Origin of the sequence: Pseudomonas sp. MPC6 (assembly GCF_006094435.1) — a bacterium.
Taxonomy (GTDB): domain Bacteria; phylum Pseudomonadota; class Gammaproteobacteria; order Pseudomonadales; family Pseudomonadaceae; genus Aquipseudomonas.
On record NZ_CP034783.1, the window covers coordinates 5,366,556 to 5,424,226 of the forward strand.

The following is a 57,671-nucleotide window of genomic DNA, read 5'->3' on the forward strand; positions in this document are numbered from 1 at the left end:
GACCGCCTGTTCGCCTGAGGATCGCTGCCATGTCACTCGCCATCGCTACCGCTGCCGCTTCTGATGACACTGCCGCAAACAGGCAGCCAGACACCGCGGTCTACCGCGCCACCATCCCCGCCGGCGAACCCTGGCTGCTGGAGGTCAAGGCCGGCCAGACCTTGCGCATCCTCGACCTGGAAGGCAACCAGGCGATCGACACCCTGTTCTACAGTGTCGCCAACCCCAAGGAACGCTACGACGTGCAACGCACCTTGCGCCGGCAGAACAGCGTCTACCTGGGCACCGGCAGCGTGCTCTATTCCAACCTCGGCCAACCGATGCTGACCATTGTCGCCGACACGTGTGGCCGGCACGACACGCTCGGCGGTGCCTGCGCCCAGGAGAGCAACACCGTGCGTTACGCGCTGGAGAAACGCTACATGCACAGCTGTCGCGACAACTACCTGCGCGCCTGCGTCCACGACGGACGACTGGGCAAGGGCGACATCGGACCGAACATCAACTTCTTCATGAACGTGCCGGTCACGGCGGAGGGTGGTTTGACCTTTGCAGACGGGATCTCGGCACCGGGTAAATACGTCGACCTGCGGGCGGAGATGGACGTGATCGTCCTGATTTCCAACTGTCCGCAACTGAACAACCCGTGCAACGCCTACAACCCTACGCCGGCGGAGGTGCTGGTATGGAACTGAAATTGGCGCGGTTGCGGCGGTGGTTGTTTGCCCTGTGTCAGGCCCGTTCAAGCCAATGCCTCAAACAGTAAGAACACCACAGCCCTCATGTGGGAGCGGGCTTGCTCGCGAAGGGGCCAGCACATTCAACATTGATGTCGACTGACTCTCCGCTTTCGCGAGCAAGCCCGCTCCCACAGGGGTCAGCAGTGGTTTCACGTTCAGTGATTCTGCCGCCGGGGACGACCCCGGCGCCCATCGAAAAACTGCGGGACGGCCCGCAACCCAGGTCGAGGCTGATGCGCTATCGCCTCCGGGGGTTTTGCCATGTTCGAAAAAGTCCTGATTGCCAACCGTGGCGCCATTGCCTGCCGTATCCTGCGCACCTTGCGCCAATTGCAGGTCCAGGGCGTTGCCGTCTACTCCGAAGCCGATGCCGCCAGCCTGCACATCCTGCAGGCCGATGAAGCCCACAGCCTGGGTGACGGTGCCGCGGCCGGCACCTATCTGATGGTCGACAAGCTGCTCGCCATCGCCAAGTCCACCGGCGCCACGGCGATTCATCCCGGCTACGGTTTTCTCTCGGAAAACGCCGCGTTCGCCGAAGCCTGCGAAGCCGCCGGTATCGCCTTCATCGGTCCGACGCCGCAACAACTACGAGTGTTCGGCCTCAAGCACACCGCCCGCGCCTTGGCCAGGCAACACGGGGTGCCCCTGCTCGAAGGCACCGAGCTGCTCGACAGCCTCGACGCCGCCTTGATCGCAGGGGAACAGGTCGGCTACCCGGTGATGCTCAAAAGCACCGCCGGGGGTGGCGGTATCGGCATGCGCGTATGCCGCAACGCGGCGCAACTGAGTGAATCCTTTGAAGCGGTCAAACGCCTCGGCCAGAACAATTTCAGCGACGCCGGGGTGTTCATCGAGAACTACATCCAGCGGGCGCGGCATCTGGAAGTCCAGGTGTTCGGCGACGGCCACGGTGAAGTGATCGCCCTGGGTGTGCGCGACTGCTCGGTGCAGCGGCGCAACCAGAAAGTCCTCGAAGAAACCCCGGCGCCGAACCTGCCCGACGGCATGGCCGAAGCGCTTTGCGCGGCGGCGATCAAACTGGCGCAAGCCGTGAACTACCGCAGCGCCGGGACTGTGGAATTCGTTTTCGACAGTGAAGATCAGCACTTCTACTTTCTGGAAGTGAACACCCGCTTGCAGGTGGAGCACGGCGTCACCGAGCAAGTGTGGGGCGTGGACCTGGTGCGCTGGATGGTGCAACTGGCGGCCGGTGATCTACCACCGTTGAGCGAGTTGGGCCGAGGGTTGAAAGCTTGCGGTCACGCGATTCAGGCACGGCTGTATGCCGAAGATCCGGGCCGGGATTTTCAACCGAGCCCCGGCCTGCTCACGGCGGTGGATTTTCCTGTCGCCGATGGCAAACAGTTAAGGATCGACACCTGGGTCGAAGCCGGTTGCGAGATCCCGCCCTACTTCGACCCGATGATCGCCAAGGTCATCAGCTGGGCGCCGAGCCGCGAACAGGCCCGCGCCGAATTGCACCAGGCCTTGGGCGACAGCCTGCTCTACGGGGTGGAGACCAACCGCGATTACCTGCGCCAGATCCTGCTCGATGCACCCTTCGCCAGCGGCCAGGCGTGGACCCGTTGCCTGGAAGGCCTGGTCTATCGGGCCAACACCTTCGAAGTGCTCAGCGCTGGCACCCAGACCAGCGTCCAGGACTATCCCGGCCGCCTCGGCTACTGGGCGGTGGGGGTACCGCCGTCGGGGCCGATGGACAGCCGCGCGTTGCGCCTGGGCAACCTGTTGCTGGGCAACGACGAAGGGGCGGCAGCGCTGGAAATCACCATGAGCGGCCCGATGCTGCGCTTCAATTGCGAGGCGGTGATAGCGGTGACCGGAGCGGTGATTCCACTGACGTTGGACGGTGAAACCGTCGCGATGAACACGGCGCTGCTGATCCCGGCAGGCGCGACCTTAAGCCTTGGCACGATTGCCGGTGCTGGCGCTCGCAGCTACCTGTGCCTGCGCGGCGGACTGCAAGTGCCTGAATACCTGGGCAGCAAAAGCACCTTCACCCTGGGACAATTCGGTGGGCATGGTGGCCGAGCATTGCGCGCTGGGGATGTGCTGCATGTACCTGCATTGATCGACCGAAGCGTCGGCCAACAACTGGACTACGGCACCGCGCTACCCGCCGTGCGACAAATCCGGGTGATCTACGGCCCCCATGGCGCGCCGGAATACTTCAGCGAAAACTACATCGCCACCTTCTTCGCCACCCAGTGGGAAGTGCATTTCAACTCCAGCCGTACCGGCGTGCGATTGATCGGGCCGAAGCCGGAATGGGTGCGCGCCGACGGTGGCGAGGCGGGATTGCATCCGTCGAACATCCATGACAATCCGTATGCCATCGGCGCGGTGGATTTCACCGGGGACATGCCGGTGATCCTTGGCCCGGACGGCCCGAGCCTGGGCGGGTTTGTGTGCCCGGTGACGGTGATCGAGGCCGATCTTTGGCAATTGGGGCAGCTCAAGGCAGGCGATAAAGTTCAGTTCCTCCCCGTCGACCTGAAGACCGCCCGCAACCTCGCCTTGAAATGGAATACCCCCTGTAAGAGCTGGCTTGCCAGCGAAGAAATTGACGCGGTGTCTGTCAGGGCCCCTTCGCTGGCAAGCCAGCTCCTACAGGGGGTTGTGTCGCCTGTGGTATTGGATTTGGGTCAGGGGGATACGCGGCTTGTCGCGAGGCTGTCCGGCGACACTCACCTGCTGCTGGAAATCGGCGCCCCTGAGCTGGACCTCGTCCTGCGCTTCCGCGCTCACGCCCTGATGCAAGCCCTGGAAAGCCAGCACCTGCACGGCGTGATCGACCTGACCCCAGGCATCCGCTCACTGCAAGTGCACTACCAACCCGAACAACTGCCACTGGCCGATCTGCTCGGCATCGTCGCCGGCGAATGGGACGCCGTGTGCGCCGCCAGGGACCTGCAAGTGCCCTCGCGCATCGTTCACCTGCCACTGTCCTGGGACGACCCTGCCTGTCAGTTGGCGATCGAGAAATACATGACCACCGTGCGCAAGGACGCGCCCTGGTGCCCGAGCAATCTGGAGTTCATCCGCCGCATCAACGACCTGCCGAATCTCGACGAGGTGCAGCGCACGGTGTTCGACGCCAGCTACCTGGTGATGGGCCTGGGCGACGTCTACCTCGGCGCACCTGTCGCCACCCCGCTCGATCCACGGCATCGGCTGGTCACCACCAAGTACAACCCGGCCCGCACCTGGACCGCGGAAAACTCGGTGGGCATCGGTGGCGCCTACATGTGCGTGTACGGCATGGAAGGCCCCGGCGGGTATCAGTTCGTCGGTCGTACCTTGCAGATGTGGAATCGCTACCGAGAGGTCGCAGCGTTCGATGGCAAACCATGGCTGCTGCGCTTCTTCGACCAGATCCGGTTCTATCCGGTGAGCGCCGATGAGCTGCTGCGCATTCGCCGGGATTTCCCCTTGGGGCGTTTCGATCTGAACATCGAGCACAGCCAGCTGAACCTGGCGGACTACCAGGCGTTCCTGAGCAAAGAAGCCGAGACCATTGCCGCGTTTCGCGATCAGCAACAAGGCGCGTTCAACGCCGAACGCGAGCGCTGGATCGCCAGCGGCCAGGCACATTTCGACAGCGAAGAACCGGCCCCGGATGCCACCGAAGACGCGCCACTGGCCCCTGGTCAACAGAGCGTCGACAGCCACATCGCCGGCAACCTCTGGCAGGTCCAGGTGGAGGCCGGCAGCCGGGTCGCCGCCGGTGATGTGCTGGTGATTCTGGAATCGATGAAGATGGAAATCCCCTTGCTCGCGCCCATGGCCGGCGTCGTCCGGGAAATTCGCGTACAGCCGGGGTCGCCCGTGCGCGCCGGCCAGCGCGTCGTGGTGCTGGAACTCGAGTGAACCCATTTCAACAAGGATTAAACGCCATGAACATCAATCTGCAACTCGACGCCCTGCGCAGCGCCTACCGCGATCGCAGCACCACGCCTCGGCAATTGCTGTCGAGCCTGCGCGATAAAGCCGCAGCGTTGAACCCGGACTATCACCTGTTCATCCACTTGCTCAGCGTCGAGGAACTGGAACCCTACCTCGCCGCCCTCGACGGTCGTGACCCGGACAGTCTGCCGCTGTACGGCGTGCCATTCGCGATCAAGGACAACATCGACCTGGCGGGCATTGCGACCACGGCGGCGTGCCCGGCGTTTGCCTACGTGCCGCAGCGTTCGGCGACCATCGTCGAGCAGCTGCTCGCCCTGGGCGCTATTCCGTTGGGCAAGACCAACCTCGATCAGTTCGCCACTGGCCTCAACGGCAGTCGCTCACCCTATGGCGCGTGCCCGAACAGTGTGTTGCCGGATTATCCCTCGGGCGGTTCCAGTGCCGGTTCTTCGCTGGCGGTGGCGTTGGGTGTCGCGAGCTTTTCGCTGGGCACGGACACGGCAGGTTCCGGGCGGGTGCCGGCGGCCTTGAATAATCTGGTCGGGTTGAAAGCGAGCAAAGGGTTGATCTCCACGGCGGGCGTGGTGCCGGCCTGCCGCACGCTCGATTGCGTCACGACCTTCACCGCCACTGCCCGGGAAGCCAGCCAACTGCTGGCGCTCACTGCGCGACTCGATCCTCGGGATGAGTACAGTCGTAGCAATCCGCTGTGGAATGACGGCTCGGCGTTCGGTACGCCGCGCCCGTTCCGTTTCGGCGTGCCGCGCACCCAAGACCTGGAGTTCTTCGGTTGCCCTGAAGGTCCGTTGTTATTCGCCGATGCCGTCGATCAACTCACCGCGTTGGGCGGTGAGGCGGTGGCGCTGGATTTGTCGCCGTTCCTGGAAGCGGCGCGCCTGCTCTACGAAGGGCCGTGGGTGGCCGAGCGCTACAGCGTCGCCGGCGAGTTGCTGGCGCAAAATCCCGAAGCCGTGCTGCCGGTGATTCGCGCGGTGCTGGCCAAGGCGCCGGCGGTGAGCGGCGTGCAAACCTTCCGTGCCCAGTATCGCCTGCAAGCCTTGAAAGCGCTGTGCGACCAGGCGCTGGACGGACTCGATTGCGTGCTCACGCCAACCATCGGCCGACCGGTGACACTGGCGGAACTGGCAGCCGAACCGGTGGTGCGCAACTCGGAACTGGGCTACTACACCAACTTCATGAACCTGCTCGATTACGCCGCCGTCGCCGTGCCCACCGGCTTCATGCGCAACGGCCTGCCATGGGGCGTGACGCTGTTTGGCCGGGCATTCACCGATCAGTATTTGTTGGGGGTGGCGGATGCGTTGCAACGTCGGCAAGGATTGGCAACCTCTGCTCCGACGACTGTCGCGCGCAATGATCGTGCACGGTTGGTGGTGTGCGGTGCGCATCTGGATGGGTTGGCGTTGAACTGGCAACTGAAACGCCGTGGAGCCCGGTTGATCGAGACGACGTTCAGCTCACCTGACTACCAGCTGTATGCATTGGCCGGCGGCCCACCGCTGCGGCCGGGGATGGTTCGGGTGAAGGCAGGTGGTGTCGCCATCGCCGTGGAGGTCTGGGAACTGCCGAGCAGTGAGCTGGGCTCGTTTCTGACCGGGATTCCGGCACCGCTGGGGTTGGGCAAGGTGCAACTGGCGGATGGGCGCTGGGAGAGCGGGTTTATCTGCGAGGCGTATGGGTTGGAGGGGGCGGTGGATATCAGTCATCTGGGCGGGTGGCGGGCGTACCTGAAAGATCTGCGTTGATCTCACGATTCGCTGGCAAGCCAGCTCCTACAAGGTCTGCGCAAAACCCTGTAGGAGCCGGCTTGCTGGCGAACCAGGCGATGCGGTGTGTCAGGCATGCCCCCTTCCCTGGCAAGCCAGCTCCTACAAGGTCCACGCAAAACCCTGTAGGAGCCGGCTTGCTGGCGAACCAGGCGATGCGGTGTGTCAGGCATGCCCCCTTCCCTGGCAAGCCAGCTCCTACAAGGTCCACGCAAAACCCTGTAGGAGCCGGCTTGCTGGCGAACCAGGCGATGCGGTGTGTCAGGCATGCCCCCTTCGCTGGCAAGCCAGCTCCCACAAGGTCTGCGCAAAACCCTGTAGGAGCCGGCTTGCTGGCGAACCAGGCGATGCGGTGTGTCAGGCATGCCCCCTTCCCTGGCAAGCCAGCTCCTACAAGGTCCACGCAAAACCCTGTAGGAGCCGGCTTGCTGGCGAACCAGGCGATGCGGTGTGTCAGGCATACCCCCTTCGCTGGCCAGCCCAGACACCACCGGCCCTGATCCTTGCCAATTCACCCCACAAATCCCGCAGTTATTTCCGCAAAGTGCCACTAGAATGCTTGCATCGGATTACTGCAACGGAATCGCCATGCCGCTTCGCTCGCCGCTGTATTCGCAACGCTCGTTGGTGCTCACGCTGATTGCGTTGCTGGGCGCCGGATTCCTGGCCACTTCTTTCCTGAGCTACTACGCCTCGCGGGCGTCGATCCGCGACAGTATCGTCAATACCGAATTGCCGCTGACCTCGGACACGGTCTACTCGGAAATCCAGAAAGACCTGGTCAGGCCGATCCTGATTTCCTCGATGATGTCGCGCGACACCTTCATGCGGGACTGGGTGGTCAATGGCGAAAACGACCCAGGGCAGATGACCCGCTACCTCGACGAGGTCATGACCCACTACGGCGCCTACACCGCGTTTTTCGTCTCCAACGGCACGCTGACCTACTACCACGCCAAAGGCGTGCTCAAGCAGGTCAAGGTCGATGAGCCTCGCGACGCCTGGTACTTTCGCGTCCGCGACATGGCCGATCCCTATGAGATCAATGTCGACCCGGACCTGGCCAACAAGGACAACCTGACCTTCTTCATCAACTACAAGGTCTATGACTACAACAACCGCTTCATCGGCGCGGCGGGTGTCGGCCTGACGGTCGATGCGGTGATCAAGCTGATCGACAAATACCAGCAGCGCTACCAGCGCAGCGTGTATTTCGTCGACACCTTCGGGCGCCTGGTGCTCACCGGCGCAGAAGGTGGCCCGCAAGGCGCCCAGGTTGGACAGACCCTCGGCGAACTCGACAGCATGAAGAGCCTGGTCAGCCAACTGCCCAAACCCCACAGCGGCAGCTACGAATACTCTGTCCAGGGCCAGGGCCACTTCCTCAACGTGCGCTTCATTCCGGAGCTGAACTGGTACCTGTTCGTCGACAAGCGTGAAGATGGCGCCCTCAACGAGATCCGCCAGTCGCTGTACCTCAACCTGCTGATCTGCCTGATCGTCACCCTGACCGTCCTGGCCCTGCTCAACCGGGTGATCAAGCGCTATCAGGGCAAAATCCAGACTCAGGCAACCCTCGACAGCCTGACTGAACTGCCCAACCGTCGCGGCTTCGACCTGCTGGCCGCGCAAGCCATGCACGAAGCCCGGCGCGAGCCCAGGCCAATGACCGCGCTGTTGCTGGACCTGGACCACTTCAAGGCCTTGAACGACACCTACGGTCACCTGGCCGGCGATCAGGTGCTGATCGGCTTCGCACGGGACCTGGAAAGTTGCCTGCGGCACTCCGACATCGTCTGCCGCTGGGGCGGTGAAGAATTCATCGTGTTGCTCAAGGACACCGACGGTCACACCGGCAAGATGATCGCCGAGAAGATCCGCCGGCATGTCGAAGAACAGCATTATGCCTACAACGATAAGCAACTGCGCCTGACGGTGAGCATCGGCCTGACCACCCTGCAAGCGGACGACACCTTGCACACGCTACTGTCGCGGGCCGATCAAGCGATGTATCGTGCCAAGCATTCCGGTCGTAACCGCACCTGCGTGGAAATGCCTCACTCCAGTTATGCATAGTCCTACATGAACAAACCAGAATTCTGCCCGGCCTGCGGCGCCTCCAACGACTGCACCCTGGCCGACCCTCGAACCGCCGATCGGGCCTGCTGGTGCTACGGCGTCAGCATCGACCCGGCGGTGCTCGAAGCGCTGCCGCCGGAACTGCGCGACCTATCCTGCCTGTGCCCCCGCTGCGCCCAGGTCGAGGCACAGTTGGGTTAAGCAACCGCGCTGTCGATCACGTAAGATACGGCCCCTTTCTCCACTGATTGTCGTCATGCGCATCGACCGTTTCCTCAGCAACCTGCCCCGCTTCAACCGTCAGCAGGTGCGCCTGTTGCTGGTGGAAAAGCGCGTGCGGATCGACGGCAACATCGTCAGCGACACCCACGCCGAGGTCTCGGTGTTCAGTCGCGTCGAGGTCGACGAGCACGTACTGCAAGTCGGCAAGCCCGCCCGCTACTTCATGCTGCACAAGCCCGTCGGCTGCGTCAGCGCCACCCGCGACCCGGAACATCCGACCGTACTCGACCTGATCCATGAACCGGACAAGGACGAACTGCACATCGCCGGGCGCCTGGATTACAACACCACCGGCCTGATGCTGATCACCAACGACGGCAGCTGGTCACGACGCCTGACCCAACCGCAGACCAAACTGCCCAAGGTCTATTACGTCGAGACTGAACAGGACATCGGTCCCGACTACGCGATCACCTTCACCGAAGGCCTGTACTTCGCCTTCGAAGACCTCGTCACCCAGCCCGCCGACCTGGTGGTGCTCGGGCCGAAATCCGCACGCCTGAGCATCGTCGAAGGCCGGTATCACCAGGTGAAGCGGATGTTCGGCCACTTCGACAACAAAGTGTTGCGCCTGCACCGCGAACGCATGGGCCCGCTGGCGCTCGACAATGCCCTAAAACCGGGCGAGTACCGCGCATTGTGCACCGAAGAGATCCTTTTGTTCTAAGCAGACGACCGCTCAGCAGAAGTTGTCGAACAATTTACGAATGATACTTGCGCGCGAACGTGACCCCTGCTTGAATCAGGACGTCGGCCGAAATGTGACCGACGAGTCACAACATACTTCTAAGAAACTTTTTGCCGGTAGAGAACCCTCAGGTTCCGCCTTCCCCCGGCAGACTGCCCGCCAATAACAATACCCGTCGACCGGACTGCATTGGATCGACATGGGCTCCAGAATTCCAGGCGTATGCCTACCTGTCATAAAGCTCGTGCAATCTCAGTTGCGCGCATACCCGCTTGCTTGGAGTCTGATGACATGAGGCCAGAAATCGCTGTGCTGGATATACAGGGTCAGTATCGGGTTTACACGGAGTTCTATCGCGCAGACGCCGCAGAGAAGACCATTATTCTGGTCAACGGCTCGCTGGCCACGACTGCGTCGTTTGCACAAACCGTGAAAAACCTCCACCCGCAGTTCAACGTGGTCTGCTACGACCAGCCCTACGCGGGCAAGTCGAAAGCCCACAACCTGCATGAGCAATCGCTGACCAAGGAAATCGAAGGGCAGATCCTCCTGGAACTGATCGATCACTTCGCCGCCGAACACGTGCTGTCGTTTTCCTGGGGTGGCGCCGCGACCCTGGTCGCCCTGGCCCAACAGCCGCGGCGCATCGAAAAAGCCGTGATCAGCTCGTTCTCGCCGGAGATCAACTCGCACATGCTCGACTACCTCGAGCGCGGCATCGATTACCTCGGCAGCCGGGACGGCGACCGGGTCGGCAACCTAGTGAACAGCACCATCGGCAAACACCTGCCGACCCTGTTCAAGCGCTTCAACTATCGGCACGTCAGTTCCCTGGCCGAGCATGAATACGGGCAGATGCACTTCCACATCAGCGACCTTCTGCACAGCGATCGCCAGTGCTTTTTCAAGGCCGCGCAGAAAATCACCGTGCCCGTGCTGTTCATGAACGGCGAATGGGACGAATACACCGCCGCCGATGGCGCCCGGTTATTCGCCAACCACGTGCAAGACGCCACCTTCAGCACCCTGCAGGCCACCGGCCACTTTCTCGACATGGAGCACAAAGCCGCCTGCCGAGACAGCCGCAACGCACTGCTGGGCTTCCTGAAACCGGCGCCGCAAGCAAGCCGACCGCGGTACCACTACGTCCAGGACCAACATGCACTGTCCATCTGAAACAGCGTCATCGCGAGCAAGCCCCGCCCTACAGCGTTAAACGCATCCTGTAGGAGCGAGGCTTGCCCGCGAACGACCGTCACGCGGTCCCTGTTTTTGCTTTATTCGCTGCTAAATGCAACGCGCACAAAGAAAAACTTCAAATCCATGCGCACATCTGGTACAAAGTCAGCCGCTCTGAGCGGGTGTCGTATAATGGCATTACTCCAGCTTCCCAAGCTGATAACGAGGGTTCTTAATCGGCCCTTGCCCTAGGTGCGTAAAGAGCTCGACCAAGCGGGTATAGTTTAGTGGCAAAACGAAAGCTTCCCAAGCTTTAGTTGAGGGTTCGATTCCCTCTACCCGCTCCAATCTCGCGCAGCAATTCCGGGCCTTCTAGCCAATATTGCTACTACCGCTAAGCAAATCAAAACCAGTTCGCCCCCCCCTTCCCCCGCTGCCATCACAAGCCGAAAGACAGGTGCGCAATCGATTCTGCGCTTTGTAACAATTGGCTAACCCAAAGTCCGCTAGCGGCGATAGGTAACAGAACCAGAATCTCTCTGCCGCCACAGCGATAATGATCGGATCTCTAAAGGTTCCGTACTTTCCAGACACCTGCCCCCACCTCAATTACTCGATCTACTACCTCCAGACTTCATCTGGTTGGCAGCTAAAGGAATTCAGATACCCCGCAAGGTTGTCTCCATGACCCAGGTAAGAACAGGGTATTTGATCCATTTGAATTCGACGCCTCACCCTACGCGCCAATAGGGGGAATGAGGGCGTTACCAGGTATGGCAGGAGCCAATGGTTACAAGCCAGTCTGAGGGCTGAAAAAGCAGACGGCATCGGCCAGAGATGCGCGCGCAACAGGAAGAGGAGCAATTAGGAGAACGACAGAAAGCCAACGAGCCCCATCAAACCTAAAAAGTAATAGACAATTATATTTTTAATTCCAAATGGCTATTTCGATTTTTGGGTGAACTAGGGCTAAGATGAGTAATAGATATCACATAGACATGGTAGCTGTCAATATATGGATAATTATTTTTTTGCTTCAACTAAAGCCGCTCGCAGGGACGATGCTACGAGTGCCGACCAATGTTGAAAAATCTGATCATGTCTTGGCTTAGGGGGCGTCCCCGCCTCTACGACCAACACGGCGAACCAGTTGAAGCGTTCAACCGCTTCATCGCCCATATTTACCGCACAGGGTCAACAAAGCTCGGGAGTAAAGCTAGAAAAAGCTACTCACGATCCACGGCAAAGCTTTTTGATTACTTGGTGGAATCAGGGATGCTTGACCAAGACAATCCTCCAACGCCAGAAACACTATCAAACGCGCTTCGCATGTATCCCAGATTCCTCATTGAGGGGTGCCACAGTGACGATTTAATTCTTCGCCGAATAGCAATCGCCCTTAAAATAGAACCCATTGAAAGAGAATCAGCTAGAACTTATATCGCCGGGGTCAACAAATTTCTAAAAGTATCTCGTGAGCTTGGCCGAAAAAGAGAAAACATGTTCGGCCAAGCAATCAACCTTGATATCGACACTGACTATTCTGAAGAAGAGCGCCAGCGTAGCCCCCAGGAGATCGAACGGATTACAGAGCGAAGCATAATAGCCGCGAATATGGCTTCGCCTATGAAACGAACAACTACCAGCGCCCCGCTAAGTATTAGTAGAGGCGGAGCGGACAAGCCACGTGAAGCCAAAGATTTCCCTTATATGTATATCGAAGGAGTAATTGAGACATGCTCCCCCAGGAATAAATGCCTGTTCTATATGATGGCTGGCGGAGGCTTAAGATTCAGTGAAGCGATTGCTGCCAAAAAACCTCTGATTAATGCTAGCACACGAAAAATACGCATCGAAGATCCTAATAATAACAGAAGGTCTCATGAATATTCGGAGGAATCAAAATATGCGTGGAAAGGACGCGACACAGCAATAATCTATATGTTTGAGCCATTGAAGAAACTTTTTTTTGATGCTTATGCAGAATATATAGCAGTACGACCTACATCAGACAGCGATTTCTTGTTCCTTTACGAGGACAACGATCACTATGGGGAACCATTGATTGAATGCTCAAACATTAACAACTTGAATGGCACGTTGAACTTTCAGTTCAAGAATGCACAACGTGAGTATCTCCGCATTATAGACGATATAACGGGCGTGTTAAATCCCGTGTACACGATGCATAGCCTTCGCCACTTTTATGGTATGTGGCTCCGTAATAGGGTGAGAGTTCCAGGCAGGCACTCAATTGGTCTTGAACTGAGCGAAATTCAAATCATGATGGGACACCGAAAACTTAGTTCCACAGAGATTTACAGCCGACGAGAAGCGGAGCTGATTGAGCTAGACCTCGAACTCGCAGACTATCTTACAGCTACTCGAATCGGCAATGATAATCTGGCTCTTTATGCCGCAACACAATACGAGCGGCTCGCCTCAGAAATCAGAAAAAACGTGCACGCAGCAATTGCCAGTCGGAATAGCCCTAATGATTAATACTTCGCTATATACGCCGATCTTTATCGACTCCCCAGACTCCGGAGAAAAAATTGCAGAAGCTCGAATTAAGATTCTTGCTACGCTGGAATCAACCCGTGGGCCGATGCCCGACCGGAACTTGCCCATAAATCGACAAGAAAGATATAGGTATGCGTATCATTACCTAGCCTCCCAAGCGACCGACTGGGTCGATTCTAGGCACCTGCTTTTTACTTTAGCTAATGCTGGGGAGCATAACATCAATGAGGCCCGCGAAGCCTATCATAATTTATGTGGACATTATCCTGCCTGCCAAGAAGATATCACCGGGCTCAACACTCCCCTGAAGGGATTTTTCCTATTGCTCTGGAAAAAGAAGCAAGTTCTCTTACCGGTAGGATTTTCAAGAAAAGGGATGGCACTCGCATTTCCAAATATGTCCGAATGGACTGAAGGTTTTTATAGAGAGATTGTGAACAATTCCGATAACACTAACCTTAAACGATACCATCAGAATCTGCAATATTGTGTATCTTGGCACCAGCCTTCAGATGTACTTCTTAATGAAATATGGGACTCATTACCCGAGCTATTACACGCCAGAAAACCTCTTTGGGCAGGTGGAGTCGAGATCCGACCCAAATTGAAGATCATGATAACACCTTGGCTGGAGGAGTTTTCAAAGTCTTACCCTGACATATTATCAACTGAAGATTACCAGCTCATCGAAAGCTACCTACAGGCGCTTAGCACTTCCAACGACATTGACAAACATATCGAGAGCATTGATTCGTTTAAATTTTACTCAAAAGCAGATCGGATAGTTCGCGCTAAAATTCGTCGACACAAAGAACCTAAGCAAACGATAAGTAAAACTCATGCCACGACGCGCGCTTTTGTAAACCGCAAGAGCGACCAGTCAGCAGAAGACTTCTACGCCTCTTTTAAATCTGAAAAAAGACCGGAAGGTTTAGCTTGGTGCACCAGCGAATATTATGGCCTTGACCCCATCATTTATGAACCAATAATTACAGAGTGGGTAATTCTCTTCAACAGCCATCTACTGTCACTTGCCAATGACAAGCTCAGTAAATCAACTCGCACGGAGCACATGGCTGCCTCAAGACTATTTCTAGATTATCTTTTTGGTTATCTTCCGGCTTGGATAAGTGAAAATTCAGAAGCATTCATTAAAACGCCTCCAACCATTAGAGATTTGGATCGGTTCATTTATTTTTCACCTCTCGACGATGAAGACGAATATGAAGATGAAGTAACTTCAGCTACAAAATCTGTAACACCAGAATTTCAAACCCCTAAACCTTTTTATAAAGTCTTACCACTCAGAAGATCCTCGAATACTATTGGCACAATGATACGCCATCTACATTACTTCTTCGAACGCTGCAAAACAAATCGTTTAGCGCTAAATAAAAAATATGATGTCTGCATCTTAGCAAAATTTGAGAATCCTATAAGTCTAGATTTCGATTTACCTGGAAGCGGATCTAGGGGAACTACAAATAAGATTGTACTGCCCATGGCATCATTGCCATTAGCCCGCAAGTATCTGGAAATGCTCAACGATATCGGGATAGCCCTGAGAAACAAAATCCTAGCGGGTGAATTTACTCCCGCACCAGAATTTTATCAAAAAAAATGGATTGACCTTAAACCTTTGGGCTTGATCTATGAAATAGAATTTGCAAGGAGTGGTAGCGAAGGTAAAGACACGATTACCATCGATACAATACCCAATGCTTTCCACTGGAAATTCGATGTATATAAGTCTGGCAACACCGACATTCAAGTGGCGCTCCCTTGGATGTCTACACTCAGGATGTTAATGATTGGGTTATTTGCGGGACAGAGAATACAAGGCGCCCAGTGGCTTGATATTAATACTTTTGATAAAAATAGCGGATACGATCCCAATGGCTCAAGCTATTGGGTAAGCCTTTTTCTCAACGTAGACAAGACACAACCACGTCGATTCGTATCGATTCAAAGAACAGTTATGAAGCATCTTTATGACGAAAGATTTTTTCAGACGCATATTTGCGGATCCGTACTGCAAAAGGTATTTTATGAAAACGACAAGCATAGTCAGTATACGGACAAAATCACTCCCTTATTTCGAAGCCCTTTCAACGGCAAAGGGTTGCCGTTCGCAGATTCGACCTATAGTTCTACTTGGGTTAAAGTTCTCAAGGGCATTGAGCTTGAATACAATAAGCTCGTTCCCAAGGAAAATCAGCATACTTTTGTAACCACGACAGATAAGGGTACGAGGGCTGTACACACTCCACATGCTCTTCGGGCCACGTGGATCACTTACATGCGTCGGTATGGTGGCCTTGAGATCTCCGTGATTCAAAAACAGGTTGGCCATGCTTCAGTGTTGATGACTAACTACTACATGGCCCTTCCTGCAGACATTCAGGAAGCTGACCTTGAAAGCTCAGACAAATTATTCATGGAGCAGACTTTAACTCATCTGATGACTTTTAGAGAGGCCGCGATCAAGCCGTCTCTACCGGAGTCTGCGCTTCAGACTGCATTCAACAAAAACCGCACGGGGGCGCTGTCTGTCCACCAGATGACCTCGAAGACGAGCTCTTTCATTGACACGGGTGATAAAACTGGACTTGATCTTATCGATGTAACAAACATAGGTGATTTCGGATTCTTTGACGATTGCACCTGCCCATTCGGCGGCAACTGTCCAAAAGCAGTGCTGCGATTCACAAGGATGGCGCGTTGTTGCGGAATTTGCCCCTACGCCATTTTTTCCTTGGATAACCTTCCTGCGGTACACGCAAAAATTCGACAGTTGTTCTCAAAAATCAAGTCACTGACTGATTCATTAAACTTAATGACCGCCGCTAATGAATCGCCTTTAAATCTTGACGAAATGCGTGATGACCTAGCAATGATGTCGTTGAACATGTCTGGCTACTACCAAACCGCCGAGCTTCTCAATGATCTGTTGCAGCACTATTCTACTAGAAACACTTATCATGTTCGAGCGCCGGATATATTAAAGGCTCGACTCATTGCAAAGGTACCCTTGGATAGCCCTGGAATGAGGATCGTGTCAGATGTTATTGATGGTTCTCAGTACCCCAGTATCTGCGGAGAGAACTATCTTGAGGCGGTTCGCCAGCTATCCAGAAAGCTTAACCAACGGCTCGGCGCAGAACTTCCAGCAATTCCTTCCGCAGTGGACAACATCACGGCACAACTCCTCTCAATTATGCGCGCTCACAACTGGGACATGGAGAAAGTCACCACTATTATTAGTGAAGGAAAGGCTCTCACCTTGGAAAACGTTGATGCCAAAATCTAAGACCAATCTTACCAAATCTCAATTGGCTATGAAAACCAGGTCGCACAAATCAGTTTCTATAGCGCTCAGTGAATTCGAGACCAAAGATATTGAGGAGTTAGATCTCACCGGTTTTTTTGGTGAAATCGCTATTAGGACTGGTCTTAGTAGATCAAGGCTCATCAGACGAGACAGCCCCTACCGGCCAAAGATCATCGCTTACTGGAACGAGCTGCTTACGGAGAAATCTGCCCTGATACATGGGGATGAGGTTGAAATCATTGCTAGGCAACAGGCGATGCTTGAATCACAAACTGTGAAGCTATCAGAACAAGAACATCGCATTAAGATTCTTGAAAAAATAATATTACATAGCAACCTGCAACCAGATGACACCCCAGACAACTCTATTACAAAGCTGGCACACGCTAGAAAAGAATTTGATCTCGTCGCATTTGCTTTTAGGACACTTCTGAGCCACGTAGAGGAACTGGGCATCCTCATCGTCGACGGTCGCTTAATTGATCGGGGTGGCGGCGATGGACGCATTAATGAGATCTGCAACCAAGAACTACTTTCCGGGTATATCAGGTGGACAGATGCTCGAAAATAAAATTATAACGACTCTAAGATTGCTTGAAATTCATGACGTGAAACCAAATGGTCTACGTTGGTTTGTCATACACCACCTTGAATCTGGTGGCGAATTACCTATCCATGACAACAAAGTAAACTTATCAGCTCTTGCCAAGCTAGCCGGGATTGACAGACAGCTATTTTATCCAAGTCGTGGAATTTTTGGGTTCCGCATTATAGTTGCGAAAATTAACGACATCCTCAAAAATAGCTCTGAAGCAAAACAGCATAACCGCAGACCCTACACCAATAAAAACAGAGACAATATACTCATTGACTCTATGTCAGCTGAGATCATTGAGTTGCATGAAAAGTTGGCACGTGCAAATCAGATCGAAAAAATGGCTTTGCTCGGTATGCACATAATATTATGAAAAAAATCTCAAGGTATCAAATACTAAAAATTGAGCCATCCAAAGATGGTGGCTGGAATATACGAATACAAAATCTAGTGAAGCCTTCTAGGGCAGATACTGCTTTCATTGCAAACGAAAACATGAATTTATTCGGTCTTATGACGGGAGAGTTTTACATACTCGCGTTAACGAGAATATCCCCCAAGAGACGTGCAATCACATATGCACAACTCCTTCCCTTGGCCTCATTCCTATTGTTACGCTGGATTAGGCACACTCAGTTTCTAGAAAGTGGAACCAACATCTCCAAATGTATTTTGGCCCTTGTGAGATCATCCACTATCAGTACAGATGGATTGTTCAAGTCGATTTATAGTTGCGCTTTCATTAGCAGTTTTGGAATCCCACATAAAACTTACTGCATTCTAATTAGAGCATGGAGCGAAAGAACTAATGCAGTCAGCATCTGTAGTTTTTTGATAGCCAGGCATACACCGGCCAGTCTTTGGAAACCCATATCTAGATTATACGGGAGACGAGCTGTTCAGGTGTTGACATCAAACACTACTGCTATGACACCGTTTCTTGACCGTGAGGGCTTATCTCGTTTTCTAAGCTCCACTGGGCTCACCTGTACTCATGGTGAACTTGCAGCAATCAATCTTATTTATGCCATGTCAGACTCCCTCAAGTCCGGAATCTCATTAGTGCATCAAGACTTACTTACTGACGAGCAGCTCAGCGGACTAGATTACTGTCTTGAGCACTCGATAATGGTTCAAGAAAAAAATCATCTACAACTGAACTCCCCCAATTTAGTCGAGGCCTCAATTCGCTATAACCTAACACTATTAAAAAGCCCCTCAGTGCATAAATTCTCCCGTGATGAAATAGTTGAAACCATCGATAGGGCATCAACTTTTTGTCGTTCGGCTTTAAGTCCGGAGGAGAGACAAGCTTTGATTCATAGTGCTAACGAACGAATCTCTTGCATCCATTCAGATCGAAACAATGGAGATAGCAGCCTTGAAAACTTAGCCTTTATCACTCATGAACTTCTTTTTGGCGAACCAAGCATTATCGTTAACTGTTGCGTCCAAGCCTCAAAGTCAGAGTTAATGCATCAGCCCGCTGCACGACTGCACATCAGCCAATTTGTAAACAATCAATTTGTGCCACCTACGCAGCAGCACCAGTTTATCATCACCAACTCAAATCACCTTTCGATAGACGATCTTTATAGAATCCTGAATAAGATTACGCCCTTATCAAAAATCTTATTTATAGGTCGGATCAATCACTTACAGGTATCAGCTTGGGGCAGTCCTTACTCTCAGCTCCTTGGTTACTACAGTGCACCGCCGTTAAAAAACTACCCAGGCGCTATCGAATTTTCATTTCCTCAGATGGCAGCGCTAGCCAAAATAATATTATCCAGTAACACCAGCCTTGCCGACGTCTGCCGCCGATGCATCCATAATGATACATTCCCTATGATTGCTACATCTTGGGCAAGCATTCAAAAGGCAAACCATTTGATTCAAGGCGCATTAGCTGTAGATCGACAACCGATATTAGTTATAAGTGATGAGATATTTTACGCAAATGATCGATTACTATCTCGCCGCTCAGTGACCGAATGCGGCATAGCCAAATACACTTTCGCCCAGCTCATAAGCTGTACGAATGACTATGTAATTATAAAAGCATCGTTCCAGTACAGAAAAATCTCGCTGAGCGACTTCTTACGTGCAGACTTCACCTTGGGATACTGCATTTCATTGGAAGCACTCGGAGAAGGACAAGTTGAGCAGGCAATTGTGTATCTCGATACAGCTAATCCTGTGACACCACTCTGGGTAAATACATTACTATGGACGTCTTCAAAACCACCAGTGATTAACTATCCTGGCTCGCAACTTAACAAAGTTACATATACTCATTTACCTGCAATGCAAAACATCACACCAGGTTTCCGTGATTAACATCTTTTTGGCGTTGGCACACTAAGTCTCTCCTCTCGCTTTTCGATCTTCACCGTAGAGATCAAATAGCCGCGTTCAATCAGAGGTCGACCGATGCCGCTGGGCTTGGCGTGCCCTTCGGGCTGGGTTTTGTGAGTCAAGCCGCCCTGCGACTTCGCAGCCCTTGCGACTTCCGTCCTTCACGACTGCACGCTCAACTTGCAGAAACTGGTAGCCGTGTAGCTCGAACAACTGGGTGATGAGAGTGGAAACACTCGAGACCCGATAGCCAACCCTAGAGAAATGAGTGCCACATTTTCAACGCATCTAGTCAGACGACAGGATCCTCAAAGTCCTCCTCGTCCCGCTCATCCGTGATCCGATAGAACCCACTCCATGGATGACCACAATAGCTTGGAAGGTCATCGGGCTGCCAGGAGTCGCGCACGCTGAAATATGAGCAAGCCACGCTTTGTTCTTGCTCCAGCTGTTTGCAAAGGACTTTGACAATCTGTTGCCGCTCGCGCAGATCCCGACCACGACCGAGCTCATCCAGCGTGCCGAGGTACCGACCCGACTTGTTGACAACCACCCGTCCAGCCTTCAAAAGCGCTCGTACATAGGGGTGGGAGTTATCCTCGAAGTAAACCCAGCAGCCGCCACGTTCTTGGGTCTCCTTTTTCAAGGAGGAAGTCTCCAGAGCAGAAACGCGCTCCATGAAATCTGCCACAGCGACGGCAACAGCTTCATCGGAAACCGTCATGCAAGATTTGAAGTCAAAGCACGCCGCTCTCATCGAAGCTTCCTGCTCTGCCGCAGTGAGCCCGTCCAGTTCCGCCGGCAACCGCTCACATACCAGGAGATGGTCAAAGTGATCTACCGATACGAGCCGCTGGTCGATAAGGGACAAGATGTCGTACTGAAGCCTCAAGGCATCAGCCTCGGTGGCTACTACCACACCGATTTGTGACCACTTCTTTTGGGTCAGATCTAGCCCCGGCAGCTTTTCTCCAAGGTGCCCTTCTCGCTCAATTTTTTCGATGGCGCGGCGATAATTCCGGGTATAAGGCCAGCGCCATTCCAACTCCGCCGTCTGATTACCGAAGATATCAAGCTGACCATCCAGATAGCGGTACTGATTGCGCCAAATCTCTTCCTGGGTCACAGGCTCCGGCGGGTGACTTGCTTGAAGCATCGCTCGCAGGTTTTCACCCCGAACTACCTTCGTTGCGCCAGCTTGCTCCGCTAAAGGCGTAGGGAACGTGATCGCGTACTGGGTGACTGCACCGCTAGCCGCTGCCAAGCCATCTCGAACAGCGACTAAATCAGAGACGCTAAAACCTGAAAAACAAACAGCAGGATGGCTTCCCTGAATCGTCGCATGCCCATTCCTGACGCCGAAGGTGGCCCAGATGTGATGGAAGCGAATAGCAACCCTCAATAGGAACCGTCCAGGCCAGCAATCTTCAGCCCAACAGTTAAGAGCGAAACTTTCCGGTATGAAATCGGGCCGTGAGCCGCTAGTGAGATCGACGTCTCGAAAATAATGTACGACGCGATTGGGCTGTTGGACATCAGTTCGCTGCGCCATATGAGCTCCTTTTTTAGGACAAGCGGCCTTCGCCTCTTAATTAGAGGTTTTTGATGAGAGTGTTTTTGTACCCTTGTAGTGCATAAAAAATAGACCACCCAAGCACTTCAGGCAAGTAACCACGCACAAAAAAAATATAAACTTCTCACACCAAAAAATAATTAAGCACTTATTGACTCATACACATAACACCCAAATAAAATCAAATACATCACAAGTACAAATAAATCAACAATACGTATAAATCTTTGTCAATGATCCTTCCACCAAACCAACAATACCCCTAAATAACAATACGCTCTCATAATTACGACCCCATATTTCCGCGCCAATAGATCGTCTAGCTTTTCTATCTATATCAATGGCTTGGTAGCCCCCCACCTCGTTGGTCGGCGCTTACTCACCCAAGACGTCCTCATGCCGCCCTTACACACTTACATTCAGTCTCCAATTTTTCCCGACCGACAAGCTAAAGTGCACGACTTACAATGACAAACGAAAAATATATATATATCAAACGCTCTTCATAGGCTTATATCGCTATCAAATAGTGCAATGAAGGGAATGGGTATACTTTCAAGATACTGTTCATCCGTCGCAAAACTTGTAGGTATGCCTGTTATTTCTTGACCACTTCAACCCATTGGTCTTCAGTTCCGCTACCACCTAGGAGATAAGTCGCCATGAGATTTTCAGCCTTGTTCCACCCGGAATGCGCTCCCGTAGCTCTCGATAATACTTTCCACTACATTGTGCTCAGCGCTCTTCAGTGGAAAACACCCAATCTTGATCTGCTGGTATCTGCCGGCAAGCAGCGCTTCGCCGTTCTTTATAACCAACCGTTAGAGGAGAGATTCGCCATTGAGACTCTCGAACAGGCTCACATCCAGGGCGCAATGTCTGGAGTGAAACTGGTTGCTGTCCACAAAGACGTACTTCGTATCTTCTTGAGTGACGAGGTGGAGGGCGCCACCTTCCCAGCCATCGAAGCCTTGTGGGAACCGATCAAAGAACTGGAACTCAATCGACGGTTGAAAGTTGATTTTTCGTGTGAGCATGAAGCTTATTCAGGCCGTTCCGACTACTTGTTCTGGCCTGTAGTCAAGAAAGTGCTTGAATCGAATAGCCTTGGGATTGAGCAGTATCAGACACCGGTTTTGCATGATTGCGCCGACGAGATGCGCCACGGGGACTCTTTGGAATCTCATGCACTCAATGAAGATGTGCTCCGGTCTTTCGCCACTCACGCAGCTACACGTTACGGCATCTGCCCAAAGGGATCATCAATGGCTGCCATGACAGGACACTCAGCTTGCCTGATGACCGAGTATTACGCCGACCCACTGCATAGAAAGCCCAACTCGTAATACCCCGGCAGGACTAATACACCATTCGTCCTGCTGTGACTTCCATAACAGATACGGTCACCATCCCTTCACTTTCTTCTTACGGGATCGAGCATCCCTACAAGAATGATGATGAGTTTTTGTGCCTGCGCCGTCGTGCTCTTGACCAATAATTATGCCGATTGAGATCAAACCGCGTTCGTCTTCAAAAATATCTTCCCATCAGGCTCAAGGTTTTCCGAAACCAACCGTTTGTGATGAGTAAGTACCCTTTTTGAGTGACGGCTTTGACCCTCTCTACACATGACTTCGCAAAGCGTCTGAGCGGCGCCTTATCGTTCCCCTGCACGACACTTGGCAACAGCCAACGGCGCACATGGGAGCGGCTGATCAGCTACATCGAATCCTCAGCCTGCACTTCCGAATTCGACAACGCGGCGGCCTATGCCGAGGGCTATGCACATGCTTTGGCCGACAGCGGCCAGATCGATATCTCCACAGATCGGGATCTGCTGATCATTGCAACGGTGGATGCATGGCGATGCGCCCGTACTTACCCGAATACTTCGACCAACCTGAGCTACCCAGGAAAACCATGACTTCCTTTTTTAAACGCTACGCCGACGGCGGAATATCAGACAGGCGCATCTATATGCCGCAGCGTCTTCTGCCCACGACCGTCAGTCATTGTCCCCTCGAAGTCTTAGTGGGCAACTGGGAAAACTATCTGGTAGATCCCTCCTCCGCTCGTGAGCATTTTCCATGGGCCGCGCGTTTCGTTATGGGCATGCCCGTGCCAACCTGGGCGCGCGGATTGGAGTGGAACCTCGGTCAGAAGTCTCGCTTCATCTCCGCAGTATGGTCAGGCGGGGATCTGGGGAGCTACCTCACGAATGACTGGTACGAGCCAGAAAGCGGGAGCAGGGCATTGGCCGAAAACAGTGAAATTTTGATTGATGGCCAACAACGTCTGCACAGCCTGGAAGAGTATCTCCTCGACCGGTTGGCGATTCCTGATGCACAAGGACAGCCAAGGATTTGGTCTGAGCTCGGCAACGGCGAAAGGAAACGCTTTCTGTCGACGATCTTTACTCATGTCAGGGTGTCGTCTGGTGACGAGGTGGCATTGCGCGGGACATACGATCTTTGCGCGCTGGGCGTAGTGCCTCGGTCATTTGATCAACGAGCTGTTCGGTAACATTTGCGTTGCCAGTAGCCGGGCGGCCCCCTTCGGGGCCGGCTGTCGTGAACCGAGCCCCGCTACGACGGGTCTCGGCCCTGCGGGCTACCATCCTTCCGCTCTCCGACCATCATGGTCTGCGCGCTCCGCTTGCAGAGCGATCCGACTCACCTTCTTGCTTGGACATTGGCCACCGCTCCCACATACTGCTGAGCATCCGATCAAAGACGAGGCCGGGCAAATGGGTTGGCTATTTTGGAGAGACAAGCGGCCCGCGTGGGTTCAGGCAGAGGAACGGGAATTCATCAAGGCTGCGAACCGTTTAAAGACGCTTCACGTCACGCCTCGCGGAGGCATGCGCATTGACCCAGAGGAGATCAGGGATCAGATCCTTGAGGCACGAGAGTTATACAAAGACCTAGTTCAGAAACAACGGTAGCGAGTACCCAACTGCTAAACCCCTCACTACATAGGGCAAGCGATGACCTCCTAGAACATGCGGTACTGGTTGAAGAGGTTCGCGACACTGTCGACGTTTTCGCGGGTGCATTCGATGACTTCCATGTGTGGTTCCCTCGCGGGTTGGTTGGGAGAGACTCTGATCCGGGCGCCCGCACCTCGCAACGATCAGGGTATTAATTAACCGGCGAAGTATGGGGCGTGGCGCTACGGGCAGACACCCTCGCATCTGCGCGCCTCGCTTGCGGTCAGCCCGTCGTTACTTGCTCGACATGTCACGCCTTGGCTAACTTCCGATGAGCATTTGTGGTTGGATAGCCTTTGATTAGTAGCATAATATTGCGATGAAAATCAGATTGACCTACACGGAGCGCGCCACAGCATGGATACAGAGTTGGAGAGATTCCTCCATCTAATGTCAACAATCAACATTGGAAAAATAAATCTCGTCACAGGAAACAATGGCACTGGTAAATCTCGTTTTTTTGCAGTTGCAGCTGCCCAGGCCATTAGCAAAACAGGAGTTCTTGACTCAAGATTTCGACAGCTATTATGCCTATCTGGCACCCACAATGATAAATACCCAAGACAAATCTGGAATGCAGGCCCTGATGACTGGGGTATTTGCTACCTAGGTTATAAAGTCGCCAACAATATGATTTCTGACATTGCACCATTCCGCGTTATTGTCGGTGCCCTACTGGGCGAAGGTTCAATTCGTCGGAGTAACCCAGAGGCTGTCAGTTTCTGCCTAGAAAAGCTCAACATCGATCCAGAGATAAAGCTTCACTTCAGGTATGGAAAAAATAGGAAAGACGGATTATCCGATTTTGTTAGTAACGAAGTGATCGTCAATCTTGAGTCTGCCCAGGAGGACATGACCATGCTTGCGATCAAAGGGGCACTCAGAGAGAAAGGTCTCTCGCTTCAAACAATATCAGTGAAGAGAAACAGCCGGTATTACACGTTGTCGGATCTGAGCTCTGGCGAACGGTCATACATGCTTACCTTGCTTGGGGCATTATACTGCGCAAAAAACAGAGCTCTCATATTTTTTGACGAACCCGAAAACTCCTTACATCCTGGCTGGCAAAAAACCATTCTCAGGGATTTTCGGAAGGTGCTAGAACTAAATGGCATCAGTACAACAATTTTAGTTGCGACCCATTCCCCTCTAATAGCCGGAAGTGTGCCTAATAACGATGCATTTACCTGCAACTTTCCAACCGGCCAGAGATGGCATGAGTCTGACCTGTATGGCAAGACAGCTGATAGCACATTGAAAGATCAGTTTAGTATTTACTCTTCCCGCTCTACAACTGTCGTTAAAATTACTCAAATATGCCTTAGCTTCATAGCGAAGGGCGACCTAGACCACCCCGAACTATATCGAGCGATTGATACTCTGCTTGAATTTGGATTAACTCCCGAAACTGGCGACCCGATGCGCGAAATCCTCCAAACTTTGTCCTATTTGAGAGAGCATCATGAGTTGCCCTGACCCCTTGCTCCGCAATCACGCGAAAATCCTGCGATATAAGCCTTACAAGGCGCTAATTGCGAATTTCCTGAACAGCCAGATGAAATGGAGTGACGAAGAGCTAAAACCAGTTAGGGATGCAATTAGATTTTCAATCAGAAAATCACAAGCTCAGTCCTGTTATTACTGCCGAAGAATTATTCCGTTAGAGCGTAGGAACGTTGGGGAGGCTATCGAACACTTTCTAGATAAGTCAAAACTGCACTACAGAAGATGGGCATTCCACCCATTAAACCTTGTAATTGCATGCCAGCCTTGCAATATGGTGAAATCAACAAAGGAATTAGGAGACAACGCCGTAAAAGTGGCACCTTTTCTTCAGCCGCTCATCGGCGAGTTCAAATGGCCTCACCCTTACTTTGATAGCTACGACGAGAATGTACAAAGATCACCTGGGCCGATTTTTTCCGCTGTACCAGGCTCACGTCGCCAGCGGCAAGCAGCTGCTATGATTACCGACTTGAAACTCGACTCTCTTGCTAATCTCGACGACAGGGTACAATTCGCCGCATCTGAGCTTCAAAACTTACAAGCGAGGCTCTTAAGAGTGGCACGCAGGCGAGGCAGGATAATTTCCCAAGACAGGTATGATGCTTTTCTGAATGAAATCGAGACTAGGCTTGACAGAGCAATGTTTGAGATATTCGGGATCTAATACGTAGTGAGCACCGCCACCTAGTTCTCAATCACTAGGTAGCGGCACCGAAACAAAAGGTCGGTTTGCATGCTCAAATCATTCATCTAATGCTCGACTGCTCACGGGGCAGTGGCGGTGTTAGGGCATTCTCCTCAGAATGATCTCGTTCAGACTGACGTGCAGATGCCGGTGTCGCTGAACGGTTATGAGCTGGCCCAGATCTCTCGTGTTTTCAGACCCATACTGCCCATCGTAGCCACCACGATACCAGCCGCGTGATCAGTTGCCCCGGTCTTAGATTTTTCCTGATTGGGCCTAACGCAGACAGACTCTGGAGATCAATTCCACCTCAGATTGATGCCCATCTCATGCCAGGTGCTGATCTCGTCAGAAGTCATCGCCTGGATGTATCGGTAGCGCTGCTCCCGAAAAAAGTCGACGTACTGATCTCTGCAACGCAAATGGACTGACTTCTTGTTGAGGTCTTCCGGAATGGACTCAAGATTAGCGATCAGTGCTGACAGGAAACGATCTCGTTGAAACGACGGATCGACCGCAATGGATCTGACATGGAGGTAGGGGGCAGATGCATCCTCATTGCACTGTTCTTTAAAACCTTCTTCCGAGATGAAGTCGTCATTCGAGTGGCCAAAATGAGCAAAGCCTACGAACTTGCCTTCATGCTCATAGATAAGGAAGTTCTCGGGAGTGCGTTGAATCCAATCCTGAAAGTCTTCCAGGGTGGCGTTCGCGTCGCCGGCACAGGCTGAGCTCTCAACGCGAAAACAATTCGCCGCATCGTCTGGAGTGGCAGAGCGGTATACAGATGCCCACATATCATTACCTCGGCGATCCTAGAATCGGGCATGGTAATGGGTCTGCAGGTTCCACGCACCACATGACGCTGGCCGTAATGCCCGTCTTAGAGCCCTCCCCATTGAATCTGCGCCTTTGATTTGCCTGATCCTTCGTGCGTGTCAGGAGCACTAAGGCGGGTTCAGAGAGGGAATGATGATTCAAGTTTATTAAGCTGCTCCAGCACCCGCATCAGGAATCGGCGCTCTTCACCATAGAAGAATGCAGAGGGTTCATGAACCGCCAAGTGCTTGGTGTCCTCCTCCCACTCGCCAAACCAAGCGTCTGGTTTGTCGACATAGGTACCAGGTCGGTCGGAGAATTGGTCACCGGTGATGTCGACGATCAGGCCGTCGACTTCAAGCCAGGCATGTGAAGCGCCCTCCTTCATTCCACATACGTAGAAGAACTCGCCGATACCCAGGGTATTAAAATAATCGCCCATGAGCTCAGAAATGATTCCGCAGCATCCGCGTGGAAAACCTTGGATGTGCATGGGAACATTGCCGGTCTCTACGACTATCTCGACTGCCAACCTGAAGCTCGTTGCCAGCTCAAGCACTGCTGAACGAAGCATTTCCTATCCTCCATAAAGAAGGGCCCCGCAGGGCCCTCAATTTGTACTCAAACGATTTACTGAGCCAGCCAGCTCTCGACCTTGTCAGAGCCGTACTGAGCCTTCCATTCTTTCAACACCTTGTGGTTGCCGCCCTTAGTCTCGACGACTTCGCCCGAGTGAGGATTCTTGTAAACCTTTACCGCCCGAGCCTTACGGGAGCCCTTGGTTTCAACAGATGCTGCGCCACGGCGGTTTGAAGAATGCGGATCGAGAATCGCGACAATGTTGCGCAAGCTGTAACCATACTCACCTAGCAGGTCACGAAGTTTCGTTTCGAATTCAATCTCACGCTTCAGACCATCATCGTTTTTCAGTGTTTCAAGCTCTGCCAATTGGGCAGCAAGCTGTTGTTCAAGCGCGCGGAATTCAGCGAGACGGGACATGTAACACCTCAGATATTTAGTGTTGCCAGTATAGTCAGCACTATCCAAAGTAGACAATCGAAGGTGCCCTCCGACGCCTAACGCTGACGCTCACGCCTTGCAGACATGTGAGCATCCAAGTGCTTCATTTCAGCCTGCCATTGAGTCAGAAATTTGTCCCAGTCATGGGCGTACGGGCCATCGACCAAGCGCGTCGAGCCGATGCTCGCTTGTAGAAAACGCTCACGCCACGGCTGTGGAATACTGGCCTCGTCAACGATGTTGATACCGGAACTGTGGCGCTCAATCAGGACTGCTTTGCGGACAGCATCAATATCGAGGTGTGGATGACTCTGGTTTAAGTCGACGCGCTCTTGGTCTTCAATGTCGTCAAGCACATTCAAAATAGCGACAGCTTGTGGATCGCCCGGCACCAGTTGCGAAAGTGTCCAGAGGGCTTTGCGCCTAACAGACTCACGCGTACGAAGATCATCAGCCATGTTCAGTGCCTCGATTGGAACCGGCAGTCAGTCGACGATAAAGGTCGGCTAAGAGGCGAGCATCCAGCAGCGCGTGATGTGGAAGTTCCTGGAGCGTCACGTTGCCCATATCATCCGCTTCGAGATGTCTGAATAGCAGGATCAGGTTGGTTGGACGATTGGCAACGTTAGCTGGCCAACGATGATTTACGTAGACCAATTGGCAGAAGAGATCCCAGTCCCAATCCGGAGCGTCCGAGCAAATCTCGAGCGGGCCTTCAAGGTTGCTTAGGAAAGCGAGCAGGGATACTTGAGCCTCGGTCAAGGGCTGCCCACATGCAGGCATGTCGAGCTGAGGCAGCACGTTCTGGATCACGAAATCGCTGCAGTCTGCCACTAGGTAGGTGTCTGTGAGTTCAACGTAGTATTCGTGGCCGGCTTCGGACACCAGCGCCAGCGAGATCAGCTTCGTATCTCGGTTGAGCTGGGTGAACTCACAGTCCAGAAATAGCTTCATTCTCTCCTCCGTTGCCTTTACCCTTATTCACTTAGTTTAGAGATCGACATCGTCAAAGATATTTCGCTCTCCACCTGTTACAGAGGGGCGAATGAAATCGCTGCGTCCGACTGCAGGTTCTTCGCCCCGCTCCTGCGACACCTCACTCACCCAATCGTCAACTCTAAGCCGCTGGGTATCAACCACATCCTCGATACCAGGCCATTCCGGAAAGGCCGCGTAAATACCCTCTAGCTCATAAATAAAATCAGAAAAGTGGTTATCAGGATCGTTTTCGTAGCAATACGATTCCTGCAGGGACTTGCGAATTCTGTCCAGGTCAGGCAGCACATGTTTCTGTACATCGCTGTAGAAGTCTTCACGCTCGTGGCTAGTGAAGAACTCATGCATCTCGTTATCGTAGATGTGCCCGAGCTCATCATGATCAAAGACAAAGTCCCGAATCTTGGTGGAAATCGCTTCTCTCGCTGACTCAGGTAAAAGCCCTTGCCGTAGCAGACGGAGAGCTAGATCAGACGACCTCGTGAACAGGTTTATCGCGAAGTCACGAACCAAGCTGGAGTGCAGCTTTCCATCAGTTTTCGAGTAGATGTCCAAGAACACGTCATTTGTCCTGCGCTGCAGAAAAGAATACAGCCTTCCCCGCCTCGTGCGCTCCATGTCGCCCTCGCATGCAACGTATTCACAGCACCGGTTCGCGATTTCTGCGAACATGCTTGAAGGCAAAATCGTAGCGTTTTGAACCCCTGCGTTGCCGCATGTCACCAGTTCCATCAACCGCTCAATCGGTGTTCCATCCACAAAGATCTGCAGATGTTCAGGACTCTGGGCGAGTATCAACGCAAACGCATCCCCAATCGTAGGGTGCTTATATCGCCAGAAACGTCCATCAGCCGTATCTGCCATCTGAAGAAAACTACCCCGGAGGCTCTCAAGGGCTCGGATACACCCGGCCTGGCTACCGCCCAGCCTCTCAATTGTCTGCATCTCGCCACTAGACAGACTCACCGGGCTTTCGATTGCTCCATGCTTCATGTAGAGAAGAGCAAGTGCGGCCTGGCTCTCGTCATCCATTCCCTGCATCGTCTCGACGAGCCATCGCTCCTGCTTCGCAACAAATTCGTCAATATTTTTCTGGTCAATCTTTAGCGCTTTGGTGAATTCAACGCTCCCCAAGCGCCGAGCAGTCTCGGGAGCGAACCGACTGTGAGCTGCCACTGCAGGAAGAAACTCCTTCAAGACCGTCCGAACCCGCTGTGGTTGGTTTCCAAGCTTCACATGGTTGTAGAGGATTTCTGACCTTTCCTGGGAGGTCAGCTCTTTCACGTCGATGACAACCTGGCTCTCTTCCATTAGAGGAAATGCTGTTTTCTTGAGATCACGTCGTGCGCTGTTGTAAATGTAGTCACGGCTGGTCAGAACTATCCGATGCCCACCTCGGATCATGGTCGTGAGAGCGGGAAGAATCCGATTCCACTCCATCACCAAGTCTGCTTCGTACTGCATGGCCCCGAAGGCGTCATCAACCCATACGAACTGCGATGCTTCTTCAGTATTCCAGTGATCTCTTATCTGCTCAGGCCTCTCCAGCTTCAATACTAGGCTCCCCCATTTATCCATCGCACACATGGCCATGAGTGAGGCAATCGTTGTCTTACCTGCTGCGGGCTCTCCAACCAAAAGAACAAAGCCATGCTGCTGAAGGGCTTGAAGCGCTTTGCGATAGGTGCCCGTCACCACGAGCTTTGAAAGGTCGGGAAGCTCCGTCAGCAACGCCTTCGTCTGCTTGTACCGTCTTTCATCCAAGATCTGGCTAAGGTCGCCAAGACCATAGAGTCGGGGCACGTTCATGCGCAGATCACTATTCAGCTGGATCCTCTCGCAGATCCAGGTAGAACCCAGCAAAAGCACGTGCTTGGCCCCAGCATCCTCAAACGCCAACCGTATTTTGAGATTGCTATCCCCTGTCCAGCTTGCGTTTGTCATCAGGACATAGACATCACACTTTCCTTTGGCGACGAGTCTGCGCACCTTTTCAAGCTCACCAGTCACATCAGATAGAGTGAAATTGTGATCACGGCGCGATGTGAACTTGCACTGGATGACAAATTCGCCTGCATACACTTCGTTTGGCTGAGGAGACCACGTTCCCTTGAACCCACCATCACGGCCTCCGTCATTTCCTTCAAGGAACGTCTCGACTGTTTGGCCCAAAGCTGTTGAGGCTACCGCCATGCACAGTTGCTGAAAACTATGCCAACCTAAGAGATGAAGGTCGTATTTTGGGGGCGTCATGGGCATTCGATCCTTGCAGCAAAATCTAGAGGTAGGACAGAAGCCATCATAGCGGAACTGCAATAATGCCGGGCTGTGGTAGCAGAAGCCGCACTTACTCACCTACGGGCGAGATTGAATTGGAGGATATTTGGTTTAGGAGAGACAGGTCAGGCTGATTCGCCATGGAGAAAGCGCTACCAACACCGGCGAAGCCAGCCTGGATCACGCGACAATTCCTCTTACGCCGAAAGGGGGTTGCGCAAGCGTACTTGGTGGCCTGCTCCTTTCGCAGTGCTCCCGACCTGATCGTTGCGTCTCCCTTCTCTCGAGCTGCGTCAACAGCTATGGCTACAGTAGCGAAGTTCATCGCAGTCATTGGCAGCGGTGCTGTTGTGCAAAAATCAGGGAATGACGATGAGTGAGACGGCCCACAAGCTTGAGATGCCGGCGACGACAGTGCGGCGATATTGGCTGAAATCGTGACTACCGCTTGGCTTGGGTATTCGAGGTGAGGTAATTTTACGCGCACACTTGCGGGGCCACTATCGAGAACCAAGCCTTCGATCCGTAAACCAACCACACCGACTAGCATTGAGGGCATAAAAGCTGCCACAGCATTTGCCGTTCAGCGATGCTGATGACTGAAGCCTCACCATCGCTGCGCTCCATTCGGCATGGCATTCTCGACGTTGAAATCTACAACCATCCCCGTCAGGCATTCCATTGCAGCCTCTAGATCTTGGAGGCTCGAACAGGGTGATTTTATCTCACATGCCGGCAGGGATTGTGGCGAGGATATCGAGATCACTGCCGTCCACATCTGCTCCTCTTGCGGTCGATCCAAAGATGGCGGGGGACACAAATCCATAAGAGCAATGAGTTGCTTGATCTCATCTGCTACCTTGGGTTGCCTCAGACGGTGTCATTGAATAGGCCTTTTTTCGTCCTTGAGACATCAGACCAACCTTAGCCTTATGGATGTTAGGATCTGGTTTGCCGCCCGGCACAAGACGCTTGGCCAGCAAAAGACTTCAGGTGCAAAGATGCCGCGATCCCTGTTGTAGCAACGCTGCAGACTGAACTGTGCTTCAGCGACTAAGCTAGCCGAAGTATTCATTTCGAAGAGGTTAGCATGTATGCCACCTTCTCAATTAATTGCCGGTTAAACACAAGAGGCCCAATACATGAGTGAACTGATTCACTTTGAGTATGCACCGCCCCGTTCGTGGGAGCAATTCGAAGAGCTTTGCGCAGATCTTTTTGAGGCAGCGTGGAGCGATCCTACTTTAGTACGAAATGGTCGATCCGGACAACGCCAACATGGCGTTGACATTATCGCCTCACGGGGGGCAATTTACCCCGTCGGCATCCAGTGCAAGAAGAAATCCACATGGCCATTGAAAGAGATAAAATTTCACGACATAGAAAAAGAAGTCAATGAGGCAGATAAATTCTCGCCCTCACTAAAAGAATTTTACGTGTTAACCACAGCGACAAACGACGCAAAGCTATTAGCGCAAGTTAGAAAATTTAACACCGCTCGCACCAAGGATAAAAAATTTACTGTAGAAATAATTTTCTGGCCTGAGATAGTCCGTAAAATTGCATCTCACTCCTCAGTGGCGAAGAAACACTTCCCTATTGCAGGAAGTGAGGGAACTTTCTCTCCATTGCTTGCAAGCTGGCACCCAAAGTCCGGAAAGATTGATATCGACCACAAAGAGTGGGTGATAGAAACATCCGAGCTGGGTGAGAACTTTTACGACCACCCAAATGGCCACATCATCATTAGACAACAAGAAACAGAAAAGATGATCTCTGACCTCCAGGCTTACAATAGAAACTCTACCGACTTACAAGGTCGACGAAAAATCCTGAGTCTTAGAAGAGGTCTCCGATACGCCCGAAATAGAGAAAACGATCTTCAGAACTGCATTAGAGCCTTATATCTAAACAAGACCTTCGCTGAATACTTACGCGACATAAGTGATTCAGGAGTCGAAACAGCAGACATCCTTAGATCTTTGATTGAAGTTTCCCTAGAACCACCGAACGGGGAACTTTATTGTGCCAAGGTCAGACTTACTCCTCCGGAAAAATTTCAACCCGGAAATATTTTTCGCCCAGACAGTTCAGTTTTTGAAAGCTTTAAGATCCACGTTACCTCCGAGCATGTTTCAGAACTACACAAGACTGAACGCGAGTTCCTAAAGCGCTACAAAAACGAAATGCCGAACCTAGTCTCCGAACTACCAAGCATCATTAGAGACAAGAACGCTATCCCTCAAATTATTCGCAGAGCCTGGCGCACCATTAACGAAGAGAACCTCCAATTTGACGATCTTGTAAGATGTGGATATCTTGACCCTTGGCAATGGAAATTCCGGCTCTATTAATCACCCAGCATCACAGGGTTCATGAACTACTCATGCCCCTAACCACGCCCCAGTTAAAGCCAAGCTTCTAGCGCAAGTTGTCAAAATTCAGCCTACCCGCATTAATAATATTATTTTCCGGATGCACTGTCTTGACCAACGCAAAGCCTAAGTAAGTCGGGTTTCCGGAAATGACCTCTGTAGAGCACAAAATAGAAGCAACCGCATGTATGTGCGAGCCCGATGTTACGACATCATCAAGAATGAAAACATAGTCTATATCCTCCTCAATCTCCGAGTCTGGCACTAAGCCAAAAGTAGGAAATTGATCTTTCATGCTTCGAGGGCCTGGCGTGTCGTGAGATGGATGTTTAGGGAGTATTCTTCGAAGCACATCATAGGAGCTCATTTCGATATCTGCGACTTCGTTCGTAACCCATGCGCTCCACCCCCCAGAGATTAACTCGATAGGTGAACTGAGATTACATTCATGTGGAACGGACGGCGGAACAGTAACAATCAGAACCTTCCTCTCATGACTACTCCCTTGCCTATGCTAAAAGCGGGGCGCCTGCCACTGATGATGGCAAATACAACTGCTTTTGCGGCAAGGGAAGCATGAAAGGTAGGCAAGCTACCGAAGCGTGCGCGAAATGCAATAACTCAAGGCAAGAGTCTGAATGAGCGCGCTCGTTCAGCTGGTACTGCCGTAACCTGATGTTAACTAGAACGGGATCACCTACCCGTCCCCCCCCTTAGGCAGCGGTCGTGTGCTCGCCCGGGAAAACTGTAAAAATTGTGTCGACAAGCATCCATAGTGTCGTCGACCTATGAAAAGCCTGCATTGAAATCGATTAAAGATTGCATACAAGGAGCGAGGCACTATTTCATTGACTGAACAAGAAGCTTTGAGTGTCAGCTACTCTCCTAATCTGATCCGTTCACTCCCCCACCCCGCACATGCCGAGTGCTGACCTTGCGGTGCCCTCTGATTGTAAGCCCTATATCGCCACGCCTAGATCACTCTCGACGACTATTCTGAGGCAGCTTTACGCAGGTGATCGCTATTGAAGCGAGCCACATTCTTGCTTGAAGGCTGTCGTTCCGTAACGATAGGCCAGCATCGCCTCAGTGCGCTTTCAGAAACGGATCTACAGACCAACGTTGATAGCGGGTGTGACGGAGAGCATGAGAACGTCGCATCCGAAAGAAAAAAGGAAGCCTAAATTTCCCTTCATCATCTTCAAAACGGCAATGAAAATGATGGTATTCCGCCTATGACTCCTCAGTCACCTTGACCGACAAGTGTCACCCTTAGCAAGACCACACTTGACCTTACCTAAAAAAATGAGTTGTTATGATGTGGACTTAGATCCCAACACGCCAGGTGTGAATGTGGACGCATCTACTGAACAAGCCATAGCAGAACTCCAGGAGATCGCTGATCGTCTGTTGGAAAACTGTGGGCCAGTAGATGATCAGACCCCCGATTTTTTTGGTGAGGGGGGTACAGGATTTTCTGGCTTCTTAGACCATGTCCGCGCGTCACTAGCCAAGGCTCAAGAATACGCACGACGCTTCAAGGATAACTTTGAAGCCTACAGAGAGCATTTCAAGCTAGTCCGCCGTGCTCAATTTCTTCTTTCCAAGCTAGCCGGCATTGACGTACATGCCCTAGTAGCCCGCATCCGTTTGTGTTTCTCTCACCAGGCTTGCATCCGAGCTCCTCTGTTCGAATATGGGCCAGAGCTTTCAGGCTACCGCCACCGCTTCCGCTAATCCTTCCTCTTAGAAATAACGCACCAGTGACCAGGTAGGGTCAACCTACCTACTATTTCTATGGCCGGCATCCAGCTGGCTCGGATATTCGTGCCCCGCGAAATCGAAAAAGGCACGAGCTGAAGGAAGCGACACAAAATGACTGAACGAATCAAAACTCTGGACGAGGTTTCCAGCGATATTGCCGCCACGATCCAGGCTAGGGGTGGCTTATACGACGAAGCCGTCATCACCGACGAGTTCTACAAACATCTGTTCCAAAACGCTGTTGCCCACTTTGCACACCTCACGAGGCTGGCAATGGAGCGTTACTACTACGAAACGGGCAGAACGTTGAAATTCGGGATCGTAAATACCGCAGCAATTGGCGGCTTCGCTTGCGTGAGTGAGGAGGATATCGATTTCATCGGTATCCATTTCGGAACCATCTCACTGGTATCCGCAATCTTCACCCGGATGCTTAGCAACCCGAATATCCTACCTGGCGTAGGCGACACCAGTTTGGAAGCCAATGCTGGCTACACACACTTCATCCCAGCCAAGGAAGACCTGGCACTCTTCTCGCCGTGCAGGCCAGCATGCCGGGTAAGAAGCGCTTTTTCTAAGCATCTCACACTGACTGGACTGGACTTCATCTTCGGTCATGAGATCACTCACATCACGAATGGCCACCTTGGCGTGATCAATCAGACGAGGCATCCAGATCAGGAGAAACGGCGCCCCGCGCTGTCACCTCTCGAAAACCAAGCTATCGAACTGGATGCGGATATCGGCGCAACCCAGTGGACGTTGATGTATACCGAACTCGTCAGCAACTCGCGCTCAAAGCTCCCAGTCGAGGGTTTTGACCCACTGAGCATTTCGTGGCGCGAGTTTTATGCCACAGAGCTTAAAACGGTCGGGTTTTGCTTCATGGCGAGCTACCTCTCTCTGAGGATGCTAAGCCCCGATTACTGGAGTCCAACTAATCAGGAGCAAATCTTGCCGCCCCTGCCACCTTACAGGATGGGGTCGCTTATGCACGTATATGCCAACGTCCTTGTAGAGTTTCATGACATGTCATTTGAAGAGGCGCAGAAGTACGTCTATGCGTTCTGCATCGGGTCTGAGGGGGCCTTGGCCAACCTTCTAGCCGAGTCTGGCCAAGGTGAATCGAACCTGAGCGCAATCAATAGCTTCTTCAACGAGGTGGGCCCCTACAACGATAAGGTCACTAAGGCCTACGACATGCTGGCAAAAGAGCTCAGTGAGTTCGCAATGGAAGAAACCACCAAGGTGACCCATCCCAGGCCCAGGACTTGCGACTACGTAGTCCTGAAAGGGCTCAAGCATGGCGCCGAGTTCATCGGCATTCTTGAGGCGAAACACTCCGAGACCTCCCCGAAAAGACTCGACCTGCAGTGCTTTTTCAGGGAGCGTGGACTGCCCACGGGGCTACCTTTCCCCCTCACTTTCGTCGCTGAATTCGAAGGCGACATGATCGAAGAAGCCTTGAAGGCTGATGGCAAGAACCATGTTGCCATCATTGAGGAGGTCACCGACCTCGAAACAGTCGCGCTTTCGTCCATCACGGACAAGACTGATCTCCTGCACTTCGCGCTGCAGAACAGCGAATGCTTCAAGCTCAAAGAAGATCTGATCACGCTCCTAAAGGCGTAACCCCTCACCGCAAGGTAGGCCACCCAGAACCAGCCGGTGGTGGCTTACCTTTCTATGCTTAGGATTCCAAGCCCTAGTTTCTGTGTTTTTCTGCCGATGGCTCTATCGACGAGCCACTTGGCATCGAAATCCACATAACCTTCAAATGCCGCCTGCCTTGCACTTAGGCCGGCTCATATTGCTCGCAGACCAACTGGGTGTTCGTATAGCGGCCATAGGCAGTATGGTGGTCGACTGTCCACAGACAAAATTTCGGATCACTGAATCGTTTTTTTTACCAATTATTTGGCGACAAATAAATGCCAGAAAAGTAAAAAGAAAAAACCCAAATCAGATACGCAAAAGCAACGAAACGAAACGAAGTGATATCATTCGGCCACACTGACAGATCGCTAACCGCGAAAGGAGTTCATGTGAGTCAAGAAGATGATGAGAAGTACCCCGCCAGCGCGGTGTCGTCCTGGAGCGGCTTCGTGTATCAAGGAAAGATCGCACTTTATCACTCCCTCAAGCTTATTCACGATGGCGATTTAGAATTCGAGCTTCAACTAGATAGTAGCGATGACTTCGCTATTTATAAAGATGGGAAACTGCACACCGCCCATCAAGTCAAAGCGAAGATAAGCAAATATCGTAGTGGTTACACCACGGCACTGGAACAGTCCACTTTAATAGAATACGACAAAATCAAAGGAACGACCCGTTACTTCCACGTATCCGTCCAGCTAAACAATACAGACGATCACAAAGGCGCTAGCGGAGAAACAGTAAAATTCTATCGCTACGGAGACAACTATCATTGCGGCCTGGGTGAAATTGAAGAGCTGACTAAAAAACTAATTAGAAAGCTATGTGAGAAGCAGTCTATTATTGTCAGTGACAACCTTATAAATTTCAACTACTGCTTACTGTCAGAAAAAATCAGCACCAAGGCAATACATAATCACAAATTAAATCAAGTCGACGGAATCTCAGAAGACAGAGCCGCATACGAGGGCCGTATCAAGGCCAGAAACATTTTAGATGACCTGCTGGCCGAAAACCCCTATCAGAATCGGGACTACTATGCGGTTGAGTTGAAGGCCAGACTCCAAACCCATCTAGAAGAACGACTGGATCAGGCGTTACCAACAATGAGTGACGCCACCTATGAAAGAGCTAGGCATCTGTGCGAGCACATTCGCGATACACAAATTAACGAATTGAAAATCTTATGCCAGATGATGAAACCTTCAGAGCGGTTTCAAGACGTTCAGACGAACGATATTAGGCGATACACCAAGCTCATCCAGGCTATTTCGGCGGAGCCCGTATTCAACCATCTCCCACACTACCTCGACGGAGAAAATCGTTTCTACGTACCTACCGCTCTTGACGTAGATGAAAGCGAAGAGTGTGAGTCTGACATGATTCGTGAAATGAAAAACAACGGAGATCTGCTGAGATTACTTTTTGAGTACAACCATCTAATCGCCAGCAAAGCAAAAGCCTCATTCACCTTTAATACAAAATTCACAAACTCAGATGACTTCAACAATAAACAGGCCACTGAAAAACTTGAAAGCAACATCACCAAGTCGCTATGCATTAGCGTAATAACAAAAGACGACGCGGAGGGCCGACTAAATGATAAAGCAACTCATTGATGAAGCACTTGTTGCACATGGCTTTGTGAGTAAGCGTGAACTGGACACCACAAGCTTTTATGTTCGCGAGTCTGGATCTGCCATCAGATTCGCTGTGGTACATACTTTAGACGACCTTCCTGACCCAGCCGAGCTGAATAACCGAATCAATCACCTTGCTCCTGAGGAATTTCTCAGAAACCCGAGCTTCAAGAAGAATTGCGACTTGATTTGCATTCATCGCCTTGACGTTCTGGCCGAGTTCAAGGATCACGAAGAAGAAATCTTCGCAATCGAGGAAGACCCGCATTTTTATAAAAAGTATGTCCTCTACTACAGCATTGCGGAAGAAAGCGCTCTCACTAATTTCACCTACAACAAACTGGTGACTGTGATCGCTGACAAAAAAGAATTTCTTGGCTATAAAGAAAACCCTCTTACCGCAACACAGTACAGCTTCGCAGCGAAGACCTTTATCAAGCTTCCCTTCTTAGAGCTACCTAGCCATCAAGGAAACCTTGTGTCCTTGAGGTTGCAAGCAGCTGAGGCCGTTGCAGAAGCCGGCCTGAACGATACGTATTCGACCATCCAGCAAGTCACAGACAAAAACGCCGACGCATTTATCAAGGAAATGATTCGCAATGAACTGGCAAATATCCAAGATTGAAGTCTCTAGCTTCAAAGCATTCAAGCATATTTACTTGGATCTCGGCGAGTCGTCCCTGCTAACTCTGGACGGCCCTAACGGTTATGGCAAAACAAGCATATTCGACGCCATCGAACTGCTACTAACCGGCCAGATAAATCGAATACAAAACCTATTCTCTACATTATTAACCAAGAACAAAAGAGATTACGCCGACAATCTCTTCTGGAACAACCGCTCCGGCGAGAACGACCTCTGCATTAAAATTGAATTCATTAATGATGATCGCAAACTTGTTTTAGCAAGACATTGCCCAACTGCAATATTCAAAAAACCAGCAAACAATCGCGCAGACAAGTACGAAAACTTTAAGCTTTACGAACTTCCGGAATTCGAATCATCTGACTTCACGAAAATCAATCAGCGTGACAACAACTTCCTTGACGAAGTTTTCGGTAAAAACTTCAGGGAGAACTTTTCCTTCTTGAACTATCTGGAGCAAGGACAAAACCGACTACTACACACTCGAGTAGACGAACGCAAGGATAAACTAGGAAACCTCTTTAACATCAGCGATATCGAAGCCGAGATCGAGAGCTGCAACACCATATACAACAAGCTCACAAAGCACATCAACGACCCTGAGCGTAAGGCTAAAGTTGAATCACTCACGGAAGAAATAGCCACCCTAAGAGATACATTACACCCAGAGGCTGGGATCGTTGAGTACAAAAAGCTCTCAACGACCGATGTCCAACCAGGGTGGGACAATCAGATCCTGTTCTCAATGTACTCAGCGGTAGACCATGCTGCCTACCAGGAATCCGTTAGCAAGATTATCGCCCTTCTGCCACTCAAAGCCACGATAAGAACCAGAGTTCACAACGAGACCATCGATGCCGACATTGATCGCAACGAAGAGTCTCTGAAAAGTCTGGCTCAGTTTGGTAAAGACCTTGGCAAGCTTGATGGGCTTGAAGCTATCAAGAAGGAGATTGATGAATTAGAGCGTTCAGCAGGCATCATCAAACGCGGTGCCACGGCAATCAAGCTCGAAGAGGCCAGATCACTACCAAACTGGACGGATGAGCGCTTGGAGTGGTTTGAGTTACAAATTGAATCCCGAAACAGCTTACGCGAAAAAAGCAGCGCCAACGCGAACGTAGTAGCCGAATTGGAACGCCTAAAAAGGCAGCTGATTGAGGAACATAAAAAATCTTATCCCGACGATCAGTTGTGCCCTCTCTGTGGCGCTGATTGGGAAGATCACAAATCAATGGTGGATGCCATTGAAGCAAGAACTAAGCAGATTTCTGATACGCTAGGCCAGGACGGTAAGGACTTAGTTAACCTTATCGCTGCTATGGACGCTGTGCTAAAGCTCATCGATACCCATATACAAGACAACCTAAAGCTTCTCACGCCTACATTTGAACCAAAGCTTTATGCAGCATTGACCATCATTAAGCTTCGGCTACCGGCAATAACCCAGCTGCTGGAGAAGCTGCAAGGCGAAAACATACAACTCACTGACTCATTTACGGAATTTGATGACGTAGTAAATGAGCGATTTGAGAAGCTCAAGGAAGTTCTAAGAAATAAAAAACAGGTTGAAACTGATGCCTTAGCGCTACCGGAGGACTGGCGAGAAACCACAAACAGCACCTTCAAAGACTTGCAGGACTTCTACATAATCACGGCTGAAGACCTGAGGAACAAAGAGCAGTACATATCGATTAAGGCCAACGAGGCTCAAAACTCAAGGCTCCAAACCTGTATTACCGATCTTAAGCTTATCGAAAAAGAAACCCTGGCAGCCCAAAAAGCACAAAGTAAAATCGAAAAGCTCCGTAGCACACTGAAGAAGACAGAGCAGAATTATACCGACCAGACAATTTCGGCTATTGAGCTCATATTCCACATTTATAGTGGCCGACTGATCCAAAACTATCAGCGTGGCCTGGGCCTGTTTATCGAAAGCCGCGAAGGTACGCAGTTAAGGTTCCTGACTGCCGAGAAGTCTGAACACGATGCAGTTATGTCCATGAGCTCTGGACAGGTGTCCGCCCTCAGCCTTGCCTTCTTCCTCTCCCTCAACAAGGTCTATGCTCGGGTACCGCTCATCCTCATTGATGACCCTTCACAATCCCTTGATGAAGTGAACGTCGCCTCACTGACCGACCTACTCCGTTGCGAACTCAAGCATTGCCAGCTAATCGTGTCCTCTCACGAAGACGACATCTCCGCCTACATGCGCTACCGCTTCGACAGGGCGGGTATGACCACGAGCTCGCTTAACATGCAGCTCCTGGCGAAAGAGGCCTCGTAAGAGCCACCTGTGGCCACCTGGTAGAGCTAGGTGGCCACAGGTGGCTAGCATCGTGGTCTTCCCTGAGGCCCGGGCTCGAGCAGCCTCAGGGGGAGATCCGCAGTGCTACCTTCCAAGCCCCAAAAGAAACTGATCAACTCGTTCGAACAGGTAGGTGTTCGGATCTGAGCCTTCATCCTTGCTGTTCAGCAAATCGATTATCTCCGGCACCGACAGGGGGATGATCAGCTTCCCATGCTCTCGCATCGCCCCTGCGATCACGGCCCTAGCAGAGTCAGCGCAGTCCTCGTGCGAAATCACAATCGCAACCTTCCTGAGGGCCGATGGGTACAAGTAACGCTCTGTGGTGACGATCTCGTTCTGTGTAATCGATTTGCTGTAATTTTTGAACTCGAAGACCACGTACCTGCTTCCTAAGTCCTCCAGCATCAGACGCCACACCTCGGCTGCTTTTGCCAAGATTCGGCACACCAGATCTCTACGATGCAAGGTGTCTACGGTACGGGACTGCTCATGCCATCCATGGAGGTCATGTTCAAAGAGATACTTAAGCGCATTGATGCACGCGTTTTCGAAATCAGTTGCCATTTCCCGGCCACGGTCGATTGCAGCTAAAGCATCGGCCAGCACCTTTCCTCGCTTCGGCTCCGCAGTTACATCAGCGGCACTGCGTCTCATAAACGTCGGCAAGCCTAGGCTCAGGGTTTCAGCGCTCTTCGGTGTATCAGCTTCGAGAAGCTCCTCTAATTGGGCCAGAATGTCAGGGAACGGAGCCGCCATCTCAAACAGCTTCGTTTCATCCCAAACCTTAACTGTAGGAAACGCTTCTGCGACGCTCATAAAACGTGACCCCATCGGGCACGATATTGCCAGCACGATAGTGGATGCCCCCATCCTAATGCCTCTATCAGCGGTGTGTTCGAGGGCGCGTTTAAAGGTAGAAGACGGAGGTGGAGAGGAACGTCGATAGAATTTGGTTTCAACCATTGTCAACGCATCTTGCCGACCAAAGACAATGTCAGGCTCTAGGCCCAGTACGTCTTCTGGTTCCTCTAGGACGTTATGTTCACCCAAACGTCTTAGGAGATCTGCAAGGAGAGATGTGAAAGCATATGCTGCTCGAATATAGGCTCCGCCACGGTTTTTGCTGTTCATGAACGCTTCCATTGCAAACGCAATCGTTACTGTAGGTTTGGCCGGGATCTTACTGACGCCGTAGCAACGCGTGCAAGGCGAGGAACCCAGGAGAGTTCCGAATGGGAAATTCTCAGGCCGTAGCACAGGCATGATCGAATCATTCCCTAGCTATGGCCCACAAATCAATTGAGCCGGTTCGGTGGCGATAAAGCGAATAATTTAGGCAGGATGGCTTCAGCCAGAGGAGATCCAAATCCTAGGGGCGATGGTGTCCGCGTATTTTCAAGCGCACGCGACAGCCCTTACTACCAGGATTTCCATGCGCCCAAGAAACTCTTACCCAAAATCGTTCAGATCCAAGGTTGTTCAAGAATGCCTGCAACCGGGAGCAACGCTTTCCAGCGTCGCCATGAGCCACGGCATCAATGCCAACGTGATTCGCAAACGGGCGGCGGCGGTCATGAGTTTGATTCAGACGGCGCGCATGAATGGACATGATTCGTATGCGTAAACAACCGCGACCCACCGTTCCACACGCGGTCTTTGCAGCCTCGGGGCACTTGCAACTTATCTGCGCAACATCCTGAAAAATTCATATCTCCACCGGGTGGTGACATGCAGGCACAAGACTATGCTCAGGGAGGCATTAGAACGAATGCTGGGAAGAGAGGCGCAAAACAATGGCAAGGATTCGCAAGCTTGAGATCCAAAATTTTCGATCTATCAGACTTCTCACGTGGACACCTTCTCCAGGCATTAACTGCCTCATAGGCCCAGGTGATAGCGGAAAATCCAGCATTCTAGATGCCATTGATATGTGCTTGGGAGCACGCCGAAGCGTGCCCATCGGGGACACAGACTTTTATGGTTTAAATGTCACCACGCCAATTGTAATCAATACGACCATTGGCGCCCTCCCAGATGATCTGATCAATCTGGACACGTATGGAGATTTCCTGCGCGGATTCGATCCCGCCACAGGCAATATCGAGGACGAACCTAGGATGGGTCTAGAAACCGTTCTTACACTCCGACTGAAAGTCGACAGTGACTTGGAGCCCGTTTGGACTCTCCATTCAGAGCGAGCCGCCGAGCAAGGACTGGAGCGTGGTCTCGCGTGGAAGGATCGGGCCCGTCTCGCGCCTGCTCGCATCGGTAGCTTTGCCAGTATGAATTTGTCCTGGAGTCGTAATTCAATATTGAACAAGCTGACGGAGGAGCGCGCTGCGCTCGGTGGGGCGCTAGCCGCAGCGGCCAGAGAAGCTCGAGCAAGCTTTGGGAACCAGGCAGGAGTAGAGCTTCAACAACCGTTGCAAATCGTCACCGAAACCGCCAACAGTCTTGGAGTACCTATCGGTGGTGGTGCTCAGGCACTGCTTGATGCGCACTCTGTATCAATTGGAGATGGCGCCATAGCCTTACACGATGCGGACGGTATCCCCCTTAGATCGCTTGGTACCGGCTCGTCCCGACTTCTGGTTGCAGGTCTTCAACGGCGAGCAGCTCAAGCGGCCTCCATTGCACTGGTAGACGAAGTGGAGTTCGGCCTCGAACCACATCGATTGATACGTTTTCTAGACTCAATGGGGGCGAAGGAAAGTGTACCGCCCCTCCAGGTGTTCGTGACAACTCACTCCCCGGTGGCTCTACGAGAGCTATCGGGCAATCAACTTCATATCGTGCGTAAGCGAGGTGATCAGCACGAAGTACGCCTGGCAGGAACGTCAAACGACGTCCAGAGCACGCTGAGGGCTGATCCTGAGGCTTTCTTGGCAAAGCATGTGATTGTCTGCGAAGGCGCTAGCGAGGTTGGTCTCGTCCGTGGCCTGGATCTTTACTGGGGAACACAGGGACTACCCTCCTTCATGGCGCTGGGAGGAGCCTATGTCGACGTTAACGGCGGCTCTACCGACAACTGCTACAACCGGGGTCTCGCTTTACTCGGACTGGGCTATCGCGTCCTCGCCATCGTTGACGCTGACAAACCACCCACCCCTGGGGTTCTACAAAGTTTTCTCGCTGCCGGAGGACGGTCGATAACCTGGGGAGTTGGCCGTGCATTGGAGGACGAGCTTTTTGCCAGCCTGCCCGACGCGGCTTTGGATGCCCTGATTACCAAGGCGCTCGAAGACCCAGGGCAAGAGCTGGTAGCTGAACATATCCGGTCGAAATCAGAAGGCCGGCTGTCCCTGAACGAAGTGCTTGATAGCCGCCAACAGCTCAACCCTTATCAACCTGAGCAGCGCAGGTTTTTGGGAATCGCCTCGCGGATCAGGAGGAATGGATGGTTCAAGTCGGTGACGTCCTATCAATACGTAGCGAAAGACATCATAGGGCCCCACTTGGCCAACTCAAATGTCGGCTTCCAGCAAATCATCAATGGGATAAAGGATTGGATTCATGCCGCCTGAGATCCGCCTATTCGACTTCCCTCGTGGCTCAGTTACTGCCCCAGCTGGCTGCGGAAAGACCCAGCTCATTGCCGATAACCTAGCCGAGCACCGAGAAGCCAAGCCGGTACTCGTGCTCACCCACACCAACGCCGGTGTCGCCGCTTTGCGGAACCGTTTGAAACGGGCAGGAATACCCGGCGCGTCCTATGACATCGGCACTCTGGACGGATTCAGCATTCGTGTCATCAGCAAGTTCCCGATGCGAAGCGGGCATAATCCAGCGATTCTTTTGCTTTTGGATCGTCGCAATGATTATCCCGCAATTCGAGCAGCTGCAGGGCAGTTGCTGAGTGCCGGTCACATCAGCGGAGTGTTGAAAGCCACATACTCTCGCGTGATTGTGGATGAGTACCAAGACTGCAACCAAGCTCAGCACGTGATAGTCGCCTGGCTTGGCCAAGCGCTACCTACCTACGTTCTCGGCGATCCTATGCAGGCGATTTTCGGCTTCGGCGGTAATCGACTGGTCGATTGGAATGATGATGTCCTGCCTCACTTCCCTGCCATAGGGATGCTGAACACTCCATGGCGATGGCGCCGGGTTGGCAGGGAAGATATCGGCACTTGGTTACTACAGGCTCGAAGGCTTTTAGAGGCCGGTCAGTCAGTCGATTTACGGGGCGCTCCTGCCGGCATCCAATGGATTCAAACGACGCCTGCCAATGCAGATCAGCAACGCCGGAATGCTGCCATGGTGCGAGTGCAGGATGGCGAAAACGTCCTGATCATTGGAGACTCCATTAACGTAAACAGTCGCCAACGGTTGACGAGCCAGATACCTGGTGCGACGGTCGTAGAGAACGTAGAGCTCACCGACCTTGTCAGCTTCTCAAGAAACTTTGACCCTAGAGCGGCGAATGGGGTGGAGCTTGTGGTTCGCTTCGCAGCATGCCTGATGACAGGTATAGGCCCTGCTGCTTTGTTACCCAGAGTTCAAAGCATTCGAAACGGTCGGAATCGAACTATCCCTTCTCCGATTGAACACATTACTGTCACCTATAGTGATGCACCCAGCTTAGCGAGTGCCGCTGAGTTGCTTGAGCACTATTCGCGACTGCGAGAGACCCATTTATATCGTCCAGAAATGCTGAGGTGTTGCGTGACGGCTATGAGAATGGCTATGACAGGAACACACACTCTCCATCAGGCTGTCGTCCAGATTCGTGACAAAGCACGATTCTCAGGCAGGCCGTTAAGCCGCCGAGCAGTAGGCAGCACACTGCTACTCAAAGGTCTTGAGGCGGACGTAGCGGTGATCCTTGAACCTCAAGGGATGGATGCTCACCACCTCTACGTCGCGTTGACCCGAGGAGCCAAAAAAATTCTGATTTGCTCGGGAACACCTATTCTGCAGCCGGCTTGAACTGCAAAGACAACGCAGCGGTACCCGTTCCGAATTGATGAGCTTACGCTTTGCTGAGAAAATCAGGTCTTTGATATGGAAGTCTTATGCGCACCGCTCTTCATCGAATCACACGCCAAGTTCTGACCGCTGCTCGGTATGAAGAAATTTATGGTAAGCCCATCGACGGGGCAGGTAATGAGCGGCACCGTGATTACGCGCTATGCGATATCTGTGACCAGGACGTTTACCTTCGCGCTGAGCATAGCCAGCACCGCATCCCTAATTTTAGCCACCTAGGCAATAGCAGCTTCTGTCCTGCAAAAGACTTTAACGCTGAGGCATATCGACGACTCAACCCGGTTGACGCTGACCCGCAAGCAGCACTCGCACTTAAAAACGCATTTTTCAAGACTTGGAAATTTCACTGGGTGGAGTTTAACCGGATCATTAAGTACGCCTCGATTTACGACTTCAGCAAGATACTCAAATACGCTAGCCGCCATGGCATGTGGGGTTACCGGGGCATGCGCGCTCAAGATGTGCTGGCTGTGCTGCTGACCCTCATGGACTTCATGCCCTTGCCGAAAGATAAACGCTATCTTCGGGATTACGGCTTCAGATTTTTCTATAAGGGTAGCGTTTCGGATACAAATGAGTATTGGAATCTGCCTGAGGGCCGCCGGAGTCTAATGCAGGTTAAATATGAGTTTCCTGAAAAAACAAGAACTTTCCAAGAGGTGAACATTTCTTTAAAAAATGACGTAATTTTTGATCCTAGATATTTGACTGGTGTTTATGCCGAGCCACCGCCTGTGAATTCATTCGTGGAGGATTTCATGGCGAAAGAGTTTCCGAACCTTTCGGGCCTCTAATTGGAAAGATTACTCTACGCAACAATCCGGGAGCGTTGACCCGTACCAGTGAAAAACGACAAGCACTTCTGGATGCCGGCGCTGCGCACGTGATCGCAACGTCGGAGCAGGATCTGGTAGCTGAAGTGAATCTTTTAACTGAGGGCAAATGCGCGCGGATGGCGTTTGATCCAGTCGGCGGCCCTGAAGTCGCAAACATCCTTCGAGCCCTTTCGTACTTGGGTATTTTTTTCCAATACGGAGCGCTTGAAACCACCGACCTGAGTGTTCCGGTCATGGAATTGCTGGGCAAAGACATGACCATTAGCGGCTACCAGTTCTTTGAGATTCCCCAAGATCCTGAACGTCTGAACCGTGCGAAGGACTTCGTCACTAATGGGCTTGAAGGTGGCGCCCTCCAGCCGATCACTTCAAAAACGTTCCCGCTCAGCGAGATGAGGCTCATCAGTACATGGAGTCCAACGCGCAGACCGGTAAGATTGTGATCGAGCTGTAATTATCGCGTCGTAAGCCGGCGGCGAAGATATCTTCTGAATCTCAGCGTTAAGCAATGGCGTCCGTTGTGGCCGCCATTGCGCTCTGTCTCCGTTACGCAGAAGAGTCAGGTGCCTGCCGGCTTCTTACATTCAACGTTTGATTAACCAGCACCTGCTCCAGACGCTGTAATAAAACTGCCTGAATCCATCCGTCACGGCCTCTGGCAATTTTTAGTACAGCAACTAGCTCCCGAAAATCGATTACGTGAAACAGATCCCCAGTTTCACGCATCGCAGAGGCAGCTGCTTCAAAGACCTCATCCCAGTTGTCGTGAAAAAACTCTGAAACGATCACCACGCAATGCAATTTATCGGAAAGATCCGCGCTTAGGGCTTTGCCCTCGCTTGAGCTGATCTTGCAGTTTCGTCGAAGCGCTTTGGCCGCACCTACGAGCTGGGTTACTCCTTTAAGGGCTTGCTTCTTCACTCCAGAGACCCGCCTTGCATGCGTCCTAGAGCCCTTTGAGGCAAGCATCGCGAGATCTTTAGTTTCAATGAGAATATTCCCGTGGCTGGAAAGGGCTAGAACGTCCGTTAGCTCTCGAGTTTTGTCACCATTTTCTACTACAGGACTCTTATACAACCGCCCCGGGTAAACGGATGAGAGTGCCGCCCAAACTGAGTTCTCCAGCATCCCCCCCTCATCTGGATGATCAACCTGAACAGTTTGATGTGTGCCCATACCCACGTACGACAAAAAATTGGGATGCCAGTCGACGAGTTTTACGGGGATTTTGAAAGCAGCTAACTCAGGTTTCTCCGCCGTACTGTTTTCGTACAGTGCTTCATTGAAGATATCTAGAAGACTTTCACCAAACTCTATAACGCTTCCGGTGTAAAGACTGGTGATAGGCTGAAGATATTCGGAAGCTTGTTCAGAACCCTCCGGGGCGAGGGATCCTGGCGACCAGCCGACGCAGTGATCCATCTCGTTAAACAGAAAAAAATTAACTTCACCACGACTCAAGACTTCCAGGAGTGCTCGATGCTCTTCTTCATGCGCCTGAGGCCGAGAAACAATTAGTGGCTTGTCTGGCGCGTCGTGAATGATCCCTGCAACGCAGACTTGCTCGTCGAACACACCTATCCCGATTTCCAATGAACAGCTGACCGATAAAGCTTTGAGGCTGCTCACGGGCGCCTTAATCAGAACTGATGCACCATCCGTAGTGGGTATAAACCATACTCCTGCTTCAGACGAATACATTTCTTGCTGGATTCGTGCGCTTGGCATTATCAAAAACAGGTAGCTCCTTAGCGTGTATTTTTCGGATCACATCTAATAAATGGGAAATTCAGCTCACTGACATCCAGCTAATGAGGCAGTAAGGCCATTCTAGCCTCCAAACGAGGTTGGTCACCGACAAGGCATCGATCATGGCTAGGGGAATCCGGAGGTGCAAGTATGCGACTAGCTTCAATTCGCCGTAACCTCACCAGAGCTTCAAGCCTTGTCGGTTCTCTGTCGTGTTCCTGTCGTGTTGCGTCCTCAGTAGCGTCTTCATCATGAGCCTTACCAAACATCTGATGGAGCTTAAAAATGAATTCGAACACCGCGTCTAGCCAACCTCGTATGCTGAGTCTCGAAGAGCTCGCTACTCTCATCCGAAAAATGCGGGAGGCTTTTCAATGGACGCAGGAGACTTTGGCCGAGCTCGCAGGCCTGAACGTACGGACAGTACAGCGCGTTGAGAATGCGAAGTCGGCATCCGCCTAGTGAACCCAAGTTGCACAGAGGAGCGGAGAATCATGATTCGAACCTACCTCGCTCCCAGCTGTAATGCGTTGAGCGCTTCAAGCGTCTGTACTACCAATTCAACTACACCAACGTCGAAGTCCTCGCGATTTGCCTCCTCGTGGGTGCCTTTATTCAGATACACCCATACCAAGGACTGCGCAGGTATGCCTCGGCATTGGCGTAATTCTGCTCTGCCTGAGCATGTTAGTGCTCCTGAAATTATGCTTATTTTCTTAAATCGCTTTTACCGCATGCTCTAAAAGGACTGCATCAGCGGCCTTGAGGCGATCTTCCTTCCACATTTTATGGAGCACCTCCTTTGCTCGCTCTTTAGTAATTCCAGTATCGGCCAAATTCAGATGCTTAATAGTCCACTTCCCTTCCGGCGAAACCCCCTTGATCACAACAGGCAAATCATCTTCATCGACATCGTACTCAAAATGATCCGCCACAGTATCTAGATATGGATGCACAATTAAAAAACTGCATTGTGCGTAATCTTCATTAATCTCCGAAATTGTTTGTAAATCCGACTTATTTTCGAAGCCATTACAGAATTCGCAAGCCAATACCAAGTTCAGTGGAAGAAACGTCCAAACCGGATGAAGAGCTTTCGGAGCAATGTGATCGCGATGGATAGTCCTACGCCCTTCTCGACCTAAGGGAAGCCTGCACCAAGCACAACGGTTTTCCTGAATCACCGCTCCTTGAGCGGAGATTTCATCCTTGAACGCTACAACAGCCCTAGCCCTGCCACCCCATCGAGCAGGACGATCTAGAACTGGAAGGGCGTCTAGCTTTCGCGTTACTTCATCGACTATAACCGCGCATGCTGATAGCTGGATCATTGTTTATGCTCTATGAACTTACCGATTCGCTCGAGTATGATGTTCATGGCAGGATTATCTGGGCCATTAACTTGCTGTAGCCTGTCAAGGATTGACTGCAGTTTGTTCTTGTCATAATCGTCTTCCATTGAGATCATATGAAGGGCGTCGCGCAGATCTTTTTCTACATAAATATTTCCGGAGGTCGCCACCCCAAATGCCCTATACAAGATGTTTTCCGGTGAGCGCCCATATACATCCCCATCGAAAATCTCAAAACCCCAACCAGTCCTAGTGGTCTGCTTCTTCGCCATGATCAAGGATGAGTTTTTATCATCAATATCCGAGACCATAAAATGAGAATGCGTTGCAATCAAAACATGCACGCCATTTATACTCTGCAAGCTGGACTTGAGCGTCGGAATATATTCCATCTGCCAGTCTGGATGAAGACTAAGCTCAGGCTCATCAATTACTACGAGCGAATTTTCTTCTATCTCCGCAAGAAGGCGAGAATGGGTACCAATAATTTGTTGTTCGCCAGAGCTGAGATCTGAGAATGGACATGCCTGCAAATCTTCCTTCCCTCTCATGAAAACCAACGACACCGAACCAAAAGACCTTAGTCGCCTTACAGTGTCGTAACCATCATGCCAGCTCTGCAGGTCGCTAGTGCTTAACTCCATGATTGAAAGCGCGTATCTATCGTGCACATAAGGCAAAGCCTTAATATTCTGGAAAAAATCGAAGGCTACCCTGACACGTTTATCAACTGAGTCAGGAATCGTTCCCGTGGGCTGCCGATACAGTATCGCTTCTTCGACCTCTTCGAAGTTTTTAGAAAGCATTTTCTCTGAGTATGGCGCGACCATTAAGTACAAGTCACTTGTGTAGCCTGCAAGGGTCAGCCAGCGTTTAAGATTTTCTTTAAAGCCGGGTTTACTCAACCCTCGAAATAGACTCTGAACCACTTTCGCCTCGAGGGCGCCTGTAGTGGTCAAGTTCGTTGACTGGCGCAATCCAAGGTACTTATAAAATGCGTTTCCGCTTTCCTTGCTAAATCTGAATTTATCCGCAGGCAGGTGAGCGACTGCGGCTATCTGTTCGGGAAATGGCAAATATTTTAAATCGGCACTTTCCTGATCAGCTGTACAAAAGACACCTGACTCATCTCGGCTTATAGTGCATTCGACTCCACCAACCTGATACTTAATGAAGCACTTTGATGAAATGCTTCTGCGAGAAGATCTGCTATTTTTTCTTTTATTTCGCAGTGATGCTAAGTAGACAAACTCATCTATGATCCTGCTAAGCACCCGACTCTTTCCGCAGCCATTAGGGCCAATAATCACCGAAACTACCGTCCCGACTATGTCGGGTTCACCATTCAGCAGGGGAAGCTCAAAGTCATCATCTACGAATTCAAGAAGAGTGAATCCTTTCCTTTTCATGCGTCCCGTCCGTCAAAGTTACGCCTGCAGATTTCAGTCATTAATATGAACACCAGCCATGATGCCATAATAATGGCGCACCTCGAAACTTTAAGTCCTCTGGATTCACTTGGGAGCTATATGCGAGAGATAGCGAACACCTATGCGTTCAAAAAAACTGAGGCCGCCGCTCAAAGCAATGATGCAAGGCACGCTTCGCCGAATGCGATAGGAGATCGACGCAATGAAAAAATCGACTAAACGTATGCTGCTGCCCGGCTCCCAAAAAAATCCAAGCCCCTCCTTCACAAGTCCTGTCTTCTGAACGACACTCGCCAGCACGCCTCCACAGCGACAACCAGATAGGAAAGGACTCCAATGCACCTCGAATTTCACGTCCCGGACGAATTGAAGCAGGAATTTACGAATCTAATAGACGCGGCGCTCCCCGAGCAGGTTTATCAAAGTTTCCTGGAGAAACACACTCAGTTTATACCCCGCGAATTCGTCCAGAACCATGGCATCCACTTCGATCTGGTTTTCAGAAAGCTACATCTGGCCAGCGACTATGCGCCTGATTTCTTCTACATGTCGAAGAGCTCAGCTGATTGGAATCTGGTTCTGATTGAAATCGAGAAACCTCAATCTAAATACTTCAAGGACGGCAGCAACGAGCCCCACCCCGATTTCGTTACGGCTTACGACCAAATTATGAAATGGCGCGGCTGGTTCCAAGACCTTGGCAACTACACGGGTTTCATAAATGGCACGTTGGGGTCAGTGCGCGAGCCCATGGGACGGAACGCTTGCCACATCAAGTACGTCCTTGTGCATGGACGCCGCCATGAATTCGCTGAGAATGCGATTAGGCGCAATAAAATCAAAGGCATGGAGGGAGATGACTTCAAAATTCTGTCCTATGACAGCCTCCTCGAAGCGTTGAACAGAAAATACCCGCTCTACGTGTGTGCCCGCAAAAATGAGTGGGTAGATTTCCTCTCGAGAAAATATGTTTCAGATGAGGTCTTTTCGTATTTCGATCCGAGCATGCTACGGATCAATGACGACCTCCGAGAAGACATCGTCAAAAACAAGCATAACTGGCGTATCAGCAGCCTCAAGGGCGGACGCGCGCTCGACCACGTACTGGATAAGCTAGGTCGCTGCTGAAAGCTAACACGCGAAAAATCCGAAAGCCGTTTCTATAGACGATGGCCTACCATTGCGCGCAGATGCTCTACTGGCAAGCGGAGCGCGCGCACCATCGGCAGGAGGCGTGCGGGATGAAAGCCTGCAGGGCCAAAACACTGAAGGTGGTTCGGTTTACGACAGCATGGCTGCGCAGCGGCCCGCCCATAGATAGAAGCGTCACCGGTCTAGCACGCAGGCAGCGAAGCACTCCCATCGTGGGCAGAGCAGAACAATATCACCGGCTTGCCTGGCGCTCCGCACTGCTCACAGGAGATCAAGTAGAGCTGCGCGGCGACACTTATTGCACCATTGTACTAATCGCCACCACCCTTATAGAAAAATGAAGCTCGCGAAATTTCGACTTGTTATGTCCGACCGTCAAAGGATCGATATTAGGATGTCGATTCGAATGCTTTGGAGAGTGTCGCAAAACGCTGAAAGGATCCCTCTCCAACCCGGATTGCAGTAAATGTCGTCAACAAGGTCAGAAGAAAGCAGCGGGTATCGCGATCTGAACTCTTCAATTGTGATCTCGGCTAGAACAGTGTCTTTCGTGCTCGTCATATCTCTCTGAGTAAAAAACTCGGCGAAGTCGGCCTTCCAAAGAGCTATGGCACTGATCCCGCTCTCTGCAAAACATAGCGTGAAAGGTTGGTATCTCCAACCGCAAGCGGAGCGCGCAGGCCGTAGGCGTGCGGATGGAAGTCCGTAGGGCGCGCCATTCAACTCCCGCAACACTGTCCAAAAAGATTACTGCAACACTCGTGGTGTTATGTGATGCTGCCCTTGCGAAAGACGCAGAAACTCACAAAGGCTGGCACGCCCGTTAACACGCTGAAACGTTGCAAGGACATATCTCGAATTTTCAGTTGTCATCACCCAAAACCTGCCTTCGCGCTCCACTTTCAACACGTCAGAAGTGCGGATCAAATGGCCATCTCCATACCGCCCATACTGGTCTTTGCGCTTGTGACCAAAAACCACACCGATGCCTGCACGAGCCCTGATGGAAACACCGCAGAGATAGGCGGTCACTGGCACATCGAAGCCTTGCTCCTGAGCTTTTATAATTCGCTGGAGATCAAAATCTGTATGGCGCTTTCCGTGAAAATTGACATCGATGGTGTCGAGCATTTTTGTGCTCCAATGAGTAGTCCATATGGCGTTACCATGAATTTCACACGCAACCAGAGGCGCTGGTATCGTGGGGGATTACTGGTAAATTTCAGGCTGATCGAATCATGCTTGAGAGAAAGACGGGCCTCAGGTTGGCCAGCGCTTCAATCTTGAAGTCTCGCTGGTGTGAAGTGTGATACACCGCTCCCTTAGCTACTTCCAGCAAGCAAACCTCAGAGCCAGACCTGTCCTCACCTACGGTTACTCTGGTTAACCGCTCCATCTGCCAGCCTCCGGACTTATTCATCCAAGATGGCGTCACAGCCATAATCTCAGTGATAGCTAAATCCGCACCTTGGCTTACCAACATTTTTTGAAGCTGGTGGGTGTCGTCAATCATCACCGCGCACTCGCTGGGTCGACCCTCGTTTTCGACGCTAAGGGTTAGGTGATACCAAGGAGTTCGGAGCAGCCTTGAGACTCCGCGCCAATGGGACACGCCCTCCCCGAACATTCCTGGGACGCCTATCAGGTCGTTGTCTAAGGTTCTGAACATGTGTCGCCTCAAGCTGCTGGAGCACGTCAGTTGCCCAGCAGAACCGGTTGGTAATCAGAAAAGGGAAAATATCGCTTCGATAGAAGCAGACTTACGATGGCCTGGGCCAAGCAAGACGTAGACCGTGTTGCGTGTTTCGAATAGGTAGCCTTCTTTGAAAGCGGTGCCCATGCTTGAGCGCACCCAATGGCCTGGTTCGAAACGCCGCTGCTCGTCGTGCACAACTTTGTGGGCAAAAAGAAAGATTGGCTGGCAGCCTGCGGCGGTAACTTTCGCTCGCTCTTCGTCGGTGACGATGGCGTCTAGGATGATCCATTCCTCGACGGCGCAGAGGGGCATCCATTTGTAGCGTTTTCTAGCAGCAGCCATCACGGCTTCGAGACCCAACTCAGAACCCATCAGGCTGACACCGGGATTGCCCAGCAGGCTGCCGTCCAAAGAGCTTTCCATCAATGCATACCCACTCGGCAATATCCTCAAATTACTAGATTTGCAGCTAAACCGCCACAATCACAACTATAGACGTTTGTTTGGCGGCAGGCAAACACGGCATAACTTACGGTTTTTGGGGATCTGTAATGTCGCTCCGCTATTCCTTCGCGGCAGTGCTCCAATTGCTGCGTATACGGAAAGGGCTATCCCAGGCCGGTATGTCGGGGTGTGTGGATCAGAGAACCGTCAGCAAGGTTGAGCTAGCGAAGAGCTCTGTATCGGTAGACACAAGTTATGCATTGGCAGCAGCACTTGGGGTGAGCCCCACAACGCTTCTCGCTCTGACGATGGCTTCCTACGATAAAAGCTCGCCACGGGAGACACTCCTTGCCTCTCTAGCTGAGATAGAGGCATTGGGTCTGGCCGACGCGCCATTACCTACAGAGCCGCAGACGACAACGCGTTTGAACGTGTCGGATGCAAGGAAGAGATGGGTGGCTGTTCAGGAGCTGAAAGTAGCCGGCTTTAGCCAAGCCGAGGCTTCGAGGCAGCTGGGGATTCCTGAGTCGACGGTGCGTCGATTGTGGCGTCAGGAGCATACGGATTAAGAACGTTTTCCAGGTGGCTTGCCTGCCTCATAGGGCAGCCACCAATTTTGGACAGGCTATTTAAGTAAATATTGGCGAAGCAGTTCCCTCACAAGGGCCGGAGGGGATGAGATCCCCATTCGCAAAATTTCAAGAACACCTGCGCGTCGTTATCTCCAATTAAGCTGCTCTACTGCAGCCCAAGGTGACTTCTACCATTACGCACCTAGGTGCGCGTTGATTACTGCATCAGAATTTGAACCGCTGGAGTGTAACGCCAGTAGAATAGCTGCTTCAGGGCTACTCGAGCCCACCTACACAACTACACAACATAGGTGGCAGGCCCTATTTAAGGTTCGATTCCCTTCACCCGCTCCAATCGAATTTCAGTCTCACGTCGGTTTTTGACGGGGGATGCAGGTAAAGAAAAAACCGGCCTTGATGGCCGGTTTTTTTGTGTCTGGGGTTTGGTGGGATTGGGCTCATTTTTTACAAGCAAAGCGACCCCCATTTTCATCGTCCCCTCACCCATTTTCCGCTGGTCGTTGAGCTAGTGTCCGAGGGAGGGAAGCGCCTACCCTTTACTCTGTTAACGTTTTTTTCTCAAATCGCGGATTTAGTATCAAATTTCATCCAGCATTAACATTTTCACAGCTACGAAAATTATCGTTTTCGCATAAGATCGGCCTTCTGTTAGCGTTTTTATTGCCTCAGTAAAGGATTTCGTCAATGCAAGTCGGTTTCAAGACCCTCGCGACCCGCTACGCCATCGCATTGGCGCAGCCTCTGCGTGCCGAGTCGATGATCGGCACGGTTCGCGTCAGCCGCGAAAGTGACGGCCAGGTGGAGAACCGGTATCCACCAAGCTACCGACCTGCAGACGATTTCGCAGGGCATTTCGAATTCGGTCTCAAGTACGAAGAAATTCATCTCGAGTTTTTTGCTCGCCTGTTCGCGGTCACAGGCCCGCAGCCTATCGAAGACTGGTGTCGACGGGAGCCTTTCGGCCAGTACGCCCGTCGCACGGGATTTTTCTACGAATGGCTGACAGGGGAACGTCTGGATGTGCCTGACGTGACCAATGGCCGCTATGTTGATGCCGTTTCTCCAACAGATTACCTGACACGTAGTGAGGCACTGCGAACACGGCGTTGGCGTGTCAATAACAACCTCCCGGGGACGGCTGAGTTCTGCCCCTTGGTTCGTCGTACCCCGTCAGTCCAGGAAGCTTTGCAATTCGATCTGCGCAAGGCATTGGAAGAACTGGATCACGCCTATGGCGCCGACATTCTGATGCGTACGGCCAGTTGGCTGACGTTCAAGGAATCGCGCGCGAGCTTTCTCATCGAAAAGGAAGCCGACCAGGCGGATCGCATCCAGCGGTTTGCCCATGTCATTGCCCAGCACTGCGGTCATATCAAAAACCCGTTGAGCAACGACAGCCTGCAGTCCCTGCAAGCCGGCATTCTGGGGCGTGATGCCATCGGACTGGGCTTGCGGCGCTCTCCTGTGTTTGTGGGCCAGGCCACAATGCGCGAGGACATCGTGCATTACATTGCCCCTCATTTTGAAGATCTCGCGCAGCTATTGGCAGGGCTCAACGAGTTTGAAGTCGCAACACGTGGTGCGGAGTCACTGGCACGTGCCGCGGTGCTGGCATTTGGTTTCGTGTATATCCATCCCATGCGCGACGGCAATGGCCGGATTCATCGCTTCCTGATCA

General features: G+C 51.9%; 48 protein-coding genes, 1 tRNA gene and 1 pseudogene (2 of these 50 cut by a window edge). 35 read left to right on the forward strand and 15 right to left on the reverse strand.

Features of this window, described 5'->3' with window-relative positions:
• From ELQ88_RS26875 to ELQ88_RS26950, 14 genes are all read left to right on the forward strand, one after another.
• Positions 1-18, forward strand: partial view of an urea amidolyase associated protein UAAP1 gene (locus ELQ88_RS26875; protein ID WP_138968787.1) — the 3' end only. 708 nt of this gene lie to the left of the window's left edge; only the last 18 of its 726 coding nucleotides appear in the window; the start codon falls outside the window, past its left edge; the stop codon is at positions 16-18.
• Positions 19-29: 11 nt separating this feature from the next.
• Complete coding sequence (locus ELQ88_RS26880; protein WP_128870738.1) at positions 30-695, forward strand: urea amidolyase associated protein UAAP2; 666 nt, start codon at positions 30-32, stop codon at positions 693-695.
• 306 nt (positions 696-1,001) lie between these two features.
• Positions 1,002-4,631 carry an urea carboxylase gene (gene uca, locus ELQ88_RS26885; protein WP_138968788.1) on the forward strand — a complete coding sequence of 1,210 codons (3,630 nt, stop codon included), beginning with the start codon at positions 1,002-1,004 and terminating at the stop codon, positions 4,629-4,631.
• Between the two features lie 26 nt (positions 4,632-4,657).
• Positions 4,658-6,436 carry an allophanate hydrolase gene (gene atzF, locus ELQ88_RS26890; RefSeq protein WP_138968790.1) on the forward strand — a complete coding sequence of 593 codons (1,779 nt, stop codon included), beginning with the start codon at positions 4,658-4,660 and terminating at the stop codon, positions 6,434-6,436.
• A 609-nt stretch (positions 6,437-7,045) separates the two neighbouring features.
• Positions 7,046-8,533 (forward strand): sensor domain-containing diguanylate cyclase, encoded by a 1,488-nt coding sequence (locus tag ELQ88_RS26905; RefSeq protein ID WP_138968794.1) that lies wholly within the window; start codon positions 7,046-7,048, stop codon positions 8,531-8,533.
• A gap of 6 nt (positions 8,534-8,539) precedes the next feature.
• Positions 8,540-8,737, forward strand: coding sequence for a cysteine-rich CWC family protein (locus ELQ88_RS26910; RefSeq protein ID WP_128870734.1), 198 nt, complete (start codon positions 8,540-8,542; stop codon positions 8,735-8,737).
• A 55-nt stretch (positions 8,738-8,792) separates the two neighbouring features.
• The gene (locus ELQ88_RS26915; RefSeq protein ID WP_128870733.1) at positions 8,793-9,485 is read left to right on the forward strand and encodes a pseudouridine synthase; all 693 of its coding nucleotides are present in this window, start codon (positions 8,793-8,795) and stop codon (positions 9,483-9,485) included.
• Between the two features lie 312 nt (positions 9,486-9,797).
• Positions 9,798-10,682, forward strand: a complete 885-nt coding sequence (locus ELQ88_RS26920) for an alpha/beta hydrolase (RefSeq protein WP_138968796.1) — start codon at positions 9,798-9,800, stop codon at positions 10,680-10,682.
• A gap of 276 nt (positions 10,683-10,958) precedes the next feature.
• A tRNA-Gly gene (locus ELQ88_RS26925) sits at positions 10,959-11,032 on the forward strand.
• A gap of 733 nt (positions 11,033-11,765) precedes the next feature.
• A complete protein-coding gene (locus tag ELQ88_RS26930; protein ID WP_138968798.1) occupies positions 11,766-13,187 on the forward strand; it encodes a site-specific integrase in 1,422 nt (473 codons plus the stop codon).
• Positions 13,180-16,518, forward strand: coding sequence for a site-specific integrase (locus ELQ88_RS26935; protein WP_161599985.1), 3,339 nt, complete (start codon positions 13,180-13,182; stop codon positions 16,516-16,518). The genes ELQ88_RS26930 and ELQ88_RS26935 overlap by 8 nt, the downstream gene beginning before the upstream one ends.
• Complete coding sequence (locus ELQ88_RS26940; RefSeq protein ID WP_138968801.1) at positions 16,505-17,110, forward strand: hypothetical protein; 606 nt, start codon at positions 16,505-16,507, stop codon at positions 17,108-17,110. Before ELQ88_RS26935 ends, ELQ88_RS26940 begins: the two co-directional genes overlap by 14 nt.
• Positions 17,097-17,507, forward strand: a complete 411-nt coding sequence (locus tag ELQ88_RS26945) for a hypothetical protein (RefSeq protein ID WP_138968803.1) — start codon at positions 17,097-17,099, stop codon at positions 17,505-17,507. The genes ELQ88_RS26940 and ELQ88_RS26945 overlap by 14 nt, the downstream gene beginning before the upstream one ends.
• A gap of 530 nt (positions 17,508-18,037) precedes the next feature.
• The gene (locus ELQ88_RS26950; protein ID WP_138968805.1) at positions 18,038-19,474 is read left to right on the forward strand and encodes a hypothetical protein; all 1,437 of its coding nucleotides are present in this window, start codon (positions 18,038-18,040) and stop codon (positions 19,472-19,474) included.
• Between the two features lie 310 nt (positions 19,475-19,784).
• On the opposite strand, the gene ELQ88_RS26955 is transcribed toward ELQ88_RS26950, so the two are convergent.
• Entirely contained in the window at positions 19,785-21,044 is a 1,260-nt protein-coding gene (locus ELQ88_RS26955; protein ID WP_138968806.1) for a DUF4427 domain-containing protein, read from the reverse strand.
• A 683-nt stretch (positions 21,045-21,727) separates the two neighbouring features.
• Between ELQ88_RS26955 and ELQ88_RS26960 the strand changes: the two genes are divergently transcribed.
• The 5 genes from ELQ88_RS26960 to ELQ88_RS26985 all read left to right on the forward strand — a co-directional run bounded on the left by ELQ88_RS26960 (position 21,728) and on the right by ELQ88_RS26985 (position 26,224).
• Positions 21,728-22,411 (forward strand): hypothetical protein, encoded by a 684-nt coding sequence (locus ELQ88_RS26960; RefSeq protein WP_138968808.1) that lies wholly within the window; start codon positions 21,728-21,730, stop codon positions 22,409-22,411.
• Positions 22,412-22,668: 257 nt separating this feature from the next.
• The gene (locus ELQ88_RS26965) at positions 22,669-22,989 is read left to right on the forward strand and encodes a hypothetical protein (RefSeq protein WP_228761570.1); all 321 of its coding nucleotides are present in this window, start codon (positions 22,669-22,671) and stop codon (positions 22,987-22,989) included.
• Complete coding sequence (locus ELQ88_RS26970) at positions 22,986-23,588, forward strand: hypothetical protein (protein WP_138968810.1); 603 nt, start codon at positions 22,986-22,988, stop codon at positions 23,586-23,588. The genes ELQ88_RS26965 and ELQ88_RS26970 overlap by 4 nt, the downstream gene beginning before the upstream one ends.
• 823 nt (positions 23,589-24,411) lie before the next feature.
• On the forward strand, positions 24,412-25,530 hold the full coding sequence (locus tag ELQ88_RS26980) for an AAA family ATPase (RefSeq protein ID WP_138968813.1): 1,119 nt from the start codon (positions 24,412-24,414) through the stop codon (positions 25,528-25,530).
• A 79-nt stretch (positions 25,531-25,609) separates the two neighbouring features.
• Positions 25,610-26,224, forward strand: coding sequence for a hypothetical protein (locus tag ELQ88_RS26985; protein ID WP_138968815.1), 615 nt, complete (start codon positions 25,610-25,612; stop codon positions 26,222-26,224).
• Between the two features lie 320 nt (positions 26,225-26,544).
• Here the strand turns inward: ELQ88_RS26985 and ELQ88_RS26990 are convergent, their stop codons facing one another.
• The 6 genes from ELQ88_RS26990 to ELQ88_RS27015 form a co-directional block, all read right to left on the reverse strand.
• Entirely contained in the window at positions 26,545-27,042 is a 498-nt protein-coding gene (locus ELQ88_RS26990; RefSeq protein WP_138968817.1) for a GNAT family N-acetyltransferase, read from the reverse strand.
• Between the two features lie 161 nt (positions 27,043-27,203).
• Positions 27,204-27,638 carry a hypothetical protein gene (locus tag ELQ88_RS26995; RefSeq protein WP_138968819.1) on the reverse strand — a complete coding sequence of 145 codons (435 nt, stop codon included), beginning with the start codon at positions 27,636-27,638 and terminating at the stop codon, positions 27,204-27,206.
• Positions 27,639-27,694: 56 nt separating this feature from the next.
• Positions 27,695-28,063: a histone-like nucleoid-structuring protein, MvaT/MvaU family gene (locus tag ELQ88_RS27000; RefSeq protein WP_138968820.1), complete on the reverse strand. Its 369-nt coding sequence runs from the start codon at positions 28,061-28,063 to the stop codon at positions 27,695-27,697.
• Positions 28,064-28,140: 77 nt separating this feature from the next.
• On the reverse strand, positions 28,141-28,542 hold the full coding sequence (locus ELQ88_RS27005; RefSeq protein WP_138968822.1) for a hypothetical protein: 402 nt from the start codon (positions 28,540-28,542) through the stop codon (positions 28,141-28,143).
• Complete coding sequence (locus ELQ88_RS27010) at positions 28,535-29,038, reverse strand: 3'-5' exoribonuclease (RefSeq protein ID WP_138968824.1); 504 nt, start codon at positions 29,036-29,038, stop codon at positions 28,535-28,537. The genes ELQ88_RS27005 and ELQ88_RS27010 overlap by 8 nt, the downstream gene beginning before the upstream one ends.
• 36 nt (positions 29,039-29,074) lie before the next feature.
• Entirely contained in the window at positions 29,075-31,333 is a 2,259-nt protein-coding gene (locus tag ELQ88_RS27015; protein ID WP_138968826.1) for a hypothetical protein, read from the reverse strand.
• A gap of 157 nt (positions 31,334-31,490) precedes the next feature.
• On the opposite strand from ELQ88_RS27015, the pseudogene ELQ88_RS34835 reads away from it, so the two are divergent.
• Both ELQ88_RS34835 and ELQ88_RS27025 read left to right on the forward strand, forming a co-directional pair.
• Positions 31,491-31,686: pseudogene (locus ELQ88_RS34835) on the forward strand (phosphoglycerate mutase family protein); the annotation flags it as partial.
• Positions 31,687-32,499: 813 nt separating this feature from the next.
• Positions 32,500-33,711 carry a restriction endonuclease gene (locus ELQ88_RS27025; protein WP_138968828.1) on the forward strand — a complete coding sequence of 404 codons (1,212 nt, stop codon included), beginning with the start codon at positions 32,500-32,502 and terminating at the stop codon, positions 33,709-33,711.
• Positions 33,712-33,778: 67 nt separating this feature from the next.
• On the opposite strand, the gene ELQ88_RS27030 is transcribed toward ELQ88_RS27025, so the two are convergent.
• Positions 33,779-34,027, reverse strand: a complete 249-nt coding sequence (locus tag ELQ88_RS27030) for a hypothetical protein (protein ID WP_138968829.1) — start codon at positions 34,025-34,027, stop codon at positions 33,779-33,781.
• 992 nt (positions 34,028-35,019) lie between these two features.
• Here ELQ88_RS27030 and ELQ88_RS27035 point away from each other — a divergent pair.
• The 5 genes from ELQ88_RS27035 to ELQ88_RS27055 all read left to right on the forward strand — a co-directional run bounded on the left by ELQ88_RS27035 (position 35,020) and on the right by ELQ88_RS27055 (position 41,728).
• Entirely contained in the window at positions 35,020-35,469 is a 450-nt protein-coding gene (locus ELQ88_RS27035; protein ID WP_138968831.1) for a hypothetical protein, read from the forward strand.
• A 138-nt stretch (positions 35,470-35,607) separates the two neighbouring features.
• Positions 35,608-37,128, forward strand: coding sequence for a hypothetical protein (locus tag ELQ88_RS27040; protein WP_138968833.1), 1,521 nt, complete (start codon positions 35,608-35,610; stop codon positions 37,126-37,128).
• Positions 37,129-37,541: 413 nt separating this feature from the next.
• Positions 37,542-38,774, forward strand: a complete 1,233-nt coding sequence (locus ELQ88_RS27045) for an ABC-three component system protein (protein ID WP_138968835.1) — start codon at positions 37,542-37,544, stop codon at positions 38,772-38,774.
• The gene (locus ELQ88_RS27050) at positions 38,755-39,420 is read left to right on the forward strand and encodes an ABC-three component system middle component 1 (protein WP_138968837.1); all 666 of its coding nucleotides are present in this window, start codon (positions 38,755-38,757) and stop codon (positions 39,418-39,420) included. Before ELQ88_RS27045 ends, ELQ88_RS27050 begins: the two co-directional genes overlap by 20 nt.
• Positions 39,395-41,728, forward strand: coding sequence for an AAA family ATPase (locus ELQ88_RS27055; protein WP_138968839.1), 2,334 nt, complete (start codon positions 39,395-39,397; stop codon positions 41,726-41,728). The genes ELQ88_RS27050 and ELQ88_RS27055 overlap by 26 nt, the downstream gene beginning before the upstream one ends.
• Before the next feature lie 105 nt (positions 41,729-41,833).
• Here ELQ88_RS27055 and ELQ88_RS27060 read toward each other — a convergent pair whose 3' ends face one another.
• Positions 41,834-42,883: a hypothetical protein gene (locus tag ELQ88_RS27060; RefSeq protein ID WP_138968841.1), complete on the reverse strand. Its 1,050-nt coding sequence runs from the start codon at positions 42,881-42,883 to the stop codon at positions 41,834-41,836.
• A 301-nt stretch (positions 42,884-43,184) separates the two neighbouring features.
• Here ELQ88_RS27060 and ELQ88_RS27065 point away from each other — a divergent pair, with 301 nt between their 5' ends.
• The 5 genes from ELQ88_RS27065 to ELQ88_RS27085 all read left to right on the forward strand — a co-directional run bounded on the left by ELQ88_RS27065 (position 43,185) and on the right by ELQ88_RS27085 (position 48,020).
• Positions 43,185-43,376 carry a transposase gene (locus ELQ88_RS27065; RefSeq protein ID WP_161599986.1) on the forward strand — a complete coding sequence of 64 codons (192 nt, stop codon included), beginning with the start codon at positions 43,185-43,187 and terminating at the stop codon, positions 43,374-43,376.
• A gap of 169 nt (positions 43,377-43,545) precedes the next feature.
• Complete coding sequence (locus tag ELQ88_RS27070; protein ID WP_122671727.1) at positions 43,546-45,276, forward strand: ATP-binding protein; 1,731 nt, start codon at positions 43,546-43,548, stop codon at positions 45,274-45,276.
• Entirely contained in the window at positions 45,266-46,681 is a 1,416-nt protein-coding gene (locus ELQ88_RS27075; RefSeq protein WP_138968844.1) for a UvrD-helicase domain-containing protein, read from the forward strand. The genes ELQ88_RS27070 and ELQ88_RS27075 overlap by 11 nt, the downstream gene beginning before the upstream one ends.
• An 86-nt stretch (positions 46,682-46,767) precedes the next feature.
• A complete protein-coding gene (locus ELQ88_RS27080) occupies positions 46,768-47,535 on the forward strand; it encodes a hypothetical protein (protein WP_138968846.1) in 768 nt (255 codons plus the stop codon).
• Positions 47,536-47,570: 35 nt separating this feature from the next.
• Positions 47,571-48,020, forward strand: a complete 450-nt coding sequence (locus ELQ88_RS27085; RefSeq protein WP_228761571.1) for a zinc-binding dehydrogenase — start codon at positions 47,571-47,573, stop codon at positions 48,018-48,020.
• A 103-nt stretch (positions 48,021-48,123) separates the two neighbouring features.
• On the opposite strand, the gene ELQ88_RS27090 is transcribed toward ELQ88_RS27085, so the two are convergent.
• Entirely contained in the window at positions 48,124-49,206 is a 1,083-nt protein-coding gene (locus ELQ88_RS27090) for a hypothetical protein (protein WP_138968848.1), read from the reverse strand.
• 438 nt (positions 49,207-49,644) lie between these two features.
• Between ELQ88_RS27090 and ELQ88_RS34840 the strand changes: the two genes are divergently transcribed.
• The gene (locus ELQ88_RS34840) at positions 49,645-49,788 is read left to right on the forward strand and encodes a helix-turn-helix domain-containing protein (RefSeq protein WP_346342826.1); all 144 of its coding nucleotides are present in this window, start codon (positions 49,645-49,647) and stop codon (positions 49,786-49,788) included.
• A gap of 254 nt (positions 49,789-50,042) precedes the next feature.
• Here the strand turns inward: ELQ88_RS34840 and ELQ88_RS27100 are convergent, their stop codons facing one another.
• Complete coding sequence (locus ELQ88_RS27100; RefSeq protein WP_138968852.1) at positions 50,043-50,657, reverse strand: hypothetical protein; 615 nt, start codon at positions 50,655-50,657, stop codon at positions 50,043-50,045.
• Positions 50,654-52,087, reverse strand: a complete 1,434-nt coding sequence (locus ELQ88_RS27105; protein ID WP_138968853.1) for an AAA family ATPase — start codon at positions 52,085-52,087, stop codon at positions 50,654-50,656. Before ELQ88_RS27105 ends, ELQ88_RS27100 begins: the two co-directional genes overlap by 4 nt.
• A gap of 357 nt (positions 52,088-52,444) precedes the next feature.
• Between ELQ88_RS27105 and ELQ88_RS27110 the strand changes: the two genes are divergently transcribed.
• On the forward strand, positions 52,445-53,236 hold the full coding sequence (locus tag ELQ88_RS27110) for a Shedu anti-phage system protein SduA domain-containing protein (RefSeq protein ID WP_138968855.1): 792 nt from the start codon (positions 52,445-52,447) through the stop codon (positions 53,234-53,236).
• Positions 53,237-54,007: 771 nt separating this feature from the next.
• Here ELQ88_RS27110 and ELQ88_RS27115 read toward each other — a convergent pair.
• The 3 genes from ELQ88_RS27115 to ELQ88_RS27125 all read right to left on the reverse strand — a co-directional run bounded on the left by ELQ88_RS27115 (position 54,008) and on the right by ELQ88_RS27125 (position 55,379).
• A complete protein-coding gene (locus ELQ88_RS27115) occupies positions 54,008-54,391 on the reverse strand; it encodes a hypothetical protein (protein ID WP_138968857.1) in 384 nt (127 codons plus the stop codon).
• A gap of 91 nt (positions 54,392-54,482) precedes the next feature.
• Positions 54,483-54,929, reverse strand: coding sequence for a hypothetical protein (locus ELQ88_RS27120; RefSeq protein WP_138968859.1), 447 nt, complete (start codon positions 54,927-54,929; stop codon positions 54,483-54,485).
• A 54-nt stretch (positions 54,930-54,983) separates the two neighbouring features.
• Positions 54,984-55,379, reverse strand: coding sequence for a hypothetical protein (locus ELQ88_RS27125; RefSeq protein ID WP_138968861.1), 396 nt, complete (start codon positions 55,377-55,379; stop codon positions 54,984-54,986).
• Between the two features lie 128 nt (positions 55,380-55,507).
• Here ELQ88_RS27125 and ELQ88_RS27130 point away from each other — a divergent pair, with 128 nt between their 5' ends.
• Positions 55,508-55,969, forward strand: a complete 462-nt coding sequence (locus tag ELQ88_RS27130) for a helix-turn-helix domain-containing protein (protein WP_138968863.1) — start codon at positions 55,508-55,510, stop codon at positions 55,967-55,969.
• Positions 55,970-56,677: 708 nt separating this feature from the next.
• On the forward strand, positions 56,678-57,671 hold the 5' portion of the coding sequence (locus ELQ88_RS27135) for a Fic family protein (protein WP_138968865.1). 551 nt of this gene lie beyond the right edge of the window; only the first 994 of its 1,545 coding nucleotides appear in the window; its start codon is at positions 56,678-56,680; its stop codon lies beyond the right edge, outside the window.

What these genes read in the sequence shown, in the direction of transcription:
- ELQ88_RS26955 (WP_138968806.1), bottom strand. Translation starts at nt 21,044, where the DNA reads ATGGCGCAGCGAACTGATGTCCAACAGCCCAATCGCGTCGTACATTAT.
- ELQ88_RS34840 (WP_346342826.1), top strand. Translation starts at nt 49,645, where the DNA reads ATGCTGAGTCTCGAAGAGCTCGCTACTCTCATCCGAAAAATGCGGGAG.
- ELQ88_RS26990 (WP_138968817.1), bottom strand. Translation starts at nt 27,042, where the DNA reads ATGTGGGCATCTGTATACCGCTCTGCCACTCCAGACGATGCGGCGAAT.
- ELQ88_RS27115 (WP_138968857.1), bottom strand. Translation starts at nt 54,391, where the DNA reads ATGCTCGACACCATCGATGTCAATTTTCACGGAAAGCGCCATACAGAT.
- ELQ88_RS27060 (WP_138968841.1), bottom strand. Translation starts at nt 42,883, where the DNA reads ATGAACAGCAAAAACCGTGGCGGAGCCTATATTCGAGCAGCATATGCT.
- ELQ88_RS27015 (WP_138968826.1), bottom strand. Translation starts at nt 31,333, where the DNA reads ATGACGCCCCCAAAATACGACCTTCATCTCTTAGGTTGGCATAGTTTT.
- ELQ88_RS27025 (WP_138968828.1), top strand. Translation starts at nt 32,500, where the DNA reads ATGAGTGAACTGATTCACTTTGAGTATGCACCGCCCCGTTCGTGGGAG.
- ELQ88_RS27065 (WP_161599986.1), top strand. Translation starts at nt 43,185, where the DNA reads ATGCGCCCAAGAAACTCTTACCCAAAATCGTTCAGATCCAAGGTTGTT.
- uca (WP_138968788.1), top strand. Translation starts at nt 1,002, where the DNA reads ATGTTCGAAAAAGTCCTGATTGCCAACCGTGGCGCCATTGCCTGCCGT.
- ELQ88_RS26935 (WP_161599985.1), top strand. Translation starts at nt 13,180, where the DNA reads ATGATTAATACTTCGCTATATACGCCGATCTTTATCGACTCCCCAGAC.
- ELQ88_RS27110 (WP_138968855.1), top strand. Translation starts at nt 52,445, where the DNA reads ATGCACCTCGAATTTCACGTCCCGGACGAATTGAAGCAGGAATTTACG.
- ELQ88_RS27105 (WP_138968853.1), bottom strand. Translation starts at nt 52,087, where the DNA reads ATGAAAAGGAAAGGATTCACTCTTCTTGAATTCGTAGATGATGACTTT.
- ELQ88_RS27125 (WP_138968861.1), bottom strand. Translation starts at nt 55,379, where the DNA reads ATGGAAAGCTCTTTGGACGGCAGCCTGCTGGGCAATCCCGGTGTCAGC.
- ELQ88_RS26985 (WP_138968815.1), top strand. Translation starts at nt 25,610, where the DNA reads ATGAAATGGAGTGACGAAGAGCTAAAACCAGTTAGGGATGCAATTAGA.
- ELQ88_RS26960 (WP_138968808.1), top strand. Translation starts at nt 21,728, where the DNA reads ATGAGATTTTCAGCCTTGTTCCACCCGGAATGCGCTCCCGTAGCTCTC.
- ELQ88_RS26915 (WP_128870733.1), top strand. Translation starts at nt 8,793, where the DNA reads ATGCGCATCGACCGTTTCCTCAGCAACCTGCCCCGCTTCAACCGTCAG.
- ELQ88_RS26920 (WP_138968796.1), top strand. Translation starts at nt 9,798, where the DNA reads ATGAGGCCAGAAATCGCTGTGCTGGATATACAGGGTCAGTATCGGGTT.
- ELQ88_RS27070 (WP_122671727.1), top strand. Translation starts at nt 43,546, where the DNA reads ATGGCAAGGATTCGCAAGCTTGAGATCCAAAATTTTCGATCTATCAGA.
- ELQ88_RS26930 (WP_138968798.1), top strand. Translation starts at nt 11,766, where the DNA reads ATGTTGAAAAATCTGATCATGTCTTGGCTTAGGGGGCGTCCCCGCCTC.
- ELQ88_RS27030 (WP_138968829.1), bottom strand. Translation starts at nt 34,027, where the DNA reads ATGAAAGATCAATTTCCTACTTTTGGCTTAGTGCCAGACTCGGAGATT.
- ELQ88_RS27055 (WP_138968839.1), top strand. Translation starts at nt 39,395, where the DNA reads ATGAACTGGCAAATATCCAAGATTGAAGTCTCTAGCTTCAAAGCATTC.
- ELQ88_RS27010 (WP_138968824.1), bottom strand. Translation starts at nt 29,038, where the DNA reads ATGAAGCTATTTCTGGACTGTGAGTTCACCCAGCTCAACCGAGATACG.
- ELQ88_RS26910 (WP_128870734.1), top strand. Translation starts at nt 8,540, where the DNA reads ATGAACAAACCAGAATTCTGCCCGGCCTGCGGCGCCTCCAACGACTGC.
- ELQ88_RS26940 (WP_138968801.1), top strand. Translation starts at nt 16,505, where the DNA reads ATGCCAAAATCTAAGACCAATCTTACCAAATCTCAATTGGCTATGAAA.
- ELQ88_RS27040 (WP_138968833.1), top strand. Translation starts at nt 35,608, where the DNA reads ATGACTGAACGAATCAAAACTCTGGACGAGGTTTCCAGCGATATTGCC.
- ELQ88_RS26880 (WP_128870738.1), top strand. Translation starts at nt 30, where the DNA reads ATGTCACTCGCCATCGCTACCGCTGCCGCTTCTGATGACACTGCCGCA.
- ELQ88_RS27050 (WP_138968837.1), top strand. Translation starts at nt 38,755, where the DNA reads ATGATAAAGCAACTCATTGATGAAGCACTTGTTGCACATGGCTTTGTG.
- ELQ88_RS26980 (WP_138968813.1), top strand. Translation starts at nt 24,412, where the DNA reads ATGGATACAGAGTTGGAGAGATTCCTCCATCTAATGTCAACAATCAAC.
- ELQ88_RS26970 (WP_138968810.1), top strand. Translation starts at nt 22,986, where the DNA reads ATGACTTCCTTTTTTAAACGCTACGCCGACGGCGGAATATCAGACAGG.
- ELQ88_RS27005 (WP_138968822.1), bottom strand. Translation starts at nt 28,542, where the DNA reads ATGGCTGATGATCTTCGTACGCGTGAGTCTGTTAGGCGCAAAGCCCTC.
- ELQ88_RS27120 (WP_138968859.1), bottom strand. Translation starts at nt 54,929, where the DNA reads ATGTTCAGAACCTTAGACAACGACCTGATAGGCGTCCCAGGAATGTTC.
- atzF (WP_138968790.1), top strand. Translation starts at nt 4,658, where the DNA reads ATGAACATCAATCTGCAACTCGACGCCCTGCGCAGCGCCTACCGCGAT.
- ELQ88_RS27080 (WP_138968846.1), top strand. Translation starts at nt 46,768, where the DNA reads ATGCGCACCGCTCTTCATCGAATCACACGCCAAGTTCTGACCGCTGCT.
- ELQ88_RS26945 (WP_138968803.1), top strand. Translation starts at nt 17,097, where the DNA reads ATGCTCGAAAATAAAATTATAACGACTCTAAGATTGCTTGAAATTCAT.
- ELQ88_RS27130 (WP_138968863.1), top strand. Translation starts at nt 55,508, where the DNA reads ATGTCGCTCCGCTATTCCTTCGCGGCAGTGCTCCAATTGCTGCGTATA.
- ELQ88_RS27000 (WP_138968820.1), bottom strand. Translation starts at nt 28,063, where the DNA reads ATGTCCCGTCTCGCTGAATTCCGCGCGCTTGAACAACAGCTTGCTGCC.
- ELQ88_RS27075 (WP_138968844.1), top strand. Translation starts at nt 45,266, where the DNA reads ATGCCGCCTGAGATCCGCCTATTCGACTTCCCTCGTGGCTCAGTTACT.
- ELQ88_RS26995 (WP_138968819.1), bottom strand. Translation starts at nt 27,638, where the DNA reads ATGCTTCGTTCAGCAGTGCTTGAGCTGGCAACGAGCTTCAGGTTGGCA.
- ELQ88_RS26905 (WP_138968794.1), top strand. Translation starts at nt 7,046, where the DNA reads ATGCCGCTTCGCTCGCCGCTGTATTCGCAACGCTCGTTGGTGCTCACG.
- ELQ88_RS27100 (WP_138968852.1), bottom strand. Translation starts at nt 50,657, where the DNA reads ATGATCCAGCTATCAGCATGCGCGGTTATAGTCGATGAAGTAACGCGA.